We start from the raw sequence: 57,671 nt of genomic DNA, 5'->3' as shown, positions 1-57,671 counted from the left end.
TGCCATGCCCAGTTTGACTGATCCGTTGTTCAGTCGCACCGTGACTTATATTTGTGAGCACAACGAAGAAGGTGCCATGGGATTAATTATTAATCAGCCAGTGGATTTGAACGTTAGCTCGCTACTGGAAAAGCTCGAAATTGTGGTACCTGAAGGGCAAACCGATGAACATCGCAGTTTAACGGCACCGGTCTATTCCGGTGGCCCGGTAGCCACCGACAGGGGTTTTGTGCTGCATCCGCCGCAAGACACCTGGCGCAGCAGCTTGCAACTGAGTGACGACATCATGATCACCACCTCCAAGGATATTCTGGAGTCACTGGGTTCCAGCGCGGCCCCGCACAAGTTTATTCTGACTTTGGGTTACGCTGGTTGGGACGCCGGGCAACTGGAACAGGAACTAGCGGAAAACAGCTGGCTCACCATACCTGCTGATGCCGATATTTTGTTTCAAACGCCGGTGCGTGAACGCTGGCAGCGGGCAGCAGAAAAGCTGGGCATTGATATTTGGCAGCTAGGACCCGAAGCAGGCCATGCATGAGTAGTGTGCTGGGCTTTGATTTTGGCACCAAAAGCATTGGTGTGGCTGTGGGCCAGCAGATCACCGCAACCGCCAGCCCATTACCAGCCTTAGCAGCTCGTGACGGTCAGCCACAGTGGCCACTGGTTAGTAAGCTGCTGGAAGAATGGGCGCCAGCATACGTGGTAGTTGGTTTACCACTGAATATGGACGGCTCCGAACAATTACTAACTCAGCAGGCGCGCAAGTTTGGCCAGCGTTTGCACGGTCGTTACGGCCTGCCAGTGAAGTTCCAGGACGAACGTCTGACCACAGTGGCCGCCCGCGAAGAACTTTTTGACCGGGGTGGTTTCCGTAAATTGGATAAAGGGCAAATTGATAGCGCCTCGGCGGTTTTAATTCTGGAAGACTATTTACAAAATATTGCGACAGAAAATAACGACTAACGGTTAGTTAATTATTAGGGTTTAGAAATAAAACACCGCGATTGGGCGTAGAAAGTTGGCGACTTAAACAGTTCGCGTTATAGTATGCCGATAAAAATTGCCATGGTTTGAGGATGTCACCTTGTTCGGAAGTGAAGAGCCATACACGTTGATGGGCAACACCATCACCTTAAAAGACGAGTCGCGCCAGCTACTGCTGGTTACCAACGATAGATACCCGAATATTCTGGTGTCTAAATACGGTGTCGAATTGTCCGACTGGGAACCCGTGCGTCGTCCCGGCGTAAAAAATATATCGCTGCAAGAGCTGTTTAAGCGCGAAAAAACCTACTTTTTCATACGCGCTGGTGGCACTGAGTATCAAGTCGACCTGAAATATACCGATAACCCTGTTACCGAAGTGAAATTCTGAGACGACCATGCGCAATTCGACCGTAACGCTGGCGTTGATGGTCGCTGTTGCGCTATTCGCCACTGCTGTCCATGCCGCCACTACCCAACGCAACAGCGAACGAGTTGATGACAACTACGTTTTACAGTATCGCTGGCAAGACTTTAACGGCGAAGCGCTAAGTATTAGCTTACGAATTCCCGTTACAACTTTACATAATTCCTTTCGTAAATATCGCGCGTACCAACCTGAACGTGCGAACCGTGAATTGCGCTATAAATTAACCCGCTATGCTCGCCGACAAGGCTGGAACACCATGGAAGTGCTGTTACGCCAACGGGAAACTGTGCTGGAAATACGCCAGCGCGGGAACTCAGACGCCGATGCTATGGCGCAAATGAGTGCAGCCCACGAACGGTTCTTCACCGAATACTTGCGCGAGAATTTTTATAACCGCCATACCGATTCCACCGGTAGAACAGGCATTAAACCTGATCATGTGGCCATTGCCGAAGCCTCTGACGATATTATCGACCCCATTGCAGAAGCTTTTGGAGCCTTGCTCGGGGACAACACCCAACGCGAATATTTGGGCAGTGTACTAAGCTTTATGCAAGGCATCCCCTATGAAGAGCTTACCGACCGCATACGTTCAAATGGCGCGGGCTTTAACCCGCCGGCACGAATTTTACTTGAGCATCAGGCCGACTGTGACAGCAAAGTAACACTTATGGGCGGATTATTACGTGAGTTAATGCCCGATGTGCCTGTGTATGCGGTGTATGTGCCAGAGCATGCATTCTTAGCCCTGCGCATGAGTAAGCGCGACGATGAGACCACCATAGACATTGATGGACAATCCTTTTTGGTGGTTGAGCCAACTGGCCCGGCATCATTAAAAATAGGTGAGCTTAGTGAAATCTCCGCGCGCTATGTGGCTGCTAACCAATACCGCACGGAGCGATTCCCTTAAAGGTTTTCTTCCGCATATTGCGCCAGGTTACTGCGCACTACTCCATTCAAGTTCACGGTTGCACTACCCGGATAGTCTTTAAAACGCTCAACAATATAAGTTAAGCCCGAGGTTACCGCCGTCAGGTAATAACTATCAATTTGCGCCAGGTTACCGGAGCAAATAATCTTCGTATTGGTGCCGCAGCGGGTAATAATTGTTTTCAACTGAGAGGCAGTTAGGTTTTGCGCCTCGTCCAGAATAACAATGGCGTTTTGAATGCTGCGCCCGCGCATAAAGTTCAGCGACTTCAGCTGAATATTCGCCTTCTTCATAATGAAGTTCAGGCTTGATTCCATGCTTTCATCGTTTTTGTGCAGCACTTCCAGCGAGTCGGTAATAGCGGCCAGCCAGGGCGCCATTTTTTCTTCTTCGGTACCCGGCAAGTAACCAATAGATTCGGCAATTTCCGGCGTATTCCGCGTTACTATGATCTTCTCGTAAATACCTTTCTCAACCACCATTTCAAGCGCCGCGGCCAGCGCCAGCAAGGTTTTACCACTACCAGCGGGCCCGGTTAAAATAACCAGATCAACCGAGGTATCCAGCAATGCGTGCATTGCCATGGCTTGATAAATATTCTTCGGATGCACGCCCCAGGCGCTATAGCCCATCATGCGCTCGTAGCCTAAATCCAGTAAGCGCACATGCTTGTCGTTGTAACCCACTACCCGACCCGCAAAAGTTTCGTCGTCATCAATCATGTATTGGTTATGGAACACGTTCGGTAGCAGCTCGCGCTCCACTTCATGGAAAGTATCACGCCCTTCCTGCACACTGGTTACTTCACCCACCTGCTCCCAGAAGCTGCCTTCCACCTCCTGAAAACCCTTGGACAGAAAGCGGATATCATCAATCAGCTGGTCGGTACGGTAATCTTCAACATACTTAACCCCGGCACCCTTGGCCTTTAACCGCATGTTAATGTCTTTGGTCACCAGCACCACTTTGTGTTCGCGGTGTTGCTTTTGCAGCTCAATGGCTGCCTGAATAATGCGGTGGTCGTTTTCGGTTAACGACAGTGCTGAATCGGCCTGGCGCAACTCATAGTCGGCGAATATAGCCAGCGTGCCATCGGCCTGATGATTACCCTGCAGCCGATTTAGCGGCACCCCTGCCAGAATCTGCTCAGGTGTTGCATCTTTCAATGCATTCTCCAGCGAGCGAATCGCCACTCGCGCGTCCCGGCTTACGTCTTTCTGACGATCTTTAATCGCATCCAGCTCTTCCAGAACCACCATAGGAATAATAACGTTGTGTTCATGGAAGTTTAGAAATGCTAAGGGTTCGTGTAAGAGTATGTTGGTGTCGAGAACGTAGAACTTGGTGCGCACTGCAGTGTGAGAGGGAGAGGTAGTTAGGTCCGTTGGCAAGCTATCATAGTCTAGTTTTTTTGTCATTTGACATCCCCAAACGCGAGTGAAGGAGCTTTTATTATTTCCCTAAAGCTTAGTCCAGTTTTGCGGAAAAAGGGGTCAGCGCCAAGCATTTTTTTATGATTTTTTTAGTTTCAGAAATGCCCTTTTGGAATCAATGACATCCAAGCTTCACACTGAACTAAGCTGGCTTTCAGAGGCTGCATTAGCTACCATATTGGCCTTAATTTTCTGACTTCGGGCAAGTAGTAATGACAGCAGAATTTGCGGTAGGACAGCGCTGGTTGAGCGAGAGCGAAACCGAACTTGGCTTAGGCTTAATTACTCAGTTTGAAGGGCGTCGCTTAGCCGTGTTGTATCCGGCGACCGAAGAAATTCGATACTACGCCAGCCACACCGCGCCGCTGGTGCGTTACCAGTTAAAGGCTGATGAACGTGGGCAACACGCCGACGGCTGGTATTTCACCGTGCTGGATGTGGTTTCAAAAAATGGCATTCTGACCTATCAGGTTAGCCCCGAAGAAACCCCCGACCAACAGCTAGATGTTCCTGAACCCCAGTTAGCGCACCAAGTTGCGGCCGGGCAGCCGCTCACCCGGTTTATGGCTGGCAAAGCCGACCGGCTTGATTTATATCGGTTGCGCCAGCAGTCCCAGCAGCACTTACAGAACTTGCAACAAAGCCAGGCCACTGGTTTGCTAAGCGCCCGCGTGCAACTGTTGCCACACCAGCTGTATGTTGCTCAGGCTGTGGCCGATCGCTTTGACCCCCGCGTATTGCTAGCTGACGAAGTAGGCTTAGGTAAAACCATTGAAGCGGGCATGATTATGAACCGTCGCCTGCTTAGCGGCCGTGCTCAGCGCGTGCTGGTTATAGTGCCGGAAAGCCTGGTGCACCAATGGCTGGTAGAGCTACAACGTCGGTTTGCCATTAGCTTTAGCGTGTTTGACGAAGAGCGTTGCGAACAAGCAGCGCTGGACACCGAGCAAGTATTTGATACGGAACAACGTATTATTATTAGCGACGCTATGTTGAAACATGAAAAGTGGTCGGCGCAATTGCTCACCAGTCACTGGGACATGCTGATTGTTGATGAAGCGCACCATCTGGATCCGGCCAGTTCGTCTTTTACCGTGGTGCGTCAGTTGGCTGATCAGAGCCGTTCGTTACTATTGCTAACGGCTACGCCTGAGCAATCGGGCAGTGAACAGCACTTTCAACGGCTGCAGTTGCTGGACGCCGACCGCTTTAACGATTATCAGGAGTTTGTGAAAGAGCAACAGGCCTATCAGGACTGGGCGCCGTGTGCCGCCGCGCTGAGTGAAGACAAACCGCTAACCAAAGAACTATGCCAACAAATTGAAGCCATTTCCGGCGAGCCCATTGCCGCCGATGCCGATACCGAAACGCGTCAGGCACGCCTGGAAAAATTACTGGATATGCACGGTACCGGCCGGGTGATGTTCCGTAACTCGCGCGAGCACGTAGGCGGCTTTGGTCAACGTAAGCTTTATACCTACGAACTTGATGCACTGCCACCATTGTTGGAAGGCGACGACCGTCTGCACTGGATGGAAGACACCCGCATTGACTGGCTGTTGGACTATGTGAAGAAGCAACGTCCGTTAAAAACCGTACTGATTTGTTCCGACACCGCACAGGTACTGGATATTGCCGAAGCATTGCGGGTGAAGTCCGGTATTCACGCGGCCGTATTCCATGAGCAAATGACGCTAACCGAACGTGACCGCGCCGCCGCATTTTTTGCCAGTGAAGAAGACGGCAGCCCAATTCTGGTATGTTCCGAAATTGGCAGTGAAGGCCGTAACTTCCAGTTTGTTCAGCATTTGGTGCTATTTGATTTGCCTCACCACCCAGACTTGCTGGAGCAACGCATAGGCCGACTGGATCGTATTGGTCAGGAAGGTGATATTCATATTCATGTGCCGGTGTGTGACGACAGCGACGAAGCTGTGTTGCTGCCGTGGTATCGCGACGGCATGCAAGCCTTTGAAAAGCCTAACGCTGTTGGCCACCAGCTGTATGTGCAATTGCACGAGCAGTTACAGCAAGTTATACAGAGCCTTGGCGATGGTCTGGATGAACTGATTAAGGACACCCAAGAAAAAGCCCACGAATTACGTGAGCAAAGTGCCCATGGTCGCGATTTGTTGCAGGAGCTTAATGCCTGCCGCCCGGCTCAGGCACAACAAATTCTGGAGCTGGTTGGTGCAGCTGAACGCACCGAAGAATTAGAAAACTTTGTATTTGATTTCTTTGAGCGCTTTGGGGTGGATTATGAGTCACTAAGTGAAGGCATTTGGCTGGCTCGCCCAAGTGAACATATGCGCGTACCAGCACTACCAGGCCTGCCCGATGAAGGTTTACCAATAACCTTTTTCCGCGAAGTGGCAATGCAACGGGAAGACGTTGCGTTTCTGAACTGGGATCATCCGTTGGTACGCAGTGCATTGGATTTACTACTGCATGATCATTTCGGCAGCACTTGTGTGGCGGTTATTAAAAACAATGCTCTGCCTGCCGGTAGCTGGTTTTTGGAGCTTTCCTTTACCTCAACTATTGCGGCACCACCGCAATGGGTGGCACACGAGTTCTATCCGCTGCAGCGCTTTCGCGTACTGCTGGATTCCAAAGGTCGTGATTTAACCGACAAAGTGCCGGCACAAGCTTTAGATAATCAGTGTCAGTTCGTTGAGAAAAAAGCCGCACGCCAGTTAATGAAGCAACTACGCAGCGACTGCCAGCAGTTAATCAGCGAAGCCTGGAATCAGGCGGAACAACAGCAGCAGTCAGCTATTGCAGCCGGACAAGCGGCGCTTCGCAGTAACTTAAGCGCTCAGTTAAAGCGCTTGCAGGAACTGCAACAACGCAACCCGCAAGTACGCCCGGCGGAAATTGAAGCGATAAGCGAGCGTCAGGCCACGTTGGAGCATGCCATTGCGCAGCCACAGTTGAGCCTTGATGCCTTGCGGTTAATTGTGAATGTGCCTGGATGACCCTGCTTAAATACGAACCACCCCAGCAGCCATTTCTGGAAGTGCTGTATCAACAACACGGGGTGGTTGCCGTAAATAAGCCACCAGGTTTGCTCAGCGTACCGGGCAAAGATCCTGCTCATAAGGATTCAATTTGGTGGCGAGCAACCAGGGTATGGCCTGAAGCTCGTATTGTTCATCGGCTGGATATGGCTACCTCTGGCGTCATTCTGCTGGCATTAGACAAACCCACGCAAGCAGCCCTGAACAAACAGTTCGAACTGCGCCAGGTAAGCAAAGAGTACCGGGCTCGAGTATGGGGTAAGTTGCCAGCACAGCAGGGCGTAGTGGACTTACCCATGCGCTGCGACTGGCCTAACCGCCCACGACAAATGGTAGATTTGCAGGCCGGTAAAGCGGCGCAAACTCGCTATCAGGTACTTAATCAGGAGCAGGATTTCACCGATGTTGCGTTGTTTCCTCATACTGGCCGTTCGCATCAGTTAAGAGTGCACATGTTGGCCCTGAACACCCCAATTCTGGGCGATAAGTTTTATGCCCACCAGCAGGCTTTTGCTGCCGCCGACCGGTTACTGTTGCACGCTTATAAAATTTGTTTCCGACACCCAACCCTGGACGAAGATGTAACCCTTTCTGCTGAGCTGCCTTTCTAAGCAATTCGTTCCGCGCAAATTAATTAAAGGCCGTTGGTGCCAAGCCGATAACAACAACATGAAAACTCTGTTGCTGTTGCTGCTTACCAGTTTCACCCTAAGTTCCGTGGCCACTGCCGCAACGGAAGATGACCTTATGCGCTACTTACCGCCTGGTGAAGCGCGCTGGTTAGAAAGCGACGGCAACAGATATTTGCTGTTAGAGCGCGAGAGCTTGCAGGCTATTACGCGCGGTGTGATTATTCACATTCCTGACTGGTCGCAACACCCATTACAAACTCCGCTACTGACCAACTTATATCAGCAATTGCCTGAGCACGGCTGGACCACCTTCGCGCTACACCCGCCCACGAGTCGTATTCAAACCGACATGCTGCAATTTCCGGCGGTAGACGAGCGTTACCCGGAACCGGTCAGCGAGGAAACACTGGCGCCGCTGCGCGATAGCTTGCGCCAACGTTTGCAGCCGCTGATGAATGAGCTTAGTGATTACACCGGCTTCGTGGTGTTGGTGGCGGAAGGTATGACAGCGGCATTTCTAACCGAAATACTGAATGAAGATTTGCAAACCGGCGGGGGTATAGTAGCGCCGGTGCAGCCCGACGCCCTGATTGTGATTGACCCTTACATGCCACAATACAGCCTGAATAAAGCGGTAGGCGAAAAGCTAGCCGTGCTGCCGTTACCAGTTTTTGATGTGACTACAGCAAGCGCTAATCAATGGGTTAAACAAACCCAGCGGCAACGCAAATTACTGGCGCAGCGCGAGCAACATTTAAGCTATCGGCAGCGGCAACTACCACCACTAAGTTCCACTTCCGCCGGGCAAGCTATTCCTGAGTTTATTGGCTGGTTGCGTTATCAGGGTTTTTAACCGCTGTTAATTCTTGCTGCCACGATGCGTTTTAATACTTTCATACGCCGCTTGAATATCTTGCGCTTTCGCTTGCGCGGCCTTCATCATTTCCGGTGGTAAGCCCTGCGCTTCGAGTTTATCCGGGTGATGCCGCGCCATCAGTTTGCGGTAGGCTTTTTTCACCTCAGCGTCAGATGCTTTCGCCGTAACACCTAATACGTCATAGGCGTCTTTTAAATTATCCCCGGCACTGCGGCCGCTCGAGTATTGACGCTGGCCTTGTTGCCGCTGCTGACCACCAGCTCCAGACTGGTAGTGATGAAAGCGCTGGCTGGCACGCTGCATAAGCAGCCACTGGTCCAGCTCAAACTTGGTAAAGCCAAGAGCTTTGGCGGTGCGCATTAATACATCGTATTCAGCTTTTTCAATGCGCTGGTCGTTCAACACGTTGGTGATCAGTTGCTCTAAGAATAATTGCAATACGTCGCGACGACCAAAAAACGCCTGGCGGAATTCTTTTACGGAAGCTTCTAATGGGTAGGTTGGTTCTTTCCCTTCGCGAAACGCACGCTGGGCTTGTTCGCGAGCGTCTGAGTCCAGCTCAAACATGCTCATTAGTGCGCTGGCCTGTGCAATATCAGCTTTGGTAACCTGCCCTTTGGCTTTGGCTACGTGCCCCAGTACCGCAAACATGGTGTATACGTAGCTGGCATCATGCGCAGCATTGGCACCGCCAAACAGAAAGCGGCCTAAACCGCCCTGCTGATCAAAGTTCTGTGCATACCCCCGATCAAACCAATGCCCGATCACAAAGCCAAGCACAGCCCCTGGTATTTTCAATACCATATAGCCGACTAACGTGCCGAATATCTTTCCCCAAATCATACGTCTTGTGACCTCATTTGATCGTCCAGTTGCTGCAGTCGCTCGGGCGTGCCAACGTCAGTCCAGGCACCGTTCCAAATCGTTCCACCCAGTTGCTGCTTTGCTATGGCCTGCTCAAACAGCGGCCTCAGCGGTAACACTGGTGCTGCGGTTGGCTCATAATTATTGAACAAACTCGGGTGATACAACCCCATTCCGGTAAAGGTAAACTTGGGCTGTTGGCTGGCTGACACCACGCGACCTTGTTCGATGGCAAAGTCGCCCAGCGGATTGTGCTCAGGATTATTGGTCAGCACCAGTTCGGCTAAGTTCCCGTTATGCAGTTGCATGGGCAACTGCTCAAACGGCATGTAAGTAAAAATGTCGCCGTTAATAACCCAAAACGGCTTATCGCCTAATAAGGGTAGAGCCTGAATAATGCCACCGGCGGTTTCTAATCCACCAGGAGGCTCTGGCGAATACACAATAGTGAGCCCCCACTTACTACCATCACCAAGTGCTGCGGGAAACTGCTCGCCCAAATGCGCATAGTTAATAACCACGCGTTTTACCCCAAGCCTGGCGAGCTTTTCCAAATGATAAACAATCAACGGCTTACCAGCCACCTTTAGCAACGGCTTGGGCGTGGTGTCGGTAAGCGGCTGCATACGCTGGCCTCTGCCCGCCGCCAAAATCATAGCTGTTGGCATAGTTAAACTCATGTGTTGCTCTGCTGGTGCCAGGCCGGCAACACGCGCTCGTTTAACCAACTGTGGTACTGAGCAAGTTCCGGATAAGCCGCCGCCACTTCAACTAAATAGTTCAAGGTTCTGGGTACATCGTTTAAATAGCCGTCTTTGCCATCGCGATGACACAGCCGGGCGAAAATACCAGCCGCTTTGGTATGCCTTTGAATGCCCATTAAATCGAACCAGCGTTGCCATTGCTCCGCCGAAACGGTTCGTGCCAGTTGGTTATTTTCCTGCAACAACGTTCGCGCATATTCCGCCAGTTCCTGCACCAACTCGGTAGGCCACGCCACATAACAATCACGCAGCAGCGACACCAGGTCATAGGTAACCGGACCCAGCACCGCGTCCTGAAAGTCTATGGTTGCCAGAGTATTGTCGGTTAACACCATTAAATTGCGCGAGTGATAGTCACGATGCACACCCACTTGCGGCTGTTCTTGAGCATTGCTCACCATGAGTTCACAAAAATCGGCCCACAGCTGCTCTTCAGCCGGGCTCAACTCCAGCCCCAAATGACGCTCCAACAGCCAGTCTTTAAACAACGCCAACTCACGCTGTAACAGTGCTTCGTCATACGCCGGTAGTGGCCCCTCAGCTGTTTTAATAACGGTCATAATTCCCGGAAGTAAATCAATGGCCTGCCGGTAAAGTTCAGGCGCGTTATCGCGTTGCAGTTTGCTCAGCAATAGTGTGGAGCCCAAATCGCTCAGCAACATAAAACCCTTACCGCGGTGCTCGGCAATAATCTCGGGCACCGGAACGCCCTGGGCGCGATAAGCTTCAGCCACCGCCACAAATATATCCAGCCGCTCTTGCTGCGGTGGCGCATCAACCGCAATCACGCTACGTTGCCCGTCGCTGCCACGAAAATAACGCCTAAAACTGGCGTCGCCGGACACTGGTTGCAGCGGCCCTTGCGCATATCCGGTAACGGCTTCGCACCAGGCTTTTAATTGTATTTCTCGTTGATTTTCCACTTTTACCCCAATTCTGGCTCAATTACCTTGTTTATACGCGCCTACGCAAATGGCGACTCAATCAATTTTGCTTTATCATACCCGACATTCCAGTACTTTTAACAACGCTGCGGACTGCATGACCCATTTTAAGACATCAGCCGGACTTATTCTGATTGGTTTGATCAGCACTCCAGTTATGGCGCAAAGCTATACTTGCGCCATTCCTGAACAACTGGTCACCGTAGTGAGTGAGCCCATTGCCGACCTCCCCCTGAATGCTATTGGGGTGCGTGCTGATCGGGCGGTGCTGCAGGAAACCTCGGGTATTGCGTCTTTCTACGGCAATGTCGAAGTACAGCGCAATAATCAGCGGCTGTTCACCGAACAAGCAGAAATTAATCAACAGTCCGGCAGCATTGAAGCCAGTGGCGCTACCAGCTTTAACGACGGCTTTGTGCAAGTTGTGAGCGAAGATTTTCGCTTAGCCTCGGCGTCCGACAGTGCCCAGCTATCGCAAGCGCGATATCAACTTAGCGAGAATGGTGCACGTGGTAAAGCCGATTTACTGGAACTTTCGCCAAGTCAGGTGGCACTTTACGGTTCCAGCTTCACCACTTGCCCTGACCCGGTACCAGCGTGGCAGCTAAGCGCCTCAGAAATCACTATTAGCGAAGATGAAGCGCGCGGCGAAGCCTGGCACGCGAGATTCGAAATGTTCGGGGTGCCGGTATTTTATCTGCCCTACATAAGTTTTCCGACCACTGATGCACGTAAGTCGGGGTTATTATTCCCAACGTTCCGGTCGTCATCCAAAAATGGCGCCGAATTCGAACTACCCTACTACTTTAATATCGCGCCCAATATGGACGCCACAGTAACCCCACGCTATATGGCCGAACGCGGCTTACAGGGTCAGGTTGAGTTCCGTTACATGGACACCATTCGCGAAACGCAACTTAACTTCGAATACCTGCCCGAAGACCGCAGTCTGGAAACCGACACGTCGCGCTTTTTATGGCATGTGGACCATCAGGTGAACTGGGACGAAAACTGGCGTGGCTATATTAATGGCACCGGCATCAGCGATGATGATTACCTGAATGACTTCGGCAGCGAATTTGCCAGCCGGGCCGACACCCAGTTGTACCGTCACCTGCAAGTTGATTACTTTTCCGATGACTGGCACACCCAGATTAGAGCGGAAGACATTGACGTATTAGGCCCGTACCGCTCACCCTATCGCTCCATGCCAGTTATCAGCACGCGCTATGAGCAAGGTGATAATCGCTTCACTTATTCGGTTTATTCCGAGCTTGCGCATTTTCGGAATCAAAACGACAGCACCGACTACGCCAGCCGCATGCACCTGCAACCAACGCTGAATTATAGTGTTGAAAAGCCCGCCTACGACTGGCTGGCGGAAGTGGGTTATTCGTTTACCTATTACAACCAGACCAGCCCGGATCCAACCGTGGCGGCCTCAGTAAAACGGTCGCTACCGAATCTGCGCTGGCGCGGTCGGTTAAACTTTGAGCGTGAATTGGATTGGGGTGGCGATAGTTATCGGCAAACCTTGCAGCCGCAAGTGCAGTATTTATATGTTCCTTATACTGATCAGTCAGACATTGGCATTTACGACACCACCCTCATGCAAGAGGATTACAACGGCTTGTTCCGTGCTCGTCGGTTTACCGGTTTAGATCGTATTGCTGATGCCAACCAGGTAACCATTGGTGCTACCACCAGCTTCCTGAACGACAAAGCGGAAGAAGTGCTGCGCTTTAGTTTGGCCAATATTCAGTACTTTGAAGACAGCGAAACCCAGCTCTTTAATGGCAATACTGAGGTTGCCACCGGCAGTGCCGATTTTGCCGGCGAATTGTCGTTCCGTATTAACGATCGCTGGTCGTTTAACAGCGCAATTCAATACGATGGGGAACTCAACCGTACGCAAAAGAGTCAGACCGCTGTAGAGTATCGTAAAGACCACCAGAACCTGATTCAGATTAACCATCGAACCGCTACTAACCTACTCGATGAAGACATTGAACAAATTGGTATGCAAGGTGCCTGGAATGTTTCTCCGCAATGGCAAGTGGCAGGAAACTGGTATTACGATTTGAATAATTCGTTCACCAATGATGCAATGCTGGGCGTGCAGTACTCCAATTGCTGTTGGGCGGTACAAATTAGCGGATACAGGCGTATTAACCGAAATCTGGAAGCATTCCAGCCTAATCAGATGCAAGTGATTGGACAGCCGGAATTTGATAACGGTGTTAGCGTACAATTTATTATTAAGGGGCTAGGTAGCAGTAACCGCGGCTTGCTCGATATGTTAGAGCAAAGCTTATTCGGTTATCGCCGGCCTTTCTATTTAAGCAACTAGGTAGTGACTATGAAAATAATTGCACAAGCTGTAATGAGTGCAGCACTGTTAATCAGTGCTACCGCGACCCAGGCCCAAACCAACGAAGTGCTTGATGAAGTCGCAGTAGTGGTGAACAACGGTGTTATTATGCAAAGCGAAATTGAGCAGCTAATGCGCAATATCAAACGCGATGCTCAAGCTGAGAACCGCGACTTACCGCGAGATGAAGTGTTGCGAGTGCAGGTAACTGACCGTTTGGTATTACAACAACTGCAAATGCAGTTAGCCCGCCGCTATGGTATTGACGTAACTGATGCTCAGCTTGAACAAGCCATTAATCAAATTGCCAATGAACAAAACATGACCGTGAATCAGATGCGTGAAGCCATTTCACAGCAAGGTTCCAGTTGGGCGGTTTATCGCGAAGAGTTGCGCGAAGAAATGATTGTCCGCGACACCCAACGTAATGCCGTACGTCAGCGGGTTTACATTGCGCCGCAGGAAATAGACAATCTGGTGCAAATGATGGACGACGCCAACGACGATCAAGTTGAATATCGCCTGAGCCATATTTTGATCGGGGTTGCCGACGGTGCCTCCACAGACGCCATGAATTCAGCTCGTGAGCGCGCAGAAAGCGTTATCTCGCGTTTGAATGACGGTTCTGATTTTGAGCAAATGGCAGTAACTGCATCTTCTGGTAGTCAGGCGTTGGAAGGCGGCGACTTAGGCTGGATGGGTATTAATGAAATGCCATCGCTGTTTGCCGAAGTGGTACGCGGCAAACGTGAAGGTGATATTGTCGGTCCGTTGCGCAGTGGCGTTGGTTTTCACATTTTGAAGATAGCCGATACCCGTGGGCTGGAAACTGTGGAAGTACAAGAAGTACTTGCCCGTCATATTTTAATTACGCCATCGGTTATCTTATCTGATAATCGCGCCCAGCAAATGCTGACTGAGTTTTATGAACAGTTACAAGCTGGCGAAGCTGAATTTGCTGAATTAGCCAAAAAGCACTCAGGTGACCCGGGTTCTGCCGCTCGTGGCGGTGAACTTGGCTGGGCAAACCCGGAAACCTACACAGAGGCCTTTAAGCGTACTTTGGGTGAGTTAGAAAAGGGTGAACTTAGTAAACCTTTCCGTAGCGAGTTCGGCTGGCACATTGTTGAACTACTCGACACCCGAGTACAAGACACAACCGACAAGAGTAAACGCGAGCGTGCTTACCAATTACTTTATAGCCGTAAGTATCGTGAAGAGCTGGAAAACTGGCAGCAAGAGCTGTTGGACCAGGCTTATGTTGAGGTTTATGAGAAATGACAGTAAGGGTTGCCTTAACCCCCGGTGAACCTGCGGGTATAGGCCCCGACCTGACGGTGCGTCTGGCACAACAAAATTGGCCGGTAGAACTAGTTGCTATTGCCGACCCTGAACTGTTGCAAGCGCGCGCCGAATTGCTGGGGTTACCCTTAACCCTGATTACCTATGATATTAACCGCCGGCCTGCTGCCCAGCAGGCCGGCACCCTAACTGTGTTGCCAGTAAAAACTCCCGCCGCGGTAAAACCAGGCCAGCTGGACGTTAGCAATGCCTCTTACGTAGTGGATACTTTAACTCGCGCCGGTGAGGGTTGCCTGCACGGCGAATTTGTTGCGGTAGTTACCGCACCAGTTCACAAAGGCATTATTAACGATGCCGGCATTAGTTTTAGTGGCCACACCGAGTTTTTTGCCGCCCAGGCAAAAGTCGCTAAGGTAGTGATGATGCTGGCCTCCCCTGAGCTTCGCGTAGCACTGGTTACCACTCACTTACCACTTCGCGACGTTGCTGATGCGATAACGCCTGACACACTCGAACAAGTAATTACCATTCTGGTAAGCGACATGCGCAGCAAGTTTGGCTTGGCGGATCCGCGAATTCTGGTATGCGGACTAAATCCTCATGCTGGTGAGCAAGGGCATTTAGGCAGCGAAGAGAATGACGTTATTATTCCAGTGCTGGATAAACTGCGTAATCAGGGCTTTAAGTTACACGGCCCCTTGCCTGCCGACACCCTATTTCAACCACATTATCTGGATAAAGCCGATGCGGTGTTGGCTATGTACCATGATCAGGGCTTACCTGTGTTAAAATATCAGGGTTTCGGTACCGCTATGAATATCACGCTGGGGCTGCCTTATATCAGAACCTCAGTTGATCATGGCACTGCATTATCGCTTGCTGGCACCAATGAAGTGTCCATAGGTAGCGCCCAGTATGCGCTCGAGCAAGCCATTTCTTTAGCTAACCAGGCTGCGGCAACAAACCGCTAGTAGCCTTTGCGGTCAGGATACCCGTATGAGCAAAACCCATTTAGGCCATGTTGCCCGTAAACGCTTCGGCCAGAATTTCTTACACGACACCCATGTAATTGACCAAATTGTGGCGGCTATTAATCCGCAACCGGGTCAGGCACTCATTGAAATTGGTCCGGGCTTAGCGGCACTAACTGAGCCAGTTGCCGATCAGGCTGGTCACTTGCAGGTAGTAGAGCTGGATCGCGACTTAGCCGACCGGCTGGAACATCACCCGTTTTTGTCCAGCAAGCTTACCGTACACCGCGGCGATGCTTTAAAAACTGACTTTAAAGAATTTTATAATGGCCAGAAGCTGCGTGTATTCGGCAACCTGCCCTACAATATTTCCACGCCGCTGATGTTTCATTTGCTGTCGCAGTTGGAGATTATTGAAGACATGCACTTTATGCTGCAAAAAGAAGTGGTTGATCGCTTAGCAGCAGAGCCCGGCAACAAAACCTACGGGCGTATTAGTGTGTCGGTGCAACAGTGCTGCGAAGTAATACCAGTATTGGAAGTTCCACCAGGCGCATTCAACCCGCCCCCGAAGGTTGATTCCGCCGTGGTACGACTGGTTCCTTATGCCGATCCACCAAACCCGGTGCATTGCCGCAAAACCTTGCACAGCATTTGTTTAACCGCATTTAATCAGCGCCGCAAAACCATTCGCAACACCATGAAAACTATTTTAACCGAAGCGGATTTTGTTACCTTGAATATCGACCCTAACGCTCGACCTGAAACCTTGTCAGTGGCAGACTATTGTCGTATCGCTAATTGGCACTACGAACAAACGGAAAAATAATGACGGCAGCTTTAGTAAAAATAGAGGTTACCACTCAGTATCTGAGCGCTCAGTCAGCACCTGAGCAAAATCAGTATGTGTTTGCCTACACCATCACTATTACCAATAACAGTGAGCAGAACGTGCAGCTGTTAGATCGGGACTGGAAAATTACCGATGCTGATCACAAAATTACCCGCGTAGCCGGTGACGGCGTGGTTGGTCAGCAACCTCATATTGCACCGGGCGAATCCTTTAGTTACACCAGTGGCACTGTGCTTGCCACTCCTATTGGTAGCATGCAGGGACACTACGGCATGATTGACGCCAACGGCGAAAGCTTTAGCGCTGAAATACCTTCGTTCCGACTCGCCATTCCCAATATATTGCACTAGGCCTATGGCACATTATCTGGTCGGCGATGTTCACGGATGCTATCAGGAGTTGGAAACGCTGCTGGAGCGTGTTTCATTTCGACCAAAACGCGATAAGCTCTTTTGTGTTGGTGACATTGTTGGGCGTGGTCCGGACTCCCGCAAAACGCTTGAGCTATTTGTTAGCCTGGGAGACAGCGCTCAAATCGTATTGGGTAATCACGATTTAAATTTACTCGCCTTGTTACAGGGTTTACGCGAACCCAACCCTAAAGACCTGCTTGATGGTATTTTGCAAGCCCCCAAACCCTTGCGCGATAGCTGGTCGGACTGGCTTCGACAGCAGCCTTTAATGGTAGAATCACCGCCTAAAGTAAAACAGCATTTTACCATGTGTCACGCTGGCATTTACCCCTGGTGGTCGTTAACAGAAGCCGCAAGCCTTGCCGACGAAGTAGTTACCGAGCTCAAAAGTGACAGGTTTATACCCTTACTGAAGAACATGTACGGCAATTCACCTACACATTGGCACTCAAGTCTCAGCGGTTTCGACCGATACCGATTTATAGTGAATGCATTTACGCGTATGCGTTATTGCGGCCAGGACGGCTATTTGGATTTAACTGCGAAAGGATCGCCCACCAAACAACGTGAAGATGACTTAAAACCCTGGTTCCATTGGTGGAACCCAACATCTTCAACCATCATGTTTGGTCATTGGGCAGCACTAGCAGGTCAAACGGAACGGGCAGATGTAATAGGACTTGATACCGGGTGTGTTTGGGGTGAACACTTAACTTTGTTGAGCTGGCCAAAACAAAAATACATAACAGCACCAGCGGTTAAACAAGTAGTTAACACCAGTATTAAGTAACAAAAAGTTACAACGACATCAGCAAAGGTGGTTTTCAAACCATCAATTGATATATTTAAAATATTGCAGCTCGCTTGTTTTGGCTGTTTAAGCGAATGTTCATGAGGAATCCCTATGAAACTTACCATTGCATTACGTGTTATCGGTGGTTTTACAATTATCACGCTGCTGTTGCTGGTTATCAGTTTAAGCTCCGTATTCAACACCAACAGTATTGGCGCTTCCAGTGATAGCGTAAACCGCATGGCCGTGCCGGCTCTTGATGCCGTTGGCAATTTAAAAGTTGAGCTGCTGGAACTATCGAACATTAGCTTAGCGGTTTATCACGAAACCTCATTAACTGAGCTAGATTCACACCGCAAAAACTACAATGAGTCTTCAAAATCAGCACAAGAAAATGAAGAAAATTTGAAGCGCTTACTTGCGGGCCAGGGGCTATCAGGCCAGCTGGAGGCGTCAGATCAAGTTTTGCAGACTTATAAAAGTCAAATTCTAAGTGTTTTTGAAAAACAGCGTACCTATTTAAACTTACGCGACAGCACCAAAGCACAATTGGAAGAAATTGAATTCAGCCTTGGCGATGCGTCGTTTATGATGTTGGACATTATGGACGCGTCCACCAACGCGGACGTGAACACCGCCGCCGAAGCACTTGACCGCTCCTTAAATAATCTAATCACACTGCTATACGACCTGCGCAACGCAGACGATCTGGATCGCGCTCAAGTAATACGCAGTGAAGTGAACATTGTACTGGAAGGTTTGGATGATCGTCTGAATACTCTAACCAGCAATGCTACCGATGCCACTAATGATATGGTTACTAATGCGGTAAGTTTAGTTAACTCAGCGCGCGACCAACTGGAAGGTCAGGGTTCGTTTACCGCTGACGTTATTTTACGATTGGAAACCCGACGCGACACCAAGGCTCTGATTGCAGAAGCTGAAAAGACCATGGCAACGGCACTGGCTTCTACCAATGAACTGCAAACCCGCGTGCGTCAGGTAGTTGATGCCGCGCAGGAAGAAGTACAATCCACCATTAGTTCCACAGGGTGGGTAAATGGCATTCTCGCTTTGATATCCATTGCGCTGGCCATAGTGATTTCCTGGTTGACGGTACGCAGCATTAGCCGTCCGCTGGCGCAGGTAAACCACATGCTGAACGTAATGGCTGACGGTAACCTGACCCAACGCGTAGAGTACAACGCCAAGGATGAGTTCGGTGAACTAGCTGCCAATACCAATAAGCTAACCGACAATCTGCGTGAGCTTATTAACGGTATTGCCAGCCGCTCTACGCAGCTAGCTGCCGCCGCTGAAGAGTCTTCAACGGTATCAGAACAAACTACCAATGCCATTGAAGATCAGCGTGGCCAAATTGAACAAGTAGCAACAGCTACTCAAGAAATGAATAGTACGTCGTCTGAAATGGCGAACGGCGCTTCTGAAGCACTGCAAGAAATTCAGCACTCCGACGAAGAAGCAACTCGTGTTCGTCAAATTTCGGCCAAGAATAAAGCCACTATTGAAGCACTGGCCTCGGAAATTAAAGGCGCTTCTGAAGTTATCAATAAGCTGTATCAAAACAGCACCAACATTGGCAGTATTTTGGATGTTATTCGCGGCATTGCCGACCAGACCAACTTGCTGGCATTGAACGCGGCCATTGAAGCGGCCCGTGCCGGTGAACAAGGCCGTGGCTTCGCAGTGGTAGCCGACGAAGTTCGTACGCTGGCCAGCCGCACGCAGGAATCAACTGAAGAAATTCATACCATGATTGAAAGCCTGCAGTCCGACGCCCAGCGCGCGGTAACAGTCATGAACAAAGGCCGTGAACAAGCCGAAGTGTGTGTTGGCCAAAGCGATGAAGCGGCAGAAGCGCTGCAGTCTATTACCGACTCCGTACATCAGGCTTCTGACAGCAGTAATCACATTGCCACCGCCGCGCTGGAACAAAGCAAAACAGCGCAAGACATCAGCGAGCGATTGGAGCAAATCGTTTCTATTGCTGAACAAACCGCCGAAGGTTCCAAGCAAACCGCCAGCGCTTCGAATGAAGTTGCCAAGCTGTCGCAGGAACTGCAAGACTCCATCAAGAGCTTCACTGTGTAGTTGCTTGAGTAAACGGCACAAACAAAAAACCCGCAGCGATGCGGGTTTTTTATTGCCTTTCGAGCGGAATCAAATCAAGCGATAGTGATGCGCGCGAACTTGCGTTTACCAACCTGATACACGGCGGTGCCGGGCTGACATAGTAAACGGGTGTCGGTAACTTTTTCGCCGTCAATTTTAACCGCCTGCTGCTTAATCATACGCATTGCGTCGGAGGTAGAAGCAACCAGCTCGGCTTGTTTCAGTACGTTACCAATAGCAACGCCACCCTCGGCCATAGCTACTGTTACTTCCGGCATTTCGTCGGGTATGGCGTTTTTCTGGAAGCGCTGAATGAAATCCTGCTCGGCAGCATCCGCCGCTTGGTCGTCGTGGAAGCGGGCGATGATTTCTTTGGCCAAGGCAACTTTCACGTCGCGCGGATTTTTGCCTTCAGCAACATCAGTACGCAACTGTTCTACTTCGTTTAACGGACGGAAGCTCAGTAGTTCGAAGTAGCGCCACATCAGCTCGTCGGAAATCGACATGATTTTGCCGAACATGTCATTGGCCGGCTCGGTAATACCTATGTAGTTGCCCAGCGACTTCGACATTTTCTGCACGCCGTCTAAGCCCTCTAACAATGGCACCATGATGACGGTTTGTGGGCGCTGCCCTTCGTCTTTTTGCAGTTCACGCCCCATCAGCAGGTTAAACCGCTGATCGGTACCACCAAGCTCAACATCAGCTTTTAATTCAACCGAATCCCAGCCTTGCACCAGCGGGTACAGGAACTCATGAATCGCAATAGGCTGACCCGTGCTGTAACGCTTTTTAAAGTCGTCGCGTTCCAGCATGCGCGCTACGGTTTGTTGAGCCGCTAATTTAATCATGCCAGCCGCACCTAACCGCTCCATCCACTCGGAGTTAAAGCGAATTTCAGTTTTTGCCGGATCCAGAATTTTGAATACCTGTTCTTTATAGGTTTCCGCATTTGCCAGCACGTCTTCGCGCGATAACGGCTTACGGGTAACATTTTTTCCGGTTGGATCGCCAATCATGCCGGTAAAGTCGCCAATCAGAAACACCACCTTGTGGCCCAAATCCTGAAAGGTACGCAATTTGTTAATCAGCACTGTGTGCCCTAAATGCAAATCAGGCGCCGTGGGGTCAAACCCAGCCTTTATGACTAAAGGCTTGTTTTCTTTAAGCTTTTCTACCAACTCTTGCTCTAACAGCACTTCTTCGGTACCGCGAGTAATCTCCGCAATAGCATCGGCAATGGCGTTGGTCATGATTTAGCTTCTCCTGGAATTCATGTCTGACTAGTGAACAAAACAGCGTCGAATCAAGCATTGTAAGGCATTCTTTGTTTTGATTTAAGCGTAAACATACTGGTAAAACGCTATTTTTCGTATTATTCTGCCAAAAGTTCATAAAAAGAAGTGCGCTAATTTTATGCCTGTAGTAACTAACATGATAAAAACATTGATAAAACAGCTACCGAATTCACACAAAGTTCTAATCTCTACGGTTAGTGCTGGTGTGCTGCTATTGCTGTTATTACCATCAGAGCCCGCCACCGCGTCGAAGAACACGCCGACGGTTGACCAGTTGATTCTGGGGCAACGCTATCAGTTACAACTGGACGTAACCACCGACAACAACCAAGGCAATGCCAATGATGGGCTGCGCTGGAGTGGTTACCAAGTGCGCTCGGGCGACAATTTAGCCAAAATTTTTGATCGCGTGGATTTAACCCCGCGCCAACTCTATGAAATAACCTCTGCAGGTGCTGATGCGGAAATACTTCGCAGCATTCACCCGGGCGATACGCTGCGCTTTGCGCGTAACGCCGACGGCGAGCTCATTCAGCTTGCGTACAAAATGAACGCAACCGAAACCTTGTTAATTACGAAAACTGACGAAGGTTATGTAACCGAAATTGAAAGCAAGCAAATTGAAACTCGTACCGAGTTTGCCTTCGCTCGCGTTGACAGTAGCTTCTGGAATGCCGGTATTAATGCTGGCCTGACTGACGGCCAGATCATGAGCATTGCCGGCATGTTCGGCTGGGACATCGACTTTGCGCTGGATATGCGTGCTGGTGACGAATTCAGCGTGCTGTTCGAGAAGCATTATGTCGATGGTGATTTTGTTGGTTATGGTCGTATTCTGGCGGCTGAATTTGTAAACCAAAATCAGCAGTTCCGCGCAATTTTGCACGAGAATGGTCAATACTACACGCCGGAAGGCCGCGCTATGCGTAAAACCTTCCTGCGCTCACCGGTTAACTTTACCTATATCAGTTCAAGCTTTAACCCACGTCGCCTGCATCCGGTAACCGGTCAGGTGCGTCCGCATAACGGTATTGATTATGCAGCCAATGTAGGTACGCCGGTAATGTCGGCGGGCGACGGTAAAGTCATTGCCAGCAGCTACAACAACCTGAACGGTAACTACGTGTTTATTCAGCATGGCGAACGCTACGTGACTAAATATTTGCACCTAAGCAAACGTTTGGTTAAAAACGGCGCCCGTGTAAAACAGGGTGAGTTGATTGGTCGCGTTGGCGCTACTGGCCGGGTAACTGGTGCTCACTTGCATTACGAATTCCTGGTGAACGGTTCGCACCGCAACCCACGTACGGTGGAACTACCACAGGCGAAGTCATTAGATGCAAACGAATTACCCCGCTTTGTAGCTATTGCCGAGCGTCGTTTGGCAGCCTTAAGCGATAACAAGCGGGTGTTTGTGGCCATGAACTAATGGTGCACAACTATTACATTGGCCTTATGTCCGGCACCAGCATGGACGGCCTTGACGTTGCGCTGGTGGCTTTCAGCCACGAGCGCGGCCCCCAACTTGTAGCAACCCATCAGCACGACCTGCCAGCCCCACTACGCGCCGAAATGGAAGCTTTATGCCAACCCAGCGATGGCGAGCTGGATCGTGCCGCCCGCGTAGACCAATTGTTTGCCGAAGTATGTGCGGAAGCTGTTGCCGAAATTCTGCAACAACAACAGCTACGTGCTGCAGACATAACTGCTATTGGTAGCCACGGCCAGACCCTGCGCCATCAGCCAAACGCCACGCCTGCCTACACCATCCAAATAGGTGATGCCAACTTATTGGCTGTGCGTACGGGAATAAACGTGGTTGCGGATTTTCGCCGCAAAGATATTGCGTTAGGTGGGCAAGGCGCCCCACTGGTACCCGCGTTTCATCAATATTTGTTTGCCAGTACCGAGGCTCCACGCGCTATTTTAAACTTAGGCGGCATTGCCAACATTACCTGGTTACCCGGTGCCGATGATCAGGTTAGCGGCTTTGACACCGGCCCGGCCAATACACTGCTGGATAACTGGTTTCGCCATTGTTACCCGGAGCAAGCGTTCGGGTTTGATAAAAACGGTCAGTTTGCGGCCAGCGGTAGCTGCCGGCCTGATTTATTAGAGGCCTTACTGGCCGACCCTTATTTTCAGAAGAAACCACCAAAAAGCACCGGCCGTGACGACTTTCACGTGCAATGGTTGCTGCAACGCTTCCCTACCATAACCAAGCTGCCTCCGGCGGATGTTCAGCAAACGCTGCAACACCTTACTGCTGCTAGTATTGCCAATGCTTGTCGGGCTTATTTACCAACCCTGCCGGAAACCTTGTTTGTGTGTGGTGGTGGTGCGTTAAACGCTGATTTATTGCGGGTCTGTCGCGATTATTTACCAGAGGTGAACTGGCGCAGCACGGCGGCACTGGATGTAGCGCCGGAATGGGTGGAAGCTATGGCGTTTGCCTGGCTGGCCTGGTGCCATGTAAATGGCCGCACCGGCAACCTGCCTGCAGTAACCGGTGCATCGCGCCCAGCTATTCTGGGCGCGCTCTTTCCATATAAATAGCAGGTACGTTAGCCTAGTTTGGCAAAGGCGTCGCGAGTCAGGTTTTCATTGTTGCCGTTGGCGCCAACTACAATGCTGTCTTCAATGCGAACACCACCATACGGACGTAACTCGGCAACCCGGTCCCAATTGATGTCGCGGCTATCAGCGTGATCTTCCAGTAACTGATCAACCACATACAAGCCTGGTTCAATGGTAAACACCTGACCTTCTTCAATTGGCCGCAGTAAGCGCAAGAACGGATGGCGCTCATCACGCGGGTAGCTGTCACCGCGGTCGTTGCGTAAGTGACCACCCACATCGTGCACCTGCAAACCAATAAAGTGCCCTAACCCATGCGGGAAGAATGCACTGGTGTAGCCTTTGTCGTAAATCTCTTCTGCCGTGCCTTTCACAAAGCCGAAATCACTAAGTACCTGCGCTATTTTCAGGTGTTGAGACACGTGCAACTGGTAGTACTCAACGCCAGGTTTGATTTCTCTCAGCAAGTCTTGCTGAGCCGCATCCACGGCTTCAATCAGGTCAGCAAAAAAGCCCTTTTGCTTGGTATAGGTGCGGGTAATATCAGCACAGTAACCACGGTAAGTAGCACCGGCATCAATCAAAAACGAGCGAGCTTCAGCCGGAGCTTTATGATCGTAAATATCATAGTGCAAAATAGCGCCATGCTCGTTTAGTGCCACTATGCTGTTGTACGGCACTTCACATTCACGGAAGTTAATAGCAGCCAGATACGCATGATGAATTTCCAGCTCACTGGCGCCAGCAAAGAAAGCATCCCGGGCCGCGTTATGCGCTTTGGTTGCCAATTCGTTGGCATAGCGTAAGTTTTCAATTTCCCAGGTCGTTTTAATAGCCCGGTGATAGTGCAAGTGATCAAGCAAAGGTTGCGGGTTACGCGACTGCACTGGCCAGCTAGCCACTGGCTCGGCAAAGTCTTCACCAATAAAGGCAGTGGTGTGCAGTTTGTCACCCAGGTGCTTAGCTATTTTGTCAACGTCGTCCACCACAATCAGCTCAACATGCTGTTGCCATTCTTCGGTGGGAATTTCTGCCTGTGCATGCCAAAAATCGCGCGCCTGGAACAAAAATACGACTGGCTTTTGGCCTGGCTGATAAAACACCGCGCTTTTCGGGCTTTGCGTTACCGGTAGCCAATATTTAAATAAAGGGTTTACTTTGTACGGGGCTGGATTGTCATCTAGAAATGCAACCCGGGGTTGGCCTGCATACACCAACACTGAGTCAAAACCTGTTGCTTCAAGCGCTGCGTCAAAACGCGCCTGAACCGTCGCAATATGATCACTGTAGGAACTCATAAACAACCTCGCTTGCAAAATGTGCAAGCATTCTACCCTAATGCGGGTAGGGCTGCACCCCTGCGACGGGGTATGACGAAGTCAGTTAGACGCTAAAACTAGCACCGCAACCGCAGGTGGTAGTTGCGTTTGGATTGTCGACGAAAAAGCGTGCGCCCTGCAAACCTTCTTCATAGTTAACGATGCCGCCAACCAAATATTGCAGGCTCATGGGGTCAATGACCAGAGTCACGCCATTTTTCTCAATTTCCATATCACCGGCGTTTACCGCTTCGTCAAAGGTGAAGCCGTACTGGAAGCCTGAACAACCACCACCAGTTACATACACACGCAGCTTCAGTTGCGGATTTTCTTCTTCCGCAATAAGGGTTTTTACTTTATTGGCTGCCGCTTCGGTAAACTGAATTGGCATGGCTGCTGCTACGTCTGACATATGCTCGTGTACCTCTGTTAAGTCTGCTCATATTGTCGCTTACCCGACTAAAATGGTCAAGTATTGTCGTCCAGGCCCAACTGTTCTAATTCGCTGCCCTGACGTCGCTGCAACAAACGACTCCAGAAAAAACTGTTTTCCAGTATCCGTTGATTCCCTCGCGACAGTTGCACCCGAACATCTATGCGCTCCGGCACAAAGCCCTCAGGAACCATAAAGTCACCGGCCAACACGGTAAAATAGCGCATGCTGAACGAACGTTCATTGTCTGGCATATGGGCTAAATCCAGCAAGTTGTAACTTTGCTGAGCGCCGTTTAAACGACCGTTAAGGGTTATGCTCACTTCACCATTCACAGCGTTGCGTTGGCGTTCCAGTTGCACTAAGGCCAGACTGAAATGAAAGTGCCCCGGCGTGAAATTGGGCTTCAACTCAAGAGATTCAATAATCACACCCTCGGCTTCAAGCTCAGGTGCCATTATTTTTTGATAAAACGTGATGTCGCGGCGCAGCGCAAAGTTTTCATCCTGCGCCATGGCCATTTCCTGCTGCAAACTGGTGTTAGCGGCTTTTTCAATGTCTAGTTCAACGCGCAAAATATGCTGCTGATACTCAAGCCGTTCAATTTCATTGTACAAAGTATCTATGCGCTGTTGATGATGGTCAGCCTGATCTTCCAGATAATGCACACGCCAGTTGCCCAGACCATAACCAATCCAGACAAGCGCCAGCAAAAACGCCACAATTACCGCTGTAACAGGTAATTTGCCCCAGCGTTGTTGCCAATACACAATATTTAACTTCTCTTTCATCACATCTCTTTTTATGATGGCTCGGCATTTACCTGTAAGATAAACCCTGAAATCTAGCGCAATATGCTAAGGGAGTGGTGCAAGCGTGTCTATACTTTGGTTCAAAGCCTTACATTTAATTTTTATGGTGGCCTGGTTCGCCGGCATTTTCTATTTGCCCAGATTATTTGTTTACCATGCCCAAACCAGCTCAACAGAAGTCAGTGAACAGCTCAAGGTAATGGAGCGTCGCTTACTGTTTTTTGTCACGCCCTTTGCAATACTCACCATAATTTTTGGCGTGTTGTTGTTAGCTCAGTATGGTGGTGGTTGGCTGGCCAATAATGGCTGGATGCATGCCAAGCTAACGCTGGTATTTGTGTTAATTGTTTACCATATTTACTGCTTCAAATTACTGGCTGACTTTCGTCACGACCGCAACCAACGTAGCCATAAGTTTTATCGTGTATTTAACGAGTTTCCGGTGCTGGTGTTATTCGCCATTATTTTGCTGGCGGTACTTAAGCCGTTTTAAACGGCTTAAGGGCGCAGTGATTCTCAAGCTTCACGTGTTCTGTTATCATAGCGACCCAGTGTAATTCACCGTTAATTCTCACTGAAGGACGTCACGCATGATGCAATTCACCGGAGCCAATATTCTTTCGGTCAGTCAATTTGACCTGGACAGCATTGAGCACATTTTCGAAATTGCCAACCGCATGCAACCCTATGCGCGCCGTCAGAAACGCACCAAAGTTTTAGATGGTGCCATTTTAGGAAATTTATTCTTCGAAGCCTCTACCCGAACCCGCGTCAGCTTTGGTACCGCCTTTAATTTGCTCGGTGGCGAAGTTCGCGAAACCACCGGCATGGAAACTTCAGCTCTGGCCAAAGGCGAATCGCTGTACGACACCGCCCGGGTACTCAGTAGTTACAGCGATGTGATTACCATGCGCCACCCGAAAGCCGGTTCGGTAGCAGAGTTTGCCGAAGGTAGCCGGGTACCGGTCATTAATGGTGGTGATGGCTCGAACGAGCACCCTACCCAAGCACTACTGGACTTATACACCATCCGCAAAGAGCTGGCCTATCACGGCCATGGCATTGATGGCATGCACATTTGTATGATGGGCGACCTGAAATTCGGGCGTACCGTACACTCATTGTCACGCTTGCTGGCGATGTACAAAAACGTTCGCTTTACGTTAATTTCACCGCGCGAACTGGCCATGCCGGAAAGTGTACTTAGCGCACTGGATGACGCCGGCCACAAATTTACCGTGACTGAGAAAGTGGAAGGCAGTTCCGATGCCGATATTGTGTATCAAACCCGGATTCAGCAAGAACGCTTTACCACGCCGGAAGAAGCCGAGCAGTATCGCGGCAAGTTCCGCCTGAACAGTGAAATTTATACTAAGCACTACAAACCTAATACCGTGATTATGCATCCGTTGCCGCGCGACTCGCGCTCGGAAGCGAATGAATTAGATAATGACCTGAACCAAAACCCTAATCTTGCTATTTTTCGCCAGGCCGACAACGGCGTATTGATCCGTATGGCCCTTTTTGCACTAACTCTTGGGGTAGAAAACCAAGTGGACCAGTATGAACGCGAAGTGAACTGGTATAGCGATAAACGTAACGTCTAAGAGGTAATTGATGTCTCGTTCTGAAGAACTATTTGCACAAGCACAACACAGCATTCCAGGTGGCGTCAATTCACCAGTTCGCGCCTTTAATGGCGTGGGTGGCACCCCGCTATTTATTGAACGTGCTAACGGCGCTTATATGTACGACGCCGACGACCAGCGCTACATTGATTATGTAGGTTCCTGGGGCCCCATGATTCTGGGTCACAATCACCCGGCTATTCGCGCAGCAACTTTGGCTGCAGTAGAGCGCGGCACCAGCTTTGGTACGCCAACCTCCATTGAAATTACCATGGCCGAAAAAATAAAGAGCATAGTGCCCTCTATTGAAAAAGTACGCATGGTAAATTCCGGCACCGAAGCGACCATGACGGCCATTCGCCTGGCGCGCGGTTACACCAAGCGCGACAAGATTTTGAAATTTGAAGGTTGCTACCATGGCCATGCTGACAGCCTGTTAGTGAAAGCCGGTTCAGGAGCCTTAACTCTGGGTGTACCAAGCTCACCTGGCATTCCAGCCGATGTTGCTGCACATACACTAACTGTTACCTTTAACGATTTAGAGTCGGTAAAAGAGATTTTCGCTGAAGTGGGCGATCAAATTGCCTGCATTATTGTGGAACCAGTAGCCGGTAACATGAACTGCATTCCGCCGGTACCAGGTTTCCTGGAAGGCTTGCGCAGCATTTGCGACAGCTACGGTAGCGTACTGATTTTTGATGAAGTAATGAGTGGCTTCCGGGTAGCGCCAGGTGGCGCGCAAGAGCGTTACAACGTACTGCCGGATTTAACCACCCTGGGTAAAGTTATTGGTGGTGGTATGCCAGTGGGTGCCTTCGGCGGTAAACGCGAAATCATGGACTACATTGCACCAGTTGGCCCGGTGTATCAGGCCGGTACTTTGTCGGGTAACCCGGTTGCTATGGCTGCAGGTTTAGCGGCGCTGTCACAACTCAGCACACCGGGCTTGTATGAAAACTTATACGCGCGGGTTGATCAGTTACTGAATGGCTTGCAGGAACGTGCGGATGCTGCCGGTATTCCATTAACCACCAACCGTGCTGGCTCTATGTTTGGGGTGTTCTTTACTACCGACAAGAACATCACCAGCTTTGAACAAGCCACCAAGTGCAATATGGAACACTTCAAAGCCTTTTATCATCACATGTTAAAAGCAGGCGTGTATCTGGCACCTTCGGCGTTTGAAGCCGGCTTTATGTCAGCCGCACATACCGAAGCTGACATTCAGCAAACCTTAGATGCTGCCGAGAAGGCTTTTGCAGCCCTGAAATAAACACGTACTCATAAGAAAGCTGGCTTTAGCCGCCGAACAGGCGCTCAAGCCAGCTTTTTTCTTTCTGCTGCCCCGAACAATCAATATCTTCCGCCAGTACCTGCTTCACCGCTGGAAAGCGGCGTGCATCTGAGCATGCTAACGGTACTTGCACACCTGTTTGGCGATGAAATGCCGAGGTTGCTATGGCATCCGGCACCTCAGTCTCCCCCGGAACCACACCGGTTTGCTGTAAATAGCTTCGCACTACCGGCAATGCTCCGGTGCTGCCAGTCATACCAATGGAATCACTGTCGTCGCGCCCTAGCCAAACGGTGGTTACGTCGCGCCCGTCTACAGTGACAAACCAGCTGTCTTTCAAGTCATTAGTGGTGCCACTTTTGCCAGCCAGTCGTTGATTAGGGAAAGCTTCCGTTAATGCTCTACCGGTGCCCTCACTGATCACACCACGCATGGCGTGCTGCACTAAATAACTGGCGGACTCTGAAAACACCCGCCGGCCGCGCTCTATGTTACGCTCATAAACCTGTAAGCCACTGTGAGTGGTAATAGCTTGTACTGCCCGCAGCGGTTGATAATAGCCGTCGTTTGCCAAAGTTGCGTACATACGGGTAACGGCAACCGGCGACAAGGGCACAGCCCCCAGAGTTAACGACGGGTATTCTTCAATTGGCGTGGTAACACCTGCCTGACGTAATTGCTCAGCAATCAATGGAATACCAAGCTCCAGCCCCAAATGCACAGCCGGCAAATTACGCGACTGCACAAAGGCGTCATAAAGGGGAACTGGTGCTAAATACTCACCGTCATAGTTGCGCGGGATCCAGTCTTCACCGCCCTGAATCTTCAGCTGTAGTAATTCATCTGATAATGGCGTTGCCAGCGAGTAGCGCTCGGGTGATTCCAGCGCCGTCGCATAAATAAATGGTTTAATTAACGAACCTACCTGACGCTGCGCCAGCAACGCCCGGTTAAAGCCAGCCAACTGACTGTTCCGGCCGCCCACCAGCGCCTTAATACCGGCACGCCGATAGTCTGCCACCACCACAGCGCCCTCAATATCGGGATCTTTACTCAATTGTGGCAATACGGTTTGCAATGCTTTCTCGGCAGCGTTCTGCGCTTGCGGGTCTAAATAAGTAAATACCCGCAGGCCGGTGCTCTGCCATTGTTCCGGCAATACGATGTTGCGCAGTTCACGCTGTACTAAATCCACATAATGCGGTCTGCTGCGCGCAACTAAACTGCTGTCTTCAATGTCAGTTACCGGCGTGTTGATGGCAGTTAAGTACTGATTTTTATTAATCATGTCCTGCTCAAACATTTGTTGCAGGATCAAATCACGGCGCTCTTGCGCTCGCTCGGGGTAACGCCGTGGGTTGTAATAGGACGGCCCTTTTACCACACCAACCAAAAGTGCAATTTCTGCAGGCTCTAATTCCTGTACTTGCTTACCAAAATAAAACGCGCTGGCTAAACCAATGCCGTGAATAGCTGAGCCTTTATCCTGCCCGAAGTAAACTTCATTCAGGTAGGTTTCCAGAATTTCGTTTTTACTGAAGCGAAAATCAATCACCAGCGCCATTAAGGCTTCACGAATTTTTCGCCACAGGGTTTGTTGCCGCGTTAAGTACAGGTTTTTCACCAACTGCTGGGTGAGCGTGCTACCACCTTGCACAGTTCGACCAGCGGCAAGATTAGCCAGCGCCGCACGCGCTATGCCTGCCGGAGAGATACCCGAATGATGGTAAAAATTACGGTCTTCCACCAGCAGCAAGGTTTCAACCAACAGGTTTGGAACCAACTCTAACCCTACTAGCAGGCGGTCTTCCTGAGAGCTTGGAGTAAGCCTGGCAACCAGTGGCGACTCCAGTCGGAACTGAGAGATTTCACGGCCGTTGGGCCAGCTAAGAATGCGATCAATGCGGTTTTCCTTAAACAACACCTTAACCGCTTGCGCCATTTCCGGGCCGCCCGGGAAGTCAAACGGGCGACGATAAATATGCAGTTGCTGATTGCCGCTTTGGTATTCACCGGAATCATCAACCTGAGTAACCTTGCGATAGCGCAGCTGCGCCAGCTCCGTTTCCACATGCTGTTGGCTTATCACTGCTCCCGGTGCCAGGGTTAACGCGCGCCCATAAATCAGCGCAGGCGCCTGATACCTGTTACTGGCAAAGCGCTGCGACAACATTGAATCGAGATAAATAAGATAAAATGCCAACACCACAGCCAGTACCAGCGCCAGCTTAAGCCCGGTAATCAAACTATAACGAGTAACCTTGCGCCAGTTAATCATGCGCCTAACTGCCGCTTCGTTTTCGCTGTTGCTTGCGCAGTGCTGGGGTCATCCGGCCACGGATGCTTTGGGTAACGCCCTTTCATTTCTTTTTTCACATCCTGATATGCATTCTGCCAGAAGCTGGCAAGGTCTCGAGTACGCTGCAGCAACCGCCCAGCGGGAGATAATAAATCCAACGTTAAAATCACTTTGTCATAGACTATTTTTGGTGACACCGGTTCCCCGAAAGCTTCCTGAAGCTTCACCGCTACCGTAGGTTGTTCGGCGGTATAATCAATACTTACCTGCCGGCCACTAGGTGCCTGCCATGCTGGTGGGCACTGACGCTCCAGCTCTTGCTGCTGAGCATAGCTTAACCGCGCCAGCAACGCCTTCTCAGGAGACCATTGCCCTAGCTGTTTCAAGCTGGTTATAGACTGCCAGTAACCGCTTGCCCAGGCGTCCAGCTCAAGTAGCAAACTGCCTTCAGAAAAGTCCGGCCAATGCCCCTGCTGAGCGGCAGGTAAATGTTCGTAAAGATACGCTAACCGAGCTAATAATTGCTCAGTTTTGGTGTTCATGGCAAGCACCTGCAAACCATGATTTCTTACATAGTCGATAAGTGCCTGTAATCGTTGATCTGCCGAAATGCTACCTGGCTGCTCACGCTGGCTAAGAATAAGCGCACCAACACGCTCAACTTCAACCTGTTGTAAGCGTTGCTGTGGCCCGCCCCACTGCGCCAGCAGTTCACGCTTCAGTTGTACCTGCGGGTGTTGTAACTGCTCAGCGGTAATAGGAACCGCCCAGCGAATAACTGCATCGGCGGCATTTTCCTGCAGGGTTAGTACCGGTACTACCAACAATTCGGGCATGCTCCCCACGGCGTTATCCGGCAGCACAGCACCACCGCCATAAGCGAGTTTATAGCGTTGGTCACCACTACGACGTGCCGCAATTCTGTCGGGGTAAGCCCACAGCAATAGCTCGGCCAGATGCTGAAACCCCGTAGGTAAGTCGGCATTCGCTAACCGCTGCTGCCACCAACGCAAACGCTGCTGCCAGTTATTCGGCAGCCCTTCGGGCAACCTGCCTTTGGTTTGCACCGCAGATAAGGTTTGTTCCAGCAGCGTCTGCAAATCAATTTCACTCTGCTGCGGCGGATTCTCCAGCACCGCAGCCACCAGCGCTGCTTCAGCACATACCTCGGGCCCCTGCTGCTGCGCCCATAGAGCCATGCAAGCCAGCCGTGCGTCGCCACTAAACTCAACCACTTGTTGGCCCTTGGCGGTAACAGCACCATTGCTGTTCAACACGCCAAGGCTTTCCAACAACTCAGCACCAACGGTTAGGTGTGCAGCATTGGGGGGCGTTAGAAACTGCATTTGCTGCGGCTCTGCGCCCCAGATTTTGCATTCCAATAACAGCTGCGATAAATCCTGCGTAGCAATTTCGGCCGGCGCATAGTCAGCTAGCCCGTGCTGATCTGATGCCGCCCAAACGCGATAACACCGGCCAGCGCTGGTTCGTCCGGCCCGGCCGGCGCGCTGCTCAGCGGCAGCACGGCTAATACGCCGGGTCAGTAAGCGGGTAATACCGTGTTGTGGATAAAAATGCGCCTGCCGAACACGACCACTGTCTACCACCACATCAATACCGCTTAAGGTTAAGCTGGTTTCAGCTATGTTGGTAGCCAACACCAGTTTGCGGCCCTGATTCGGGTTAGCACCTACTGCTTGCTGCTGGGCTTGCAGGCTTACCTGCCCGTGCAGCTCATAGAGCGTGATATCAGCGGGTAGCTGCAGTGACTGCGCCAGTTGCCGTATTTCCTTCACCCCGGGTAAAAATACCAGCACCCCAGCGCGAGCGTTTTGTAATGCTTCGGTAACTACGCCGGGCAGGGCTTGCTGCCAGGTCTGCTGCCGAGCTGCCGGGCGGTATTCAATTTGAACCGGATACTGGCGGCCAGCACTACTAAGTACCGCCGCATCGCCAAGCCAATTCGCAATAACCTGCGCCGGAATGGTGGCCGACATAATCAGCAAGCGTAGTTGTGGATTTAGCCCGGTAGCTTCCAGTGCCGTTGCTAAGCCTAAATCACTGTGCAAATGGCGTTCGTGAAACTCATCAAAAATCACTAAACCAATACCGGCAAGTTCCGGATCGGCCTGAATCATGCGAGTAAAAATACCCTCGGTAACAATGAGTAAACGGGTGTTGGTGTGGTAGTTACGATTGCCGCGAATGTGATAGCCAACCGTTTGGCCTACCTGTTCGCCTAACTGCTGAGCCAGATAATTGGCAATGGAAAGCGCAGCCACACGGCGTGGCTGCAACATAATAATGCGTTGCCCCGCCAGTAATTCAGAGAACAACAACGACAGTGGCAGGGCAGTTGATTTACCGGCGCCGGGTGGTGCTTCCAACACTACCCGGCCGGTGGTTAACTTCGCTTCAACATCAGCCAGTAGTGCCGTTACCGGCAACTCCTGCATCCATTCGGTAATAGCCTGCTTCCGCGCTGCCGGTAAACTGGATTCTTGTATGGCTGATACGGCGTCTATCACTGCATTAAGCTAGCCGCAATGGTACGCATACCCAGCGCCGTAGCACCGGTAGCCCACATGCCATTGGCCGAGCCGTGATAGGCACCAGCTAAATCAAAGTGCAGCCAACCCTCGCCCTGACGCGGTGCAAAGCGCAATAAGAACCCAGCGGCATTACTGGCACCACCGGCACCACCACCTTTCTGAGCACGGCTATTAGCTGTGTCAGCAAATGCTGATGGGCAGTTTTCTTTATGGAAAGTCGCCAGTGGTAACCGCCATAAGCCTTCGCGTTGCTGCTCAGCTAACTGCAGGGTTTCTGCAGCTAAGGCTTCGTCCACACTTAATAACGCATTGTATTCGGTGCCTACTGCCACCTGAGCCGCACCTGTTAGCGTGGCCGCATCAATAATTTTCTTGGCACCGAACTCTTCGGCAGCCAGCAGGCCATCGGCTAATACCAAACGACCTTCAGCGTCGGTATTTACCACTTCCACGGTAGTACCGTTTTTATAGGTAATCACATCGCCAAGTTTGAAAGCGCTGCCATCCACCAGGTTTTCAGCGCAGCATAAAATAAGTTTCACGCGTTTTTTCAAGCCACGCTGAACGGCTAACGCCAGGGCACCGGACACTGTGGCAGCACCACCCATATCGCATTTCATTGACAGCATGCCTTCGCTTGATTTCAAGCTATAACCACCGCTATCAAAGGTAATACCCTTACCAATTAATGCCGTGCTTACCTCAGCATTGGCGTCGCCGGTTGGGTTGTAATCAATCACCAGCATCAGGGGTTCATGCACACTGGCCCGCCCGACAGTGTGAATACCATGCCAGCCCTGCTCTAGTAGCTCATCACCTTTAATCACAGTGACGTCAATATGACCAGCAGCCAACTGCTGGAATTTCTGAATAACTTTGTCGGCCAGCGACTGCGGATACATTTCAGCCGGCGGTAAGTTAATTAGATCGCGGGTCCAGGCAGCGGTGTCGCGCATCTGTTTCAGTTGCTCGGCAACTTCTGGCTCGGCCTCATGCCACAGCACTTCGTTACTGGTATGGGTATTGCTAAAACCAAGTGACAGCGCCCACTGACGCTCAATATCCCAGCCCTGCCCCTGAATAGACACGCGGGTAATACCCAGATTGTCGATTTGCCGACCAGCTTTTTGAATGCGCCGTAAGTTTTCGGCTTCGTCATCACCAACAGCTATATGCAGGCTGTCTTGTTCAATGGCCAGCAAGTTGTTTGGTTTCCAGCACGAATCAACAGCGGAGCTTGCCGCCTTAGTGGTTAAAAATACAGGCATTGCTCTGGACATTCGGTAAACCTCCCAGTAAGTTTGCGCGCATCAATGCGCACTGATAGTTACACTACTCTAGTGTGAATGGGGCCAATAATGCAATTTCACAAGCCATTACAAACCGCAAAATTAATTCAACGTTACAAACGTTTCCTGGCTGATGTTACCACTAACAGCGGCAACACATTCACCATTCATTGCCCCAATACGGGTGCTATGACCGGCTGCGCCGAACCTGGCTATCAGGTTTGGTTTAGTGAATCAGAAAATTTAAAACGTAAGTATTGCTATACGTGGGAACTTGCGCGAACGTTTTGTGACGATTTTATTTGCGTGAACACACTACGTGCGAATCAGCTAGCTGGCGATATTCTAAGCGACGGACTCATTGCAGAACTAGCTGACTTGCAGGAACTGCGCGCTGAAGTAAAGTATGGCTCACAGGGTAGTCGCGTTGACTGGCATGGCTTGGATAATAAGCGTGAATGCTTTATTGAAGTGAAAAGCGTGACTTTGAAAGACCCGGACAATAGCACTGGCTATTTTCCCGATGCCCGCAGCAAACGCGCCGGTAAACACTTGCAAGAGCTCATGGAAGTAGCTGCACAAGGACATCGCGCGGTGGTGTTATACGTGGTTATGCATACCGGTATCACCAGCGTTCAAAGTGCCGCACAGGTTGATCCTGACTACGCGCAATTGTGTATAGAAGCAGCAGCCAAAGGGGTAGAATTCTACGCCTATAAATGTGCGATATCGCCAGAAGGTATTTCGCCACAGCAACAAATTAAGGTAACTACCTAAAAAAGCATTGAGTTTTGAATTTATACCCCAATTTAGGTTGAGCAAAGTCAGCGTCAATACAATTGCACAGAGGTTCGCTTTCTGGTATATGTAGCCACCTTTTTTGGGAACTGATCCGTTTCATAGGAGATCCATGATGCCTCAAGGCAAAGAAATAAAGACCCGCGGTATCCTGGCACTTGCCGGCCTACAGCCATATCAAGAGCAGCCGGGCGAAGAATACATGAGCGAAAAGCAACGCGCGCATTTTCGTCGTATTCTAGAAGTTTGGCGCCACCAGTTGCGTGAAGAAGTTGACCGTACTGTGCATCATATGAAAGATGAAGCAGCAAACTTTCCTGATCCTGTCGATCGGGCAGCGCAAGAAGAAGAATTCAGCATTGAACTGCGAACGCGTGACCGTGAGCGTAAGCTGATTAAGAAAATTGAAAAAACCATTCAGAAAATTGAAGCCGATGATTTTGGTTTTTGTGACTCATGTGGCATTGAAATTGGCATTCGTCGCTTAGAAGCACGCCCAACTGCCGACCAATGTGTTGATTGCAAAACTCTGGCTGAGATTAAAGAAAAGCAAATGACCGGCGCCTAATCGGGCGCCTGTTATGGCAACTCCCATGTCCGCTGCTTCCCGCTATCGCGGTCGCTTTGCTCCAACCCCCTCCGGCCCGTTGCATATTGGCTCTTTGGTAGCTGCTGTGGGCAGTTATTTAGACGCTCAGGTACATCAGGGCGAATGGCTGGTGCGAATTGAAGATGTTGACACCCCACGCGCTGTTGCCGGTGCCGACGCCATTATTCTGCAGCAATTAAAAGATCACGGCTTGCACTGGAGTGGCGAGGTTATTTACCAAAGCCAACGCAGTGAACGCTACGCCGAAGTGTTAGCTGACCTAACCGCCTTAGAAAAAACCTACCTATGCAGTTGCACCCGCAAGCAAGTTAAAGCCGCAGGCCCTTATTATACTGGTCATTGCCGAGTGCATGGTCCTACTGCAGGCAAAGCCACCGCCGTACGTTTTAAAAATGATCATCCAGTACTAGTGCTAGCTGACCGTGAGCATGGCCAGGTGCAACTTGAACCCGACTTCGCCGCCGAAGACTTTGTGCTCAAACGCCGCGACGGGCTGTTCGCTTATCAGTTGGCGGTAGTAGTAGATGATATTGATCAGGGCATAACGCACTTAGTTCGTGGCAGCGACTTGCTCACCGCCAGCGGCTGGCAAATGACCTTATGGCAACAGCTTAACCCGCACTTACCACAGCTTTGTCATTTGCCGCTGGTAATAGGCCCGGACGGACGTAAATTAAGCAAACAAAACCATGCACCTACGCTGCAACATAACCGCATTACCGAACAATTGCGTGAAGCACTAGTGCACCTTGGCTTACCTAGCCCGCCGGCATCGTTAAAAAATGGCAAAGCCTTGTTAACTTGGGGAATTGAAGCCTGGCAAAACAAGCGAAGTGCTTCCCTGATGGACGCCTGCAAGCTACAATAGCTGCTTTCTTAATCATTGCTCGGAGAAGCCGCTATTATCAAGCGCATCAAGGACTTTGCCCGCAGGGCATTTAGCAAAACAAATTCAGGCGCTGGCAAGGTAACCAAAACCTTAACCAAGCCGATTGTGCTGACCCGTGATCAGCATTCAATTTCTCGTAAACAAATTGACGAAAACGCACTTAAAGTGCTCTACCGGTTGCACAATGCAGGCTTTGAAGCCTATCTGGTAGGCGGCTGTGTGCGCGACTTGCTGCTCGGTATTCAACCGAAAGACTTCGATGTAACCACCAACGCAAAACCCGAACAGGTGAAAAACCTATTCCGCAATTGTCGTTTGGTCGGTCGCCGGTTCCGTCTGGCACATATTGTTTTTGGTCGCGAAGTAATAGAAGTAGCCACTTTCCGTGGTCACCACGACAGCAGCGAAGAAGAACCTGCAGCTAACTCAGGTAAAACGCAGCATTCCCGCCAAAACGACGCTGGTATGCTGGTTCGCGACAACGTTTACGGTTCTATTGAAGAAGACGCCGCGCGCCGCGATTTCACCGTGAATGCGCTGTATTACAACATTGCCGACTTTGCGATTTACGATTATGCCAATGGCGTGCGCGATTTAAACGATGGGTTAATCCGCATGATTGGCGATCCGGTTACCCGTTACCGGGAAGACCCGGTGCGCATGCTGCGCGCCGTGCGCTTTGCCACCAAGTTAAATATGCGTTTAGACGCAAGCGTGAGTGGTCCGCTGCTTGAGTTTTCAACGCTGCTACAAAGTATTCCTGCCGCGCGCATGTTCGAAGAATCACTGAAGTTACTGGCCGCCGGTAAAGCGGTGGCTAACTTCGACATGCTGAGTGAATACAATCTGTTTCAGCAGTTGTTTCCGCAGTTAAAAAGTTACTTAAAAGCTAAATCTGAACCGCCGTATCAAATGATCCGCCAAACTCTGGCTGATACTGATGCCCGCATTCAGAATGGCCAGCGCATTACTCCTGCCTACTTATTTGCCGCATTGCTGTGGTGGCCGCTGCAAGCTCGTCAGGAAAGCCTGTTGAGTGAAGGCGGCTTAGCGCCTATGGATGCGCTTAATCTGGCCGCCTCCGACGTGTTCGGTAGACAAGTGCAAACTATTTCAGTACCTAAGCGCTTTTCCATTCCAGCCCGGGAAATCTGGCAGCTACAAAGTCGCCTGGCCCGCAGTAAAGGCAAGCGCGCCGAAACCTTGTTAACCCACCCGCGTTTCCGCGCCGCTTACGACTTCTTGTTATTGCGCGCTAAAACCGCCGGGGCAGACAAAGACCAACTGACCAAGCTGGCCGAATTCTGGACTCGCTTGCAAAAAGAAGTGGGTCCGGTGGAAGTAAAACGACCTGATCGTGTTGCCGACGAAGCAGGCCCTTCGAAGCGTCGCCGTGGCGGCCGTGGTGGCCGTAATCGCCGCCGTAAACCACCAGTAAACAAAGGCGAATAGCATGATGTTTGCGCGCGCTTACATTGGCTTGGGCGGTAACCTGGGTAAACCTTTGGAAACCCTGCCGCAAGCACTGGAATGTATTGGTAAGTTAGAAGGCACTCAGGTAACCAAAGTGTCTTCGTACTACCAAAGCGCGCCTTTAGGCCCGGCCGATCAACCGGACTACATTAATGCCGTGGCACAATTGAGCACCCAGTTAACCCCCTTGGCTCTGCTTGAATCACTGCAAATGATAGAAGATCAGTTTGGGCGGGTACGCAGTCGCCGCTGGGGTGAACGCACCCTCGATTTAGATATACTGCTGTACGACAATCTGGTTCAACAGAATAGTACGCTAACCATACCTCACCCAGGGTTGATGCAACGCGAATTTGTAGCGGTTCCACTGGCAGAAATAGCACCACAGCTAACACTTCCGAACGGCCGCAGTATTCAGGATGTATGTAATAACCTGCCCAGCCATCAGCTTAAATGCATAGTCTCCCCATAACCTGACAGCTCTGCTACAATCGAGAATCCTTGCTTTTTGTTATTGCCAAAAGGACCTGAGTTTATGGCACGCACCACAATTTCCAGCTTAACCAAAATGAAAGCTGACGGTGAAAAAATTGCTTCTGTAACCGCATACGATTCCAGCTTCGCGCGAGTGTTCGCCGACTGCGGCATGGACTTTATGCTGATTGGTGATTCGCTGGGCATGACCCTGCAAGGTGAAGATTCCACGGTTCCTGTTTCTGTTGCTGATGTGGCTTACCACACCCGCGGCGTTCGCAAAGGCGCGCCGGAAGCCTTTGTCATGGCCGACATGCCCTTTATGTCGTATAGCACAGTAGAAGATGCCTGTTTAAACGCAGCAGAGCTTATGCGCGCCGGTGCTAACATGGTGAAGTTGGAAGGCGGCGACTGGCTGCTGGATACTATTAAGGCGCTGCAACAACGCGGAGTGCCGGTATGTGCGCATTTAGGCCTGCTGCCACAATCTGTAAACGTACTGGGTGGTTACAAAGTACAAGGTCGTGAACAGGGTCAGGCGGAAAGCACAGTTCGTCAGGCGCTGGCGTTAGAAGAAGCTGGTGCGCAAATGCTGGTGCTGGAATGCGTGCCTACGGAACTGGCCAAATTGATTACCGAAAAGCTGCACATTCCGACCATTGGCATAGGCGCGGGTCCTTATACCGACGGCCAGATTTTAGTGATGCACGATATGCTGGGCATCACCAGCGACTACATGCCCAAATTTGTGAAAAACTACATGCAAGATGCCGGTGATATTCAAACCGCCATGCGCAACTATATTGCCGAAGTAAAAAGCGGTGAATTCCCACAACCTGAACATTGCTTCGCGTAAAGGTTACTCATGCTAGTATTTTCTTCGCTGTCAGAGCTGCGCGGCTGGCGTGCTCAGCAAACCGCTGACCCCGTTGCGCTGGTACCTACCATGGGCAACCTGCATCAGGGCCATTTGCAACTGGTAAAACGCGCCCAGCAGGCCACCAGTCAGGTGGTGGTGAGTATCTTTGTAAACCCTATGCAGTTTGCGGCCAACGAAGATCTTGACCGCTACCCGCGCACTTTTGCCGAGGACTGCGCCGCATTAGAAGCGCTGGGGGTAACGGCAGTGTTCGCGCCAACCGTCGAAGACGTGTATCCGCGTGGCCTAGCCAATCAAACCAGCGTTACGGTGCCGGAAATTTCTGATATTTTATGCGGCGCCAGCCGCCCTGGTCATTTCCGTGGCGTGGCTACTATTGTGTGCAAACTATTCAATATGGTGCAGCCCGACATTGCTGTGTTCGGCCAAAAAGACTACCAACAGTTGCAAGTGATTCGCCTGATGGCAGCAGATTTGAGTATGTCGGTAGATATTATTGGCGAGCCCACGGAGCGAGCCGAAGATGGTTTAGCTTTAAGTTCCAGAAACGGGTATTTAACTACCGAAGAGCGCGCCAAGGCACCTTTTATTTACCAACTGTTGCAGCAGCTGGCTGAACAGCTACAGCAGGGTGTGGCGCCAGCTGAGGTTGAGCAACGCGGTTTAACAGCCTTAACCGAGCAGGGTTTCCGGCCGGATTATTTAAGTGTGCGTCGCCAACAAGACCTACAACCGGTAGCAGCTGCAGACACTAAGCTGGTTATTTTGCTGGCTGCTTACTTAGGTAACACCCGCCTAATTGATAACCTGTGTATGCAACGCTAACCGGCTCAGTCCCGGTTAGTAAGCCCTAACTCACGCAGCTCCGTATGCAACGCGCCCAGCAAGCTGGTGGCCTGGCGCGCTATTTGGCGCTGCTCTTCCAGTACTTCCGCCAGCATGTCCTGCGTTGTTAACGGATTCGCCAGTACCACCCGAAACACCACCGTCGGCTCTCGCCCATATTGAGCCGGAGTCAGCTTCGTCCGTGACACAAACGACTGGCCGGTTTCCCGTTGGCGCTTCTGTACAAAACGAGTTAATGCATTCAGGTGTGGCGTGAGGCGCCGCACTTGTTCTGCGGATGCGGTTTTTAATGCCACCTTCACCCGGGTTGGCACAAACCGATAGGTTAACAGGCATAACTCGGGGTGAGTAATCACTTCAAAGTCGTTCTGATCGTCAATAAGTTTGGCGAAATAACGCGCTTTTTCCATGCTGCCATCTATCAGCAATTCATAGCCGCTACGGCCCATTACGTGTAGCGCCGAGAACACCATCATGGCCATGCCCGAGCGTGAGCCTTCCATGGTATGCGACCCTAAGTCTTTTGAACCGTGGCGAATAATGTACTCCGCGTGATGCTCAATGGCACGCACCATGCCCGGATCACGGAACAACACCATGCCAGCGCCCATAGGCACATACATTTGCTTGTGCGCATCTATGGTCACGCTGTCGGCGCGTTCAATGCCCTTCAGCAAGTGCCGGTGAGTGTTCGACAATAAAGTTGCACCACCCCAGGCAGCATCCACGTGAAAGTGGGTACCTATTTCTTTGGCAACGTCGGCCATTTGGTCAAGCGGATCAATATGGCCAGTTTCAGTAGTACCGGCAACGCCAATAATGGCCATCACCTTACCGCCTTCAGCCGCCACTTTTTCACAGGCTTCGCGCAGGGCATCAATACGAATACGGTTGTTTTCGTCGGTAGCTACGGCAACCAGATTGCGTCGGCCTATACCCAGCACATCAGCAGCTTTACTAAGCGAATAGTGACCGCGCTCAGACACCATCACCGTGGCTCGCTTGTAGTTATAATGCGCCAGCCCTGCCGCTAAACCGTCATTGGCTACGCCAGCAAAGTCGCCGTCGGCTTTTAACAAGCGGTTACGGGCAACCCATAACGCAGTGATATTGGCCACTGTACCACCGGAGCACATAGCACCCAGTGAATGCTCAGCACTGTGCATCCAGCGTTTATAAAAAGCTTCGTCCTGCCCGTATACAAGGTGATGCAACATGCCCAGAACGTTGCGCTCGAGCGGCGTAAAAGCCTTCGAGGTTTCAATTTTTACCAGGTTTTGATTCAAGCCCACCATGAGCTTTGCCAGTGGCAATAAGAAATAGGGAAGCGCGGAAGTCATGTGACCAATAAAACGCGGCGAAGCTGTGTGCACCGAATGTGCTACCAGCTTGTCGAGCAGAAACTCGGTGTGATCAGACACATAGACCGGTTGTTCCGGTACCGAACTGGCCTGAAAGTTTTGCTCAATTTCCTGCAGCGGTTTTTCGCGGGCAACAATATGCTCACCCAGAAAACCCATCAGGTTTTCAGATAAGTGGCGTTCGATTTTACCTAGCGTGGAATCCGGTGCCTCGGGAATGGTAAAAATCTTGAGCAGGGCTTCCTGGTTTACTTCCGCAAAATTGGTTTTACTCAAAACGAAATCCTATACAACCACAGAATTTGTGGTGCTGAGCGCATGGGGCTTATTCTGCCTCGATCGCCGAAAAATAGCGACTGTCTTCAGGTAATTGTGCCTGTAATTGCCACAGCTGTTGATTGCTATTCTGGTACTTTCGCTCAAACGGCGTCAAGGGTTCGTTGTCGGCCAGAAGCGTTTTTACCGATGCCGAACAATTCACCAACGCCAGCGTAGCCGCCACTTCGGTAAGATAAATCACCCAGTTGGAGCGCATGACCAGTTCGCCACCTAACGCCATTACGTATGGCCACACCGGGCTACCATGCCAGCGCCTACTTAAATGCGAGGCTTTTGGCCACGGATTCGGATACAAAATGTAATGTTTGTGCAAATGCCAGTTCGCCGCCACGGCTAACCGCCAAAAATCATTTAAGTCGGCCCGCACCAAAATATAACGCTCACCCGCCCCTGCTTGCTCGTATTGCGCATGACGTTGCAGCCGGTGTGCTGATTTGTCCACGCCAATAACCAACGCTTCTGGGTGTTCCTGCGCCAAACGTGCAGTACTCTCACCCACACCGCAGCAGGAATCTAAAATCAACGGCCCCTGCCAGTCAGCCACCAACCGCTGAACTTCGGCAAAGGCTTCGGCGTTGTGTTCCTGAATTGGCTTTTTAAAGGGTGACCGCAAATGGCGCATTACCAATGCGGTCAGCTCGTCGTGATTGCCATTTTGGTTGGTGGTAACCGGTCGCGATACTGAATTCACGTACGAATTCCCACACCACGTTCAAGCAACGAATACACCACGGCGAACAAGGCAATATTGAAACCAATAATAACCGTTAACGCCACTGCCATATTCACATCAGAATAACCAAGGAATCCGTAACGGAAGGCGTTTACCATATATAAAATTGGGTTCATTTTAGCCACCCACTGCCAGGCTTCGCCCAGCATGGATACCGAGAAAAACACCCCGCCTAAATAGGTCAGCGGTGTTAATACAAAGGTTGGCACTATCGAAATGTCATCAAAGGTTTTCGCGAACACCGCATTCAGTAAGCCGCCCAGTGAAAATAGCGTTGAGGTTAGCACCACACTTAACACTAAAATGCCGGCATGATGAATTTGTACGTTTTCTACAAACGCAAACGACACCAACGTAACAATAATAGCCACCAGCAATGAGCGCGCTAAACCACCGCCCACGTAACCGGCAATAATAGTGGCCGTAGACACCGGCGCTACCAGCATTTCTTCAATGTTGCTCTGGAATTTCGCCCCGAAGAATGACGATGCCACGTTCGAATACGAGTTGGTAATAACCGACATCATAATCAGACCCGGCACAATAAATTCCATGTAGGAAAAGCCGGCCATGTCGCCAATACGCTCCCCTACAATGCTACCGAAAATAACAAAGTACAGGGTCATGGTAATTGCAGGTGGTACCAGGGTTTGCACCCAAATGCGTAAAAACCGCGTGCACTCTTTAATCCAAATTGTTTTCAGGGCAGTCACGTTATAACCACTAGCCATGCTTATGCTCCTTTACCTGACGGCCTTTTTCTACCAACCCGACAAATAGTTCTTCTAAACGGTTTGCTTTGTTACGCATCGACAGCACTTTTACATTTTGCTCGTTCAGCTGTTCAAACACTTTGTTCAAACCGGCGCTCTTCTCAACGTCCACTTCCAGCGTGTGATCGTCTACCTGCCGCGACACCATGCCGGTTAACTCAGGTTTGGCCTGATCTGGCGCCAAGTCCATGACGAACGTTTCCATATTCAACGTAGCCAGCAAACGCTTCATAGAGGTGTTTTCAATAATTTCGCCGCTATCAATAATGGCGATTTTACGACACAAGCTTTCGGCTTCTTCCAGGTAATGGGTCGTCAGGATAATGGTGATACCTTGCTTGTTTATTTTCTCAAGGTAATCCCACATGGAGCGGCGTAGTTCAATATCCACCCCAGCGGTTGGTTCATCCAGAATCAACAAGCGTGGTTCATGCAACAACGCCCGGGCAATCATTAAGCGACGTTTCATACCACCGGACAGTGAGCGCGCACGCTCATTGCGTTTGTCCCACAAGCCCAGTTGTTTCAAATATTTTTCGGCACGTTCGTGCGCCAGCTTACGCGGCACGCCGTAGTAACCAGCCTGATTCACCACTATTTGGGTAACGGTTTCAAACTGATTAAAATTAAATTCCTGCGGCACCAAACCAATTTGCTTTTTCAGCTCAACCAGTTGCTTGTCCAGGTCATAATCAAACACAGTTACGCTGCCGGCAGTTTTATTTACCAACGACGACACAATACCTATGGTGGTTGATTTACCTGCGCCATTTGGGCCCAGCAGCGCAAAGAAGTCACCTTCTTCTACATCCAGATCAATTCCTTTTAAGGCTTCAAAACCGCCTTTGTATACTTTCCGTAAGCCTTTAATTGAAAGCGCTTTCATAACTATCGGTTACTCCTTAGCAGAGGCTTTCTCATAACCCCAACGCGGCACCAAATTCTGGTCCAGGTTAAGATGATCTAAAATTCGGGCCACCACAAAATCCACCATATCGTTGATGCTTTGCGGTTGATGATAGAAGCCCGGCGCAGCCGGCATTATGGTAACGCCCATGCGCGACAGCGTTAACATGTTTTCCAAATGAATGGTCGACAACGGCATTTCCCGCGGCACCAGTATTAACTGGCCGCGTTCTTTCAACACTACATCGGCAGCGCGCTCAATCAAGTTGTCACTGGCACCTGTGGCAATAGCTGACAAGGTGCCGGTGGAACAAGGACACACCACCATGCGTTTCGGTGCAGCCGAGCCCGAGGCTACCGGCGACAACCATTGTTCTTTTCCAAACACCTGCAAGCGGTCGTCAGCAACCTGAAAATGTTCGCGTAGCGCCTTCGCTAAAGCTTCCGGCGCCGCTGGCAACTGCCAGTCACACTCGGTAGCGAATACCACCCGGGCAGCGCTGGACATCAGTAAATAAACATTCTGCTGTTGCGCCAGCAAGCATTCTATCAAACGCAGCGCATAAGGCGCACCTGAAGCGCCGGTAATAGCCAGCGTAATAGTATTATCAGCTTTACTAAACTTGCTCACCGTCATCACAATTCCTGTTTAGTTACTTAACCAGCACGTGATTCAATCACCGCCAGAAAGTGCTAAGAACGCAGTTGCTCTAACAAGCGTTCATGAATATTTTCAAAGCCACCGTTACTCATAATCAGCACCTGATCATTGGCGCGCAAACTGTCTTTCAGCTGCAATAGAATATGGTCGACGCTGCTCAAACAATGCGCTTGCGGCACTTGGTCGGCAACCGACCAGGGGAGTTGCGGTGGTACCAAAATAAACACTTCGTCGGCCGCAGCCAGGGATGCCGCCAACTGATCGGCATGTACACCAACTTTCATGGTGTTCGAACGCAACTCCAGTACGGCAATAATTCGCTGTGAGCCCACTTTCGCGCGTAAACCAGCTAGCGTAGTGGCAATAGCTGTCGGGTGGTGAGCAAAATCATCGTATACACGGATATGGTTCACTTCACCGCGTAATTCAAGGCGTCGCTTGGTATTTCTATAATCGGCCAGCGCGGCACAGCTTACTTCGGGGCTCACGCCCACGTGCATCGCTGCCGCGATTGCCATCAGCGCATTCGCCACATTGTGCTGCCCCACCAGATCCCAACTCACCTGACCACGTAATTTATCGTCAAAATAAACATCAAACTTTGACCCGTCCGGGTGCTGTAGTTTTGCCTGCCAGCGGCCTTTTGGCCCCACGCTCACGCGCTCACTCCAACATCCAGCCGCAAACACCGCGTCTAAATTACTTTCCTCAAGCGGATAAAGCACTTGACCGTACCCTGGCACCACTCGCAATAAATGCGCAAACTGGCGTTGAATAGCCGCTAAATCAGGAAATATATCGGCATGGTCAAACTCAAGATTGTTCAGAATTAACGTGGACGGGCAGTAGTGCACAAACTTGGAACGCTTATCAAAAAACGCAGTGTCATACTCGTCGGCTTCAATGACGAAAAAATCGCTGTTACCCAGCCGGGCTGAAGCATCAAAATTAGCCAGCACGCCACCAACCAAAAAGCCCGGTTGCAAACCGCCCGCTTCAAGTAGCCAGCTTAAAATACTGGCGGTAGTCGTTTTACCGTGGGTACCGGCTACGGCCAATACCCAGCGAGTTTGTAACACTTCATCATGCAACCATTGCGCGGCAGACTGATAGGGCAAGCGGCGGTTCAGTACTGCTTCAACGGCCGGGTTACCGCGGCTCAAGGCGTTACCAATAAGAATTAAGTCGGCTTGCTCCGGCAGGTCTTCGGCGGCATAACCTTCGGTGAGCTCAATTCCCTGTTGCTGTAATAAGGTGCTCATCGGCGGATAAACCTGCTGATCAGCCCCCGTTACCTCATGCCCAAGCTCTTTTGCCAGAGTTGCAATACCCGCCATAAAGGTACCGCAAATACCTAAAATATGAATGTGCATGATTCGAGAGAGTCTCCTCGCTGAGCGCTACGCGCGTATAATCCGGTTATTATTATTCCGCCAAGTGTAACATGGGCGAGAATCTAGGCAGCATTTTAGCTGAAATTACGGTAAACTTTAGCCCGAATTTAAATTGGTTGGCACCAGCTTTGTAGGCCTTTACTTATATAGCCTCCAGCAATCTGCCAGCCCATCTCAGTTTTTAATGGCGAGGATACCATGCAACGCTTAATTCCGACCTTACGTCGTGATCAAGTCGATGAAGCGCTGATTTCAGTAATTAATACACTGCAAATTTGTGCCAAAGAGATTTCTTATCGTTTGCACCAAGGCGAACTGGCAGGCGTGCTGGGTTCAACTCTGGATGAAAATATTCAGGGCGAAACACAAAAAAAACTGGATGTACTGTCCAACCAATTATTAAAAGACATACTGCTTGAATGTAAGCACGTGCGCGCCATTGCCTCGGAAGAAGAAGATGGCATTGTTGACGGAGATGAAAGCGGTGACTATCTGGTTGCGTTCGACCCGCTTGATGGTAGCTCAAACATCGACATCAATAGCATGGTTGGCACTATCTTCTCAGTACTGCCAACCCCGAAAGATGGTCGCAGCGGCCCGGACATGTTCCTGCAGCAAGGTACTCAACAAGTTATGGCTGGTTATGTGGTGTATGGCCCTTCCACCATGTTGGTATTCTCCACCGGTAAAGGCGTGAAAATGTTCACCCTGGACCAGACTGTGGGTGAGTTTTTGTTAACGCGTTCAGACATCACGATTCCGGCACACACGCAGGAATTCGCCATCAATATGTCGAATCAGCGCCATTGGTCGCCAGCCATGCAGTCATACGTAACCGACTTGCTGGCCGGTAAGCAGGGCCCGCGGGGTAAAAACTTTAATATGCGCTGGATTGCTGCCATGGTGGCTGATGTTCATCGCGTACTTTGCCGCGGTGGCCTATTTGCCTATCCCTGGGACAGCCGTAAACCGGATAAACCGTATAAATTACGGTTATTGTATGAAGCTAACCCAATGAGCTATTTGATTGAACAAGCCGGTGGTAAAGCAACGACCGGGCTGGAGCGCATAATGGCGGTACAACCTACCGACATTCATCAGCGCGTAGGGGTTGTGCTGGGTTCTGCAGACGAGGTTGAAACTTGTCTGGAATACCACACCCGCAGCGGGAACGAATAAATGAACTTCGCCTTTAGTCGGGGTTCGCAAGCAGCTAGAATCAACGTATAATTTGGCTATCTACTATTTGCATTTTTGAAACTTGAAACGAACAGGAATCATCATGAGCTTAAGTTTGGTTAGTGCCGGCAGCAACATGCCAGAAGAAGTAAACGTTATTATCGAAATTCCGGCCAATGCCGACCCGATTAAATACGAAGTGGACAAAGACACTGGTACCTTATGGGTTGACCGTTTTATGTCAACGCCAATGTTTTACCCGTGCAACTACGGCTTCGTGAACCAAACCTTGTCGTTAGACGGCGACCCGGTTGATGTACTAGTGTTAACGCCGTTCCCGTTACAAGCAGGTTCAGTAATTAAATGTCGCCCGGTTGGCGTATTAAAGATGACTGACGAAGCTGGTGAAGACGCGAAAGTTGTGGCGGTACCAGTAAGTAAATTAACCAAAGAGTACGACCACATTAAAGATGTAAACGACCTACCTGAGTTGTTACGTGCACAAATTACTCACTTCTTCGAGCGCTACAAAGAGCTGGAAAAAGGCAAGTGGGTAAAAGTTCAAGGCTGGGGTGACGTAGCTGAAGCAAAAGCTGAAATCCAAAGCTCGTTTGAACGCGCCAACAAGAAGTAAGTGATTATGAGCTCCTGCGTCCGCATTCGCGATCTTCGCTTTCGCTGGCCAGGAGCTACTGACCTGCTGCTTGATATTCCACAGCTGGATATCGCCGCAGGTGAACGAGTTATGCTGCGCGGCCCCAGTGGCAGCGGCAAGTCAACCTTGCTCAGTTTGTTAGCGGGTATTTATGCCCCACAACAAGGTTCCATTGAGCTTCTGCAACAGAACTTAGCCTCTCTTTCTGCTCGTCAGCGCGACAAATTGCGCGCCCATGACATTGGCTTTGTGTTTCAACAGTTCAATTTACTTCCTTATCTTTCGGCACTCGACAATGTATTGCTTGGCAGTCAGTTTTCCCGCCAACGCCGTCAGCGTATTGCTGATAGCGGCGAAACGCTAACCGGTGCCGCCGAACGTTTACTAACCGAGCTAGGTATTGTGGCTGCAATTCAACAACAACCAGCACATACCCTTAGCGTGGGCCAACAACAGCGGGTTGCCGTAGCGCGAGCTTTACTAGGCAAGCCGGCTCTGATTATTGCTGATGAACCCACGTCGGCATTAGATGCCGAGCGCCGCGACGAGTTTTTACAGTTGTTATTTAAAGAGTGTGAGCAACAGCAAACCGCTTTGCTGTTTGTGACCCATGACGCCAGTTTAGCTAGTCATTTTTCCCGCCACCTGGAACTGGCAGAAATAAATAACGCTCACCAGAACCATACGGGAGAATCCAGCAATGTTTAAACTGGCCCTGTATAGTTTATTGAATCGCCGCAGTAGCGCCATACTGACCGTATTTGCTATTGCTCTAAGCGTACTGTTATTGCTGGGTGTAGAACGCGTTCGCGAACAAGTTCGGGCCAATTTTGCCAATACCGTATCGGGCACTGACATCATCGTTGGTGCGCGTACCGGTCAGGTACAGTTGCTGCTTAGCTCGGTGTTTCATATTGGCAGCATGACCAACACGCTCAGTTGGAACAGCTACGAGTACCTGCAAGAGTTACCGCAAGTGCGCTGGCATATTCCGCTGGCACTTGGTGATAGCGTTGGTGGCGCGCCAGTGGTTGCTACTACCAACGACTTCTTCGAGCATTTTCAATATGGCAGCCGCCAGCCGCTGGAATTTGCTACTGGCGAGCACTTCTCAGGCCCTACCGATGTGGTTGTGGGTGCCTTAGTAGCCAGCCAGCAAGGGCATGAGGTGGGCGCGGGAATTACTATTGCCCACGGCGCTGGTGGTATTAGTTTTAGTCAGCACGATACTCATGACTTTCAGGTTCGGGGCGTGTTAAAAGCCACCGGAACGCCGGTTGATAAAGCCGTTTATATTCCACTGGAAGGTTTAGCGTTAGTACATGACGAAGTAACGGGTACGCCAGCAACTGACTCTGGACACGATCATGATCACGACCATGCTCATGACAATGAACATATGGACGAGCACTCAAGCCCCACACAAACCTTAAGTGCGGTGTTATTGGGGTTAGAGTCCAAGCCGTATGCGATAAGAATGCAGCGGCAGATTAATACCTACACCATGGAACCACTTACTGCCATTATGCCCGGTATGACGCTACAACAGCTGTGGCAGACCTTAAGCGTATTCGAGCAGGCTCTGTTCGTGATCACCATTTTGGTGGTCATCACCGGCCTGTTAGGCATGCTGACCACCTTGTTGGCCAGCTTGCGCGAACGCCGCCGTGAAATGGCGGTGCTAAGAGCCGTGGGAGCAGGCCCAGGTACTATATTTACCTTATTGGTAAGCGAAGCTGTTTTGCTTACCTTGTTAGGTTGTGTAGCCGGTGTGGTTGGGCTTTATGCAGCGCAGCTTATAGCCGCGCCGCTACTAGCTGAGCAATTAGGTTTATCGCTGAGTGTTACCGGATTACAAGCCAACGAATGGGCATTGCTTGGGCTGGTGCTTATTGCTGGTATACTGGTTAGCTTATTCCCGGCCTGGCGCGCCTATAAATTATCTTTAGCAGACGGATTAACGGTGAAACTATGAAACCATTAGCAGGCATGATGTTTAGCCTTGCACTAGCAGTAATCGCATTGCCTTCACTAGCCAATGATTATAAGCCAACCGAATGGAAAGAGCTGATTCCTGAAGGGTTTGAGCCACCACCGGTGCGCTCGCAAGCTTATTACGATCAGAATCCGGAAGAAGCCAAGCAGTCAGAAATTGATGCCCCTATGGTGAATGAACTAGATGGTAAGAAAATTCGCATTCCCGGTTATGTGGTTCAGCTAGAAGGTGACGCCGATAATGTCACTGAGTTTCTATTGGTGCCTTACTTTGGTGCCTGTATTCATGTTCCGCCACCACCACCAAATCAAATTATCCACGTTACTTTCCCCGAAGGTGTTCCTTATGAAATCACCTATGACGCGGTATGGGTAGAAGGCACTGTCAGTGTTGAACGAAAAGAAAGCGAACTCGCCGTGGTGGGTTACCAGATGGAAGCTGTGAAGGTTGAATCTTATTACTAATAACTGACCGCGCTACTATTGTTTTAGTAGCGCTTTTAGTTCTTTCGCGGGCATCGGGTGAGCAAACAAGTAGCCTTGTGCCTCGCCACACTTCAAATGCTTAAAGTATCGGGCCTGGTCTTCAGTCTCTATGCCCTCGGCAAGTACACTTAAACCAAGTCTATGAGCCATATCCACTATAGTTTCAATAATAATTCGGCCACTATCGGTACAGGCATTTTGTACAAATGAACGATCGATTTTCAACCGATCTAATGGCAATTTCTGAATATAACTAAGCGACGAGAAACCCACTCCGAAGTCATCAATAGCGACCTGCATACCGGTGCTTTTCAGGCGGCGTAAGATATCAGCAACCAGCTCTGGGTCTTCCATCACTATACTTTCGGTTATTTCCAGCTCAATACGGTCCGGGGCAACATTGTAGCGCTTCAAGGTTGCATCAAGGCGTTCAGGGAAGTCTTTGGTGCGGAACTGTGGTACCGATACGTTTACCGCAACGCGCAATTCCGGCAAACCAAGTGCATCAAACTGCTGCACTTCCTTGCACGCCTCTTCCAGCACCCAAGCTCCAATCTCAACAATGAGTCCGGAGTACTCCGCTAAAGGAATAAATACGGCTGGTGAAATAAAGCTACCATCGGCTTGTGGCCACCGCAGCAGGGCCTCGGCTCCAATGATGCGACCCGTTTCCAGTTCTACTTGCGGCTGAAACCACACTTCGAGTTTTCGTTCGGCGAAGTCGGAGCGTAGTCGACTCACCAGGTCAAGCCGGCGCAGGGTTTCTTCTTCCATGCTCGGATGATAATAATCAAAACTTTGCAGCGAACTATTCTTCGCATTTTTTAACGCAATATAAGCATACTTCAATAAATCCAGACCGCTATGTGTGTCATGTTTGCGAGTAAAACCACAAGTAACGTTCAGCGGAATGTATTGCTCTGATGCTTTAAAAGGTAATAAGAAAAGGCTTTCTATGTGCTGCGGATTGATTTGCTCTTCGCCACCTATAACGCCATATACATCAGCGCCAAGTCGGGACACAAATACGTCGCTGCTAAGCTGCGCGCGCAAGCGCTGAGCAACTGACACCAGCAGTTCATTACCAACATCCTGACCCAAACCTTCGTTCACATCAGAGAAATGATCAATATCAATAATTGCTGCAACCATTTCGCTGCTGGTGTTCTGAGCCAGTTTATCTAACATGCGAATAAATTCGGCGCGGTTTGGTTGGCCGGTAAGTTGGTCAAGGTATGCAGCGGTGCGCAAATCTTCAAACAGGTTTGCGTTTTCAAAACCAATGGCAATGTTTGCTAAAAATACTTCAATTAATTCTTTGTCGAACGTACGTAGCGGCTCGCTTGTTTCTATAAAAGCAGCAGCTTCGTGCTCGGCGCAATCGATAAAAAACACAGTCGCATGGTCTAAAATAACATGCTGACGCTCTGTCAGGCATTTAGTCACAGCCTCAATTACGCGTTTATCTTTCACTTGCGCTAATGGGTTATTAATAGCATCGGCGTAATGCCCGGCAGCACCAAGCACAATAATGTCTTTGTCGACCTTACCTGACGGACCGCGTTTGTTCACCCGCGCGCCAACAATACCTTCAGCACGCAACCCAAGTAACGAGGCTATTTGCGTAACCACGCCCTCAGAAAAATTGATAATTGAATGGCGTTCCATCAAATTGGCGGCGGAATGAATAATCTTCCGAAGGCCACGCCGGTTCTCGTTAATGGTTCGAATTTGCTGATAGGAACGCACCGCAGAAAAAACTGTGGTCATTAATCTACTGCGGGTAAGCTCGGTCTTGGTTTTGTAATCGTTAATGTCGTATTGCTTTACGACACTTTCTTCAGGCGCGTAACCGGGTTGGCCGGTGCGCAAAATAATTCGAATTTCTTCGTTTTGTAACTCATCGCGAATAGCTTTAACAACGCGCAAACCAGCGTCGTCGGTTTCCATTACAACGTCCAGCAATACCATAGCAACGTCATCGTTATTGCGCAGGTATTCGAGCGCATCAGCACCACTATAAGCATGCGCAAATTGCAGCGTTTTACCTGCAACAATAACGCCACTTAAAGCGAGTTTGGTCACTGAATGGATTTCCTGATCGTCATCAACGATTAAGAGTGTCCAATGGCCATCTGTATGTTCTGCACTACTTTGCTCTTCTTCATCGTGAAGAAATAACAAGCTGTCGTCTTCGTTGCCGTGCATAGGAACATCCTAAATGCGATGTATTAGTTTTAGGAGCAACTGCAGCGATTAGAGTGTATGTAGGTAAAATCGCCAACCCCGAGAGCAATAGGGAGCGACATATACTGTCGCTCCCTTTTAACGTACCTTACTAATAATGAAAGACTTTCTCTAGCTTTTTATTAAAAATGTAATTCCAGACCCAGATAAGGACCTTTGAACTGAAGGTCACTGTAAATATCATCTAAGTCGTCTAATTCTAACTGTGTATCGCGATAGCCGAGTTGCAAGTTTACGTCCACGGCTAAATTTTCTACCAATCGATACTCAATGCCCGCTTCGATATCTCGTATAGAGCTGTCATCTATGGCTAGAAAACTCCCTTTCGCATACAAAGTCAAATCTGTGGCTGGAATTCCCAACCGGAAATGACCGTAAGCGGTGGGAACCCACGCCGAAGCTTCAATGCTATTGCGGTTGCCATCTTCGTCGGTCACCTGCAAGAAACCATCAACGTTCATAGCATTAATACCAAGATCAACAGAAATTAGATCGTTATCAAAGATCTCGTAGTACAAAATATAATCTGTATGACCCAGATCAATATCAGCAGTCAAAGTGGTCGTAACTGGATAAACTTGCCCGTTAAACTCGTAGTTACGGTCAAGCGTAGTCGTACCTTGATCCGCTAAAGTAGTGCGACGGATCTGGATATTAGGTAATAAAGGCACCGGATGTTCCAGCGCTATGTAGAAACTGGTTTGGGTATCGTCAGTGAAATCAAAGCTGACCTGATCATCACTAGTACCAAAGCGGCCCGAGGTACTTGTATCCCAGTACTGCCCTCCCGCATAAACACCGAAAATAGTATCTGCCTGGGCAGTTGGCTGTATCGACAGCGCCGCGACAGCAGTCGCAACTGCTAATAATGTTTTCTTCATTTGGTTTCCTTTAATTACCCTTGTGCCATTAAATCTTTTAAATCAATAAGAGCGGCGTTTGCGCGTGAAATGTAATTTGCCATAACCAGAGAATGGTTGGCAACAAACCCGAAGCCGGAGCCATTTAGAATAATTGGACTCCAAACTAATTGCTGAGTCGCCTCAAGTTCATGAATAATTTGTTGCAGGCTCACTTGTGCATTTTTCTTTTCCAAAACATCAGCAAAGTCTACTTCAACTGCTTTCAAGAAATGCAGTAACGCCCAACTGGCACCGCGTGCTTCATAAAACACGTTGTCTACGTCCCACCAACTGGTTCGTTTTTGCAGTTCGAGCGGAATAGCACGTTGGGTCAAGCTGTCCTGACCCGCAACAGAGATGCTCAGAGTTTCGTCCACCTGAGCAACACTGGCACTTAAGCGTTGGCTTAACGAGCCTAGCCGCTTATCTACTTCAACCAACCAGCTGCGCAGGTTATCAGCTCTGGTATAAAACTGTGCACTGAAATCCGCAGAATCTGCTAGCGCTAAACGAAAATTAATAAGTGCTTCACGGGCATCGGTATACTCGGATTCGGCCGGCGGCATAAACCAACTAGTGTGGTCAATATTCAAGGACGTTTGGGCGGTAGTCAGATAAGGATTTTGCAGGGATTGTGACTGCGACCGACTAAACTCCCGTCGCATAGCAAGTGCTAAATCGCGAGACATTTCCAGCACACCAAATTCCCACGCCGGAATATTATCCAGCAAAACCATTGGTGGCAGAATGTCATTGGACATGTAACCACCGCGCTTGTCCATTAAGGTTCCGATAGTTTCAATCAAAGCCGTAGTGGTCGTATAACCAGTTACCATTTCCACGTTATCAGCCTCGGCAGCGGTCTGTGCTCTGGCAGTAACGTCAAAAGTATCGGGTTCGCTACTTAAGAACCAACCAATGATCCAAAGCACCACTACTACACCGACAATGATACCTATCCATGAGCGCCAACCTGGCACGCGCATAATCTACTCCTTAGTGAATACTTTTATATGCTTAGTTAAATTGGGCGAACTTCAGCCAGTATTGACTTAGTTTCTTCACCCTTGAACAGCAATTGAATTTCGAATGTTTGACCGGGTGTGAGAGGTTCTTTTATGCCAAACATCATTAAGTGTAGTCCACCTGGCGCAAAGGTAATGGTTTTGTTTGCTTCTATTTCAAGCTCACCAACTCGGCGCATGCGCATAACGTCCTGCTCATGAATATGCTCATGAACTTCAACGGCTCGCGCTACCTCGGTATTGGCACCGACCAGGTACAAAGACTCTGACGATTTATTGGTAATAGTGAAATATGCAGCACCATTTTCGGCACCGGGGATGGATTGTTTCGCCCACACATCGCTGATAGTAAATTCAGTATTCGCTTGGGCTGTATTAAAAAAAGACGTGCTGACCATGGCTATGGTCAGCATTATTTTGAAAAGTCTGTTCATTGGTATTCCTATTCATTCGATAGGCCGCATGTGTATTCAATTCTACACAGATCGTGGGCTTTTACGAAAGAATAAATAAAGCAGACCAGCGATTAACAAAATCGGCCAAAGTGAACTTAACGCGGCCAGTAAAACTGCTATGAACGCAGCAGCAATGCCTAGCACTACGCTACCACCAATGGCCATGACACCGAAGAATATAGCCGCCGCCACTACCACCATCACGATACCGGTAACGCCAATGCTGATAATTCCGCCTAATATCCAGCCTACCGCCGACATCAACTCTGGGCCGAAAAAGACAATGGCTGCAATAGCTACCAAAATCCAGATCATTGATTTACTCATAACAGCTTTCCTTTTTGCATCCAGCAGCTAATTAAGAAGCTGCTGGTTTGTTGTTAGATGATTCTTTTGCGCGTTGATACAGCGCCTGTAGTTCTTGCTCAACCGCATCTTCGTGCTCAATTTGCTCGAATTCTGCAGCCAGACCAGTATTTTTACCCAGGTCATAAGCTTCTACGCGGGCTTCAAGTTCCTCTACCCGGGCTTCATAGCGCTCATACTTCGCCATACTGTCGGCAACCGCCTGCTGGGTAGTCAGTTGTTTGCTTTGTAAACGTACCGAAGCACTGCTGCTGCGCACTTCAAGCTGTTGCTGACGCTGACGGGCATGGCTTACTTTGTCCTGCAACGTACTGATATCAGCGCTAAGCTTGCCGATTTGCTCTTTCGCCAACTCCAGGTCTTTATCTAACGAGCTAATAGCCTGTAGCGATACTTGACGTTGCTGTAGTGCTTTGCGAGCCAAGTCTTCACGATCATGGCTAACAGCTTTTTCTGCTTTCTCTTGCCAGTTTGCTGCCGCAGTTTCCAAACCCTTGCGCTCGCGCTCAATGCGTTTTTGTTCAGCCAAGTGTTTGGCTGCTTCTGAACGCAAAGTGACTAACGCAGCATCCATTTCCTGTACCAGTAAACGCACCATTTTCTTTGGATCTTCTGCCTTATCCAAAAGTGAATTTACATTTGCCTGAACAATATCGCTAAACCGAGAAAAAATAGTCATGTTGTTTACTCCGTGAAATTGAAAATAAAACCCTTATTCATGGCTTAGTCTTTTCAAGTCACGTGCCAACTACGCTAAATCGAATTATCTTATTGTTTATTAACGATATTATTAAATAGAGAGGAGCTCTAGGCAGGTTCTAAGGAAGAACGCGAAATAGGTGTATTTACTACTAGTTAGCATTTTTGACTAACTTTTAGGCAGCTTTTTATTTTATGGATCCAGCACGTAGCCTGCGGTTCTACCGCAGGTGAGGTGGTGCTGTATCGAAATAGCTATGTTACGAAGATGGGGCTCCCGGCAGGCTCAGCCCTGACGTGGAA

The 57,671-nt window shown here is 50.0% G+C and carries 54 protein-coding genes (1 of these 54 running past the window's edge); 31 read left to right on the top strand and 23 right to left on the bottom strand.

What is annotated here, in order from left to right:
- The 4 genes from CCE91_RS10450 to CCE91_RS10435 form a co-directional block, all read left to right on the top strand.
- Positions 1 to 541 carry the 3' portion of a YqgE/AlgH family protein gene (locus CCE91_RS10450; RefSeq protein ID WP_086435244.1) on the top strand. The gene continues 38 nt to the left of window position 1, outside the view, so the window shows 541 of its 579 coding nt (coding positions 39-579); the start codon falls outside the window, past its left edge; it ends in the stop codon at positions 539 to 541.
- Positions 538 to 966: a Holliday junction resolvase RuvX gene (ruvX, locus tag CCE91_RS10445; protein ID WP_086435243.1), complete on the top strand. Its 429-nt coding sequence runs from the start codon at positions 538 to 540 to the stop codon at positions 964 to 966. The genes CCE91_RS10450 and ruvX overlap by 4 nt, the downstream gene beginning before the upstream one ends.
- 121 nt (positions 967 to 1,087) lie before the next feature.
- Positions 1,088 to 1,378, top strand: a complete 291-nt coding sequence (locus CCE91_RS10440) for a hypothetical protein (RefSeq protein WP_086435242.1) — start codon at positions 1,088 to 1,090, stop codon at positions 1,376 to 1,378.
- Positions 1,379 to 1,385: 7 nt separating this feature from the next.
- Positions 1,386 to 2,330, top strand: a complete 945-nt coding sequence (locus tag CCE91_RS10435; RefSeq protein ID WP_126797225.1) for a hypothetical protein — start codon at positions 1,386 to 1,388, stop codon at positions 2,328 to 2,330.
- On the opposite strand, the gene CCE91_RS10430 is transcribed toward CCE91_RS10435, so the two are convergent.
- Entirely contained in the window at positions 2,327 to 3,769 is a 1,443-nt protein-coding gene (locus CCE91_RS10430) for a PhoH family protein (RefSeq protein ID WP_086435240.1), read from the bottom strand. The two genes, CCE91_RS10435 and CCE91_RS10430, sit on opposite strands and share 4 nt — an antisense overlap.
- A 227-nt stretch (positions 3,770 to 3,996) precedes the next feature.
- Here CCE91_RS10430 and rapA point away from each other — a divergent pair, with 227 nt between their 5' ends.
- The 3 genes from rapA to CCE91_RS10415 are packed head-to-tail and all read left to right on the top strand — an operon-like array spanning position 3,997 to position 8,289.
- Positions 3,997 to 6,762 (top strand): RNA polymerase-associated protein RapA, encoded by a 2,766-nt coding sequence (rapA, locus tag CCE91_RS10425; protein ID WP_086435239.1) that lies wholly within the window; start codon positions 3,997 to 3,999, stop codon positions 6,760 to 6,762.
- Positions 6,759 to 7,415: a pseudouridine synthase gene (locus CCE91_RS10420; RefSeq protein ID WP_086435238.1), complete on the top strand. Its 657-nt coding sequence runs from the start codon at positions 6,759 to 6,761 to the stop codon at positions 7,413 to 7,415. Before rapA ends, CCE91_RS10420 begins: the two co-directional genes overlap by 4 nt.
- 58 nt (positions 7,416 to 7,473) lie before the next feature.
- Positions 7,474 to 8,289, top strand: a complete 816-nt coding sequence (locus CCE91_RS10415) for a DUF3530 family protein (protein ID WP_086435237.1) — start codon at positions 7,474 to 7,476, stop codon at positions 8,287 to 8,289.
- Positions 8,290 to 8,295: 6 nt separating this feature from the next.
- On the opposite strand, the gene djlA is transcribed toward CCE91_RS10415, so the two are convergent.
- From djlA to CCE91_RS10400, 3 genes are read right to left on the bottom strand one after another with little or no spacing between them, the layout of a single operon-like run.
- Positions 8,296 to 9,156, bottom strand: a complete 861-nt coding sequence (djlA, locus tag CCE91_RS10410; protein ID WP_086435236.1) for a co-chaperone DjlA — start codon at positions 9,154 to 9,156, stop codon at positions 8,296 to 8,298.
- Positions 9,153 to 9,857: an N-acetylmuramate alpha-1-phosphate uridylyltransferase MurU gene (gene murU, locus CCE91_RS10405; RefSeq protein ID WP_234996324.1), complete on the bottom strand. Its 705-nt coding sequence runs from the start codon at positions 9,855 to 9,857 to the stop codon at positions 9,153 to 9,155. Before murU ends, djlA begins: the two co-directional genes overlap by 4 nt.
- Entirely contained in the window at positions 9,854 to 10,864 is a 1,011-nt protein-coding gene (locus tag CCE91_RS10400; RefSeq protein WP_086435235.1) for an aminoglycoside phosphotransferase family protein, read from the bottom strand. The genes murU and CCE91_RS10400 overlap by 4 nt, the downstream gene beginning before the upstream one ends.
- 118 nt (positions 10,865 to 10,982) lie before the next feature.
- Here CCE91_RS10400 and CCE91_RS10395 point away from each other — a divergent pair, with 118 nt between their 5' ends.
- The 7 genes from CCE91_RS10395 to CCE91_RS10365 all read left to right on the top strand — a co-directional run bounded on the left by CCE91_RS10395 (position 10,983) and on the right by CCE91_RS10365 (position 19,700).
- A complete protein-coding gene (locus tag CCE91_RS10395) occupies positions 10,983 to 13,235 on the top strand; it encodes an LPS-assembly protein LptD (RefSeq protein ID WP_159454940.1) in 2,253 nt (750 codons plus the stop codon).
- A gap of 9 nt (positions 13,236 to 13,244) precedes the next feature.
- Positions 13,245 to 14,537: a peptidylprolyl isomerase SurA gene (surA, locus tag CCE91_RS10390; protein ID WP_086435233.1), complete on the top strand. Its 1,293-nt coding sequence runs from the start codon at positions 13,245 to 13,247 to the stop codon at positions 14,535 to 14,537.
- Positions 14,534 to 15,529, top strand: coding sequence for a 4-hydroxythreonine-4-phosphate dehydrogenase PdxA (pdxA, locus tag CCE91_RS10385; protein WP_086435232.1), 996 nt, complete (start codon positions 14,534 to 14,536; stop codon positions 15,527 to 15,529). Before surA ends, pdxA begins: the two co-directional genes overlap by 4 nt.
- Positions 15,530 to 15,554: 25 nt before the next feature.
- Positions 15,555 to 16,358, top strand: a complete 804-nt coding sequence (rsmA, locus tag CCE91_RS10380; protein WP_086435231.1) for a 16S rRNA (adenine(1518)-N(6)/adenine(1519)-N(6))-dimethyltransferase RsmA — start codon at positions 15,555 to 15,557, stop codon at positions 16,356 to 16,358.
- The gene (gene apaG / locus CCE91_RS10375; RefSeq protein ID WP_086435230.1) at positions 16,358 to 16,732 is read left to right on the top strand and encodes a Co2+/Mg2+ efflux protein ApaG; all 375 of its coding nucleotides are present in this window, start codon (positions 16,358 to 16,360) and stop codon (positions 16,730 to 16,732) included. The genes rsmA and apaG overlap by 1 nt, the downstream gene beginning before the upstream one ends.
- Before the next feature lie 4 nt (positions 16,733 to 16,736).
- Positions 16,737 to 17,585 carry a symmetrical bis(5'-nucleosyl)-tetraphosphatase gene (locus CCE91_RS10370; RefSeq protein ID WP_086435229.1) on the top strand — a complete coding sequence of 283 codons (849 nt, stop codon included), beginning with the start codon at positions 16,737 to 16,739 and terminating at the stop codon, positions 17,583 to 17,585.
- Between the two features lie 114 nt (positions 17,586 to 17,699).
- Positions 17,700 to 19,700 (top strand): methyl-accepting chemotaxis protein, encoded by a 2,001-nt coding sequence (locus CCE91_RS10365; protein WP_086435228.1) that lies wholly within the window; start codon positions 17,700 to 17,702, stop codon positions 19,698 to 19,700.
- 74 nt (positions 19,701 to 19,774) lie between these two features.
- On the opposite strand, the gene tyrS is transcribed toward CCE91_RS10365, so the two are convergent.
- Complete coding sequence (gene tyrS, locus CCE91_RS10360) at positions 19,775 to 20,974, bottom strand: tyrosine--tRNA ligase (RefSeq protein ID WP_086435227.1); 1,200 nt, start codon at positions 20,972 to 20,974, stop codon at positions 19,775 to 19,777.
- Between the two features lie 184 nt (positions 20,975 to 21,158).
- On the opposite strand from tyrS, the gene CCE91_RS10355 reads away from it, so the two are divergent.
- Both CCE91_RS10355 and CCE91_RS10350 read left to right on the top strand, forming a co-directional pair.
- On the top strand, positions 21,159 to 22,448 hold the full coding sequence (locus tag CCE91_RS10355; RefSeq protein ID WP_198678038.1) for a peptidoglycan DD-metalloendopeptidase family protein: 1,290 nt from the start codon (positions 21,159 to 21,161) through the stop codon (positions 22,446 to 22,448).
- Positions 22,448 to 23,575: an anhydro-N-acetylmuramic acid kinase gene (locus CCE91_RS10350; protein ID WP_198678033.1), complete on the top strand. Its 1,128-nt coding sequence runs from the start codon at positions 22,448 to 22,450 to the stop codon at positions 23,573 to 23,575. The genes CCE91_RS10355 and CCE91_RS10350 overlap by 1 nt, the downstream gene beginning before the upstream one ends.
- An 8-nt stretch (positions 23,576 to 23,583) precedes the next feature.
- On the opposite strand, the gene pepQ is transcribed toward CCE91_RS10350, so the two are convergent.
- From pepQ to CCE91_RS10335, 3 genes are all read right to left on the bottom strand, one after another.
- Complete coding sequence (gene pepQ, locus CCE91_RS10345) at positions 23,584 to 24,894, bottom strand: Xaa-Pro dipeptidase (protein ID WP_086435225.1); 1,311 nt, start codon at positions 24,892 to 24,894, stop codon at positions 23,584 to 23,586.
- 85 nt (positions 24,895 to 24,979) lie between these two features.
- On the bottom strand, positions 24,980 to 25,327 hold the full coding sequence (gene erpA, locus CCE91_RS10340; RefSeq protein WP_086435224.1) for an iron-sulfur cluster insertion protein ErpA: 348 nt from the start codon (positions 25,325 to 25,327) through the stop codon (positions 24,980 to 24,982).
- 56 nt (positions 25,328 to 25,383) lie between these two features.
- A complete protein-coding gene (locus CCE91_RS10335; protein ID WP_086435223.1) occupies positions 25,384 to 26,139 on the bottom strand; it encodes a DUF6776 family protein in 756 nt (251 codons plus the stop codon).
- Positions 26,140 to 26,224: 85 nt separating this feature from the next.
- On the opposite strand from CCE91_RS10335, the gene hemJ reads away from it, so the two are divergent.
- The 3 genes from hemJ (at position 26,225) to hemL (ending at position 29,061) form a co-directional block, all read left to right on the top strand.
- Positions 26,225 to 26,653 carry a protoporphyrinogen oxidase HemJ gene (gene hemJ, locus CCE91_RS10330; protein WP_086435222.1) on the top strand — a complete coding sequence of 143 codons (429 nt, stop codon included), beginning with the start codon at positions 26,225 to 26,227 and terminating at the stop codon, positions 26,651 to 26,653.
- A 100-nt stretch (positions 26,654 to 26,753) separates the two neighbouring features.
- Entirely contained in the window at positions 26,754 to 27,767 is a 1,014-nt protein-coding gene (locus CCE91_RS10325) for an aspartate carbamoyltransferase (RefSeq protein WP_086435457.1), read from the top strand.
- Positions 27,768 to 27,777: 10 nt separating this feature from the next.
- Positions 27,778 to 29,061 carry a glutamate-1-semialdehyde 2,1-aminomutase gene (gene hemL / locus CCE91_RS10320; RefSeq protein WP_086435221.1) on the top strand — a complete coding sequence of 428 codons (1,284 nt, stop codon included), beginning with the start codon at positions 27,778 to 27,780 and terminating at the stop codon, positions 29,059 to 29,061.
- 25 nt (positions 29,062 to 29,086) lie between these two features.
- Here the strand turns inward: hemL and mrcB are convergent, their stop codons facing one another.
- Genes mrcB through pepB form a run of 3 tightly spaced genes read right to left on the bottom strand, consistent with a single transcriptional unit; the run spans position 29,087 to position 35,213 of the window.
- Positions 29,087 to 31,360, bottom strand: a complete 2,274-nt coding sequence (gene mrcB, locus CCE91_RS10315) for a penicillin-binding protein 1B (protein WP_086435220.1) — start codon at positions 31,358 to 31,360, stop codon at positions 29,087 to 29,089.
- Entirely contained in the window at positions 31,357 to 33,909 is a 2,553-nt protein-coding gene (hrpB, locus tag CCE91_RS10310; RefSeq protein ID WP_086435219.1) for an ATP-dependent helicase HrpB, read from the bottom strand. Before hrpB ends, mrcB begins: the two co-directional genes overlap by 4 nt.
- Positions 33,906 to 35,213, bottom strand: coding sequence for an aminopeptidase PepB (gene pepB, locus CCE91_RS10305; RefSeq protein ID WP_086435218.1), 1,308 nt, complete (start codon positions 35,211 to 35,213; stop codon positions 33,906 to 33,908). Before pepB ends, hrpB begins: the two co-directional genes overlap by 4 nt.
- Positions 35,214 to 35,291: 78 nt before the next feature.
- On the opposite strand from pepB, the gene sfsA reads away from it, so the two are divergent.
- The 7 genes from sfsA (at position 35,292) to panC (ending at position 41,171) form a co-directional block, all read left to right on the top strand.
- A complete protein-coding gene (sfsA, locus tag CCE91_RS10300) occupies positions 35,292 to 35,999 on the top strand; it encodes a DNA/RNA nuclease SfsA (protein ID WP_086435217.1) in 708 nt (235 codons plus the stop codon).
- Positions 36,000 to 36,135: 136 nt separating this feature from the next.
- Complete coding sequence (gene dksA, locus CCE91_RS10295; protein ID WP_086435216.1) at positions 36,136 to 36,588, top strand: RNA polymerase-binding protein DksA; 453 nt, start codon at positions 36,136 to 36,138, stop codon at positions 36,586 to 36,588.
- A 13-nt stretch (positions 36,589 to 36,601) separates the two neighbouring features.
- Positions 36,602 to 37,498, top strand: a complete 897-nt coding sequence (gene gluQRS / locus CCE91_RS10290; RefSeq protein ID WP_086435215.1) for a tRNA glutamyl-Q(34) synthetase GluQRS — start codon at positions 36,602 to 36,604, stop codon at positions 37,496 to 37,498.
- Positions 37,499 to 37,627: 129 nt separating this feature from the next.
- Complete coding sequence (pcnB, locus tag CCE91_RS10285; protein ID WP_086435456.1) at positions 37,628 to 38,971, top strand: polynucleotide adenylyltransferase PcnB; 1,344 nt, start codon at positions 37,628 to 37,630, stop codon at positions 38,969 to 38,971.
- Between the two features lies 1 nt (position 38,972).
- On the top strand, positions 38,973 to 39,464 hold the full coding sequence (gene folK, locus CCE91_RS10280) for a 2-amino-4-hydroxy-6-hydroxymethyldihydropteridine diphosphokinase (RefSeq protein ID WP_198678034.1): 492 nt from the start codon (positions 38,973 to 38,975) through the stop codon (positions 39,462 to 39,464).
- A 63-nt stretch (positions 39,465 to 39,527) separates the two neighbouring features.
- Positions 39,528 to 40,322 (top strand): 3-methyl-2-oxobutanoate hydroxymethyltransferase, encoded by a 795-nt coding sequence (gene panB, locus CCE91_RS10275; RefSeq protein ID WP_086435214.1) that lies wholly within the window; start codon positions 39,528 to 39,530, stop codon positions 40,320 to 40,322.
- 9 nt (positions 40,323 to 40,331) lie between these two features.
- Positions 40,332 to 41,171 (top strand): pantoate--beta-alanine ligase, encoded by an 840-nt coding sequence (panC, locus tag CCE91_RS10270; protein ID WP_086435213.1) that lies wholly within the window; start codon positions 40,332 to 40,334, stop codon positions 41,169 to 41,171.
- 5 nt (positions 41,172 to 41,176) lie between these two features.
- Here the strand turns inward: panC and panP are convergent, their stop codons facing one another.
- From panP to mpl, 6 genes are all read right to left on the bottom strand, one after another.
- Positions 41,177 to 42,829, bottom strand: coding sequence for a pyridoxal-dependent aspartate 1-decarboxylase PanP (gene panP, locus CCE91_RS10265; protein ID WP_086435212.1), 1,653 nt, complete (start codon positions 42,827 to 42,829; stop codon positions 41,177 to 41,179).
- A 49-nt stretch (positions 42,830 to 42,878) separates the two neighbouring features.
- On the bottom strand, positions 42,879 to 43,583 hold the full coding sequence (gene trmB, locus CCE91_RS10260) for a tRNA (guanine(46)-N(7))-methyltransferase TrmB (RefSeq protein WP_234996323.1): 705 nt from the start codon (positions 43,581 to 43,583) through the stop codon (positions 42,879 to 42,881).
- Positions 43,580 to 44,356, bottom strand: a complete 777-nt coding sequence (locus CCE91_RS10255) for an ABC transporter permease (RefSeq protein WP_086435211.1) — start codon at positions 44,354 to 44,356, stop codon at positions 43,580 to 43,582. Before CCE91_RS10255 ends, trmB begins: the two co-directional genes overlap by 4 nt.
- On the bottom strand, positions 44,349 to 45,284 hold the full coding sequence (locus CCE91_RS10250; protein WP_086435210.1) for an ABC transporter ATP-binding protein: 936 nt from the start codon (positions 45,282 to 45,284) through the stop codon (positions 44,349 to 44,351). Before CCE91_RS10250 ends, CCE91_RS10255 begins: the two co-directional genes overlap by 8 nt.
- A 9-nt stretch (positions 45,285 to 45,293) precedes the next feature.
- Positions 45,294 to 45,935, bottom strand: a complete 642-nt coding sequence (locus CCE91_RS10245; protein WP_407681284.1) for a flavin prenyltransferase UbiX — start codon at positions 45,933 to 45,935, stop codon at positions 45,294 to 45,296.
- 62 nt (positions 45,936 to 45,997) lie between these two features.
- The gene (mpl, locus tag CCE91_RS10240; protein WP_086435208.1) at positions 45,998 to 47,338 is read right to left on the bottom strand and encodes a UDP-N-acetylmuramate:L-alanyl-gamma-D-glutamyl-meso-diaminopimelate ligase; all 1,341 of its coding nucleotides are present in this window, start codon (positions 47,336 to 47,338) and stop codon (positions 45,998 to 46,000) included.
- A gap of 219 nt (positions 47,339 to 47,557) precedes the next feature.
- On the opposite strand from mpl, the gene CCE91_RS10235 reads away from it, so the two are divergent.
- From CCE91_RS10235 to CCE91_RS10215, 5 genes are all read left to right on the top strand, one after another.
- Entirely contained in the window at positions 47,558 to 48,538 is a 981-nt protein-coding gene (locus tag CCE91_RS10235) for a class 1 fructose-bisphosphatase (RefSeq protein WP_086435207.1), read from the top strand.
- Between the two features lie 103 nt (positions 48,539 to 48,641).
- Positions 48,642 to 49,172, top strand: a complete 531-nt coding sequence (gene ppa, locus CCE91_RS10230; RefSeq protein ID WP_086435206.1) for an inorganic diphosphatase — start codon at positions 48,642 to 48,644, stop codon at positions 49,170 to 49,172.
- A 6-nt stretch (positions 49,173 to 49,178) separates the two neighbouring features.
- Positions 49,179 to 49,901 (top strand): ABC transporter ATP-binding protein, encoded by a 723-nt coding sequence (locus CCE91_RS10225; RefSeq protein ID WP_086435205.1) that lies wholly within the window; start codon positions 49,179 to 49,181, stop codon positions 49,899 to 49,901.
- Entirely contained in the window at positions 49,894 to 51,168 is a 1,275-nt protein-coding gene (locus CCE91_RS10220; RefSeq protein ID WP_086435204.1) for an ABC transporter permease, read from the top strand. The genes CCE91_RS10225 and CCE91_RS10220 overlap by 8 nt, the downstream gene beginning before the upstream one ends.
- Positions 51,165 to 51,653 carry a DUF3299 domain-containing protein gene (locus CCE91_RS10215; RefSeq protein WP_086435203.1) on the top strand — a complete coding sequence of 163 codons (489 nt, stop codon included), beginning with the start codon at positions 51,165 to 51,167 and terminating at the stop codon, positions 51,651 to 51,653. Before CCE91_RS10220 ends, CCE91_RS10215 begins: the two co-directional genes overlap by 4 nt.
- 15 nt (positions 51,654 to 51,668) lie before the next feature.
- Here the strand turns inward: CCE91_RS10215 and CCE91_RS10210 are convergent, their stop codons facing one another.
- From CCE91_RS10210 to CCE91_RS10185, 6 genes are all read right to left on the bottom strand, one after another.
- Entirely contained in the window at positions 51,669 to 53,882 is a 2,214-nt protein-coding gene (locus tag CCE91_RS10210) for a bifunctional diguanylate cyclase/phosphodiesterase (RefSeq protein WP_086435202.1), read from the bottom strand.
- 161 nt (positions 53,883 to 54,043) lie between these two features.
- Positions 54,044 to 54,802 carry a TIGR04219 family outer membrane beta-barrel protein gene (locus CCE91_RS10205; RefSeq protein WP_086435201.1) on the bottom strand — a complete coding sequence of 253 codons (759 nt, stop codon included), beginning with the start codon at positions 54,800 to 54,802 and terminating at the stop codon, positions 54,044 to 54,046.
- Between the two features lie 14 nt (positions 54,803 to 54,816).
- A complete protein-coding gene (locus CCE91_RS10200; protein ID WP_086435200.1) occupies positions 54,817 to 55,809 on the bottom strand; it encodes a DUF2333 family protein in 993 nt (330 codons plus the stop codon).
- A gap of 35 nt (positions 55,810 to 55,844) precedes the next feature.
- Positions 55,845 to 56,282, bottom strand: coding sequence for a copper chaperone PCu(A)C (locus tag CCE91_RS10195; protein ID WP_086435199.1), 438 nt, complete (start codon positions 56,280 to 56,282; stop codon positions 55,845 to 55,847).
- 42 nt (positions 56,283 to 56,324) lie between these two features.
- Positions 56,325 to 56,630, bottom strand: a complete 306-nt coding sequence (locus CCE91_RS10190) for a hypothetical protein (RefSeq protein ID WP_086435198.1) — start codon at positions 56,628 to 56,630, stop codon at positions 56,325 to 56,327.
- A gap of 31 nt (positions 56,631 to 56,661) precedes the next feature.
- A complete protein-coding gene (locus CCE91_RS10185) occupies positions 56,662 to 57,348 on the bottom strand; it encodes a PspA/IM30 family protein (RefSeq protein WP_086435197.1) in 687 nt (228 codons plus the stop codon).
- Positions 57,349 to 57,671 lie beyond the last annotated feature (323 nt).

Origin of the sequence: Pseudidiomarina planktonica, assembly GCF_900177775.1 — a bacterium.
In the GTDB taxonomy this organism is placed as follows: Bacteria; Pseudomonadota; Gammaproteobacteria; order Enterobacterales; family Alteromonadaceae; genus Pseudidiomarina; species Pseudidiomarina planktonica.
This window is presented reverse-complemented; position numbering and strand designations above follow the sequence as displayed.

Bases quoted from the DNA above. Each gene is read 5' to 3' on its own strand.
- CCE91_RS10365 (WP_086435228.1), top strand. From the start codon at position 17,700: ATGAAACTTACCATTGCATTACGTGTTATCGGTGGTTTTACAATTATC.
- mrcB (WP_086435220.1), bottom strand. From the start codon at position 31,360: ATGATTAACTGGCGCAAGGTTACTCGTTATAGTTTGATTACCGGGCTT.
- panB (WP_086435214.1), top strand. From the start codon at position 39,528: ATGGCACGCACCACAATTTCCAGCTTAACCAAAATGAAAGCTGACGGT.
- pdxA (WP_086435232.1), top strand. From the start codon at position 14,534: ATGACAGTAAGGGTTGCCTTAACCCCCGGTGAACCTGCGGGTATAGGC.
- erpA (WP_086435224.1), bottom strand. From the start codon at position 25,327: ATGTCAGACGTAGCAGCAGCCATGCCAATTCAGTTTACCGAAGCGGCA.
- dksA (WP_086435216.1), top strand. From the start codon at position 36,136: ATGCCTCAAGGCAAAGAAATAAAGACCCGCGGTATCCTGGCACTTGCC.
- CCE91_RS10430 (WP_086435240.1), bottom strand. From the start codon at position 3,769: ATGACAAAAAAACTAGACTATGATAGCTTGCCAACGGACCTAACTACC.
- CCE91_RS10350 (WP_198678033.1), top strand. From the start codon at position 22,448: ATGGTGCACAACTATTACATTGGCCTTATGTCCGGCACCAGCATGGAC.
- CCE91_RS10325 (WP_086435457.1), top strand. From the start codon at position 26,754: ATGCAATTCACCGGAGCCAATATTCTTTCGGTCAGTCAATTTGACCTG.
- CCE91_RS10235 (WP_086435207.1), top strand. From the start codon at position 47,558: ATGCAACGCTTAATTCCGACCTTACGTCGTGATCAAGTCGATGAAGCG.
- CCE91_RS10215 (WP_086435203.1), top strand. From the start codon at position 51,165: ATGAAACCATTAGCAGGCATGATGTTTAGCCTTGCACTAGCAGTAATC.
- CCE91_RS10370 (WP_086435229.1), top strand. From the start codon at position 16,737: ATGGCACATTATCTGGTCGGCGATGTTCACGGATGCTATCAGGAGTTG.
- gluQRS (WP_086435215.1), top strand. From the start codon at position 36,602: ATGGCAACTCCCATGTCCGCTGCTTCCCGCTATCGCGGTCGCTTTGCT.
- CCE91_RS10200 (WP_086435200.1), bottom strand. From the start codon at position 55,809: ATGCGCGTGCCAGGTTGGCGCTCATGGATAGGTATCATTGTCGGTGTA.
- sfsA (WP_086435217.1), top strand. From the start codon at position 35,292: ATGCAATTTCACAAGCCATTACAAACCGCAAAATTAATTCAACGTTAC.
- CCE91_RS10395 (WP_159454940.1), top strand. From the start codon at position 10,983: ATGACCCATTTTAAGACATCAGCCGGACTTATTCTGATTGGTTTGATC.
- rapA (WP_086435239.1), top strand. From the start codon at position 3,997: ATGACAGCAGAATTTGCGGTAGGACAGCGCTGGTTGAGCGAGAGCGAA.
- ppa (WP_086435206.1), top strand. From the start codon at position 48,642: ATGAGCTTAAGTTTGGTTAGTGCCGGCAGCAACATGCCAGAAGAAGTA.
- CCE91_RS10435 (WP_126797225.1), top strand. From the start codon at position 1,386: ATGCGCAATTCGACCGTAACGCTGGCGTTGATGGTCGCTGTTGCGCTA.
- CCE91_RS10220 (WP_086435204.1), top strand. From the start codon at position 49,894: ATGTTTAAACTGGCCCTGTATAGTTTATTGAATCGCCGCAGTAGCGCC.
- tyrS (WP_086435227.1), bottom strand. From the start codon at position 20,974: ATGACCAACGCCATTGCCGATGCTATTGCGGAGATTACTCGCGGTACC.
- surA (WP_086435233.1), top strand. From the start codon at position 13,245: ATGAAAATAATTGCACAAGCTGTAATGAGTGCAGCACTGTTAATCAGT.
- CCE91_RS10255 (WP_086435211.1), bottom strand. From the start codon at position 44,356: ATGGCTAGTGGTTATAACGTGACTGCCCTGAAAACAATTTGGATTAAA.
- apaG (WP_086435230.1), top strand. From the start codon at position 16,358: ATGACGGCAGCTTTAGTAAAAATAGAGGTTACCACTCAGTATCTGAGC.
- ruvX (WP_086435243.1), top strand. From the start codon at position 538: ATGAGTAGTGTGCTGGGCTTTGATTTTGGCACCAAAAGCATTGGTGTG.
- CCE91_RS10415 (WP_086435237.1), top strand. From the start codon at position 7,474: ATGAAAACTCTGTTGCTGTTGCTGCTTACCAGTTTCACCCTAAGTTCC.
- CCE91_RS10250 (WP_086435210.1), bottom strand. From the start codon at position 45,284: ATGAAAGCGCTTTCAATTAAAGGCTTACGGAAAGTATACAAAGGCGGT.
- mpl (WP_086435208.1), bottom strand. From the start codon at position 47,338: ATGCACATTCATATTTTAGGTATTTGCGGTACCTTTATGGCGGGTATT.
- folK (WP_198678034.1), top strand. From the start codon at position 38,973: ATGATGTTTGCGCGCGCTTACATTGGCTTGGGCGGTAACCTGGGTAAA.
- djlA (WP_086435236.1), bottom strand. From the start codon at position 9,156: ATGATTTGGGGAAAGATATTCGGCACGTTAGTCGGCTATATGGTATTG.
- pepB (WP_086435218.1), bottom strand. From the start codon at position 35,213: ATGTCCAGAGCAATGCCTGTATTTTTAACCACTAAGGCGGCAAGCTCC.
- CCE91_RS10195 (WP_086435199.1), bottom strand. From the start codon at position 56,282: ATGAACAGACTTTTCAAAATAATGCTGACCATAGCCATGGTCAGCACG.
- murU (WP_234996324.1), bottom strand. From the start codon at position 9,857: ATGAGTTTAACTATGCCAACAGCTATGATTTTGGCGGCGGGCAGAGGC.
- CCE91_RS10185 (WP_086435197.1), bottom strand. From the start codon at position 57,348: ATGACTATTTTTTCTCGGTTTAGCGATATTGTTCAGGCAAATGTAAAT.
- hemL (WP_086435221.1), top strand. From the start codon at position 27,778: ATGTCTCGTTCTGAAGAACTATTTGCACAAGCACAACACAGCATTCCA.
- CCE91_RS10210 (WP_086435202.1), bottom strand. From the start codon at position 53,882: ATGCACGGCAACGAAGACGACAGCTTGTTATTTCTTCACGATGAAGAA.
- CCE91_RS10225 (WP_086435205.1), top strand. From the start codon at position 49,179: ATGAGCTCCTGCGTCCGCATTCGCGATCTTCGCTTTCGCTGGCCAGGA.
- rsmA (WP_086435231.1), top strand. From the start codon at position 15,555: ATGAGCAAAACCCATTTAGGCCATGTTGCCCGTAAACGCTTCGGCCAG.
- CCE91_RS10420 (WP_086435238.1), top strand. From the start codon at position 6,759: ATGACCCTGCTTAAATACGAACCACCCCAGCAGCCATTTCTGGAAGTG.
- CCE91_RS10205 (WP_086435201.1), bottom strand. From the start codon at position 54,802: ATGAAGAAAACATTATTAGCAGTTGCGACTGCTGTCGCGGCGCTGTCG.
- CCE91_RS10190 (WP_086435198.1), bottom strand. From the start codon at position 56,630: ATGAGTAAATCAATGATCTGGATTTTGGTAGCTATTGCAGCCATTGTC.
- CCE91_RS10335 (WP_086435223.1), bottom strand. From the start codon at position 26,139: ATGAAAGAGAAGTTAAATATTGTGTATTGGCAACAACGCTGGGGCAAA.
- pepQ (WP_086435225.1), bottom strand. From the start codon at position 24,894: ATGAGTTCCTACAGTGATCATATTGCGACGGTTCAGGCGCGTTTTGAC.
- panC (WP_086435213.1), top strand. From the start codon at position 40,332: ATGCTAGTATTTTCTTCGCTGTCAGAGCTGCGCGGCTGGCGTGCTCAG.